The sequence below is a fragment of the Bacillus sp. EB600 genome, assembly GCF_024494385.1.
Classification (GTDB): Bacteria; Bacillota; Bacilli; order Bacillales; family Cytobacillaceae; genus JAEVLT01.
In genome coordinates this window covers 1-54,463 of sequence record NZ_JAEVLT010000030.1, presented here as the reverse complement: position 1 = coordinate 54,463, position 54,463 = coordinate 1, and the positions used below count along the sequence as shown (strand labels likewise).

Below are 54,463 nucleotides of genomic sequence, written 5' to 3'. Positions count from 1 at the left end.
GGGGGCTGGCTTTTTTAATTCTCGATAATCGGGATCGAGACAAAAGATTTGCTCAGGATGTTGATATGGTAGTAAAAGCGGTCGATAAACAAACAAGAGCGGTTGATAATTTTAGGAAAGAGGTTGATAAAATCAAAGAACAGGCGGATATCTCCGCTGGAGAGGATCTGGAAGAGGTAATTTTGTCTTTTATTGGGAGGTTCGGACTCAGAAGGTTGATATAGTAGTAAAAGCGGTCGATAAACAAACAAAAGCGGTTGATATTTTTAGGAACGCGGTCGATAAAATCAAAGAACAGACGGATAACTTAGCTGGCAACTCCCAAAAGAAGAAATCTAAGAACAAGAGATTCCCATTCTAAAATGATATAATAAAGGAAAAAATTTTTTAAGGAGCTGGGATCATGGGTTTGCTGCATCAACCAGAGTGGCGCGTAATGGACCAATCCGCAATTGGCATCCACTTTCAAGCAATGCAGTCATTTGGCACCGATGACACATTATGTAATTCAGTAGGCTCCGGTAAAGCGCCTGCAACGGCCCGCACATGGATTCATCACAACACCATAGTGCTCGGAATACAAGATACGAAACTTCCAAACTTACGAGCAGGCATCCAATTTTTAAACGAACAGGGCTATCAAGTAATTGTTCGAAATTCAGGTGGTTTAGCCGTCGTTTTAGATGAAGGAGTTTTAAATATATCGTTAATTTTACCGGAAACGGAAAAAGGGATCGATATTAACCGCGGCTACGACACAATGCTGCTATTGATTAAAAGCATGTTTGCTGAATACCATCAGCAAATCGAGGCCGGAGAAATCGTCGGCTCTTATTGCCCAGGCAGCTATGATTTAAGCATTGATAGAAAAAAGTTTGCCGGCATATCCCAGCGCCGCTTAAAAAAAGGTGTTGCTGTTCAAATCTATTTATGTGTAAATGGCAGCGGCAGGGAACGTGCAGCGCTTATTAAGGAATTTTACGAAATATCCAAAAAAGGCGAATCCACCAAGTTTACATATCCAGAGGTCGTTCCAGGAGTAATGGCTTCCCTAACGGAGCTGCTAGGTGAACAGTTCACCATGTCTGATATCATGCTTAGACTGTTAAATCAATTAAAAAGGTTCAGCGATCATTTATACGCCGGCCCGTTTAATGACTATGAGCTGGAAATTTTCCCTGGTTATTATCAACGAGTTGTCGAGCGTAACGAAAAAATTATCAGCAGTTAAAAAGCCGCAAATCGATTCCGATTTACGGCTTCTTTCATAAAGATGTGTGTTGCCATGTCTCTCCGCTTTTCATTGTCCAGCTCCAGCACCCAGCGGCTAGTGGACTTCGCGCTCCTCATTACGATAAGTCAACATCGAATCGACTTGAGCTCCGTGTTTCCTTTATCTCAATCGGAGCACTCCAGTCCATACGCCGCTAAACGGGTGCTTCCTCTTTTCTGTTTATTCCGCTACTTTTTCTAAATTACCATTCCGGTCCATTTTGAATTTAGTAGCTGGTCTTTCTTCTTCCTCAAATAAAACCAGTTTTCTAGCACGATTCATAATTTTCATTAATGTCTCGTAATCTTCCTGAATCGTAACGGAATTTTGCTCAAGATCATTGACCTTTGCTGCCAACTGTTCATTCTCTTTCCTTAGTTCGGCGATCTCCCGTTTTAATCTTTCATTCTCGCTTTTTAGAGCATTATTTTGCAGATTGGAATGATTAAAGTTTTCCAAGAAAGAAATCACCGAATCAAGAGTCAAATTCCCAGCTTGATTACTATAGGATTGAATAAACGATCCGGCATATGTTTCTGCCGCCATTTCCATTGTTAACTCAGGTGCTTCATTAACAATTACTTCTTCACTAGCCTGCTCTATAATTGCCGCAGGAGCAGTTTCTGCCACTTCCTCTGGCACAGGCACCGGCGGACTATAAAGTAATTTTTTCTTTCCGCCTTGATCTTTTCCTAGGATTCTTTGTCTTTGCTTCCTTTGTTTTTTTGCTAGCTGCAACGCTTTTTCATAGCGGTGACGCACAACGGCATTCCATCTGAATCCACAGGCTGCTGAAGTCCGGTTGAGCTTGTCCCCTACCTCTTCAAAGGCGTTTAGCTGTGTGCTGCCTTCCCTAACATGTCGCAGGACTGTTTCCGCTAAAAGTAAATCATTTTCATCTGTCCATGCATCTTGACGAACTTTCATTTTTTCAACTCCTTTTGACCAAATTACAAATGACACCATCGGTTTTGCCGATGAGTTTTTAAAAGTTCTAGTCTAAGGATTACCAATACTTTCAGTCTTTATACCAAAATGAATGAAAGGATAGTAGATTTTTTTTGGAAAAATAAGAGAATTAGATTAGCTTGCATTCACAAACGATAAAATGTAAAATACCAAAGGAGTTATAGTGGACCTATTTTTTACTTAAATGCTGGATAATATAGATATAGAATGAAGATTGTTGAAAGGGTTGTAAAAAAATGTCAAATGAATTTCGTGTGTGTGACGACTGCCAAGCCGTGAATTTAAAGACATTAATCCCTCACTTAAAAGAGCTTGATCCTGATGCGAAAATCGAGATTGGCTGCCAATCCTACTGCGGTCCCGGCCGAAAAAAGACGTTTGCCTTCGTCAATAACCGTCCGGTCGCTGCTTTAACAGAAGAGGAATTAATCGAAAAAGTGGCAAAAAAGGTAAAGTGAAACTTCGATCAGCGGGCACTTTTCCCCGCTGAACGTTCGAATTCACTTATGATAGGGTATTACTGCCCGTTACTGCGGGATTAAATGATCACCTGTTCCGGGTGATTTTTTTTTGAAAGACATGCAAAAAACATGTCGAAATTGCTGGAAGAATTTTGCTGAATTTTGGGTGAATCTCGTAGAAAAGAGGATATAATAGAAACAAGCATATGAGGGAGAAGGATTCCAATGGTATATTCAGCAGAAAAGCTTAGTGAGGAAAAAGTGTTTAAAGACCCGGTTCATCGCTATATCCATGTGCGCGATAGAGTAATCTGGGATTTAATTGGCACAAAGGAGTTTCAGCGCTTGCGGAGAATCAGGCAGCTTGGCACGACATTTCTGACCTTTCATGGTGCTGAACACAGCCGGTTCAACCATTCTCTAGGAGTATATGAAATTGTCCGCCGCATGATTGACGACGTTTTTGCCGGAAGACCGGAGTGGAATGATGACGATCGGCTGTTAACATTATGCGCGGCACTACTTCACGACCTAGGGCACGGCCCCTTTTCTCATTCCTTTGAAAAAGTCTTTGATCTGGACCATGAGGATTTTACCAGGAAGATAATTGTTGGAACTACCGAAGTTAATAGAATCCTGACAAGGGTTTCTCCGGACTTTCCCCAAAAGGTTGCTGATGTAATTGGCAAGACCTCGGAGAAAAAGCTTGTGATCAGTATGATCTCAAGCCAGATTGATGCTGATCGGATGGATTATTTGCAGCGTGATGCCTATTACACGGGTGTCTCCTATGGTCATTTTGATATGGAGAGAATCCTCCGTGTCATGCGTCCGCGTGAGGACCAAGTTGTTATTAAGCAGACAGGGATGCATGCGGTGGAAGACTACATTATGAGCCGCTACCAAATGTATTGGCAGGTCTACTTCCACCCCGTTTCACGCGGTGCAGAAGTGATTTTATCAAGAATTCTCCATCGTGCAAAGGATTTGTATGAGCAGGGCTATTCCTTCAAACTCGAGCCCCATCACTTTTATTCTTTTTTTAAGGAAAATGTATCATTAGCAGACTATTTAAAGCTGGATGAGTCTGTGATTTTATATTATTTTCAGATTTGGCAGGAAGAAGAGGATCCTATTTTAAAAGATCTTTGCAGCCGATTTGTGAATCGAAATTTATTTAAGTATGCTGAATTCGACCCGGCTAAAGAATACAAAAAGCTGGCCGAACTAAACACTCTTTTTAAAAAAGCAGGAATTGACCCGGAATACTATTTAGTCGTTGATTCATCCTCAGATCTGCCTTACGACTTTTATCGCCCTGGTGAGGAGGGCGAACGGCTCCCGATTCATTTGCTGATGAAAAATGGCGAGCTAAAGGAGCTGTCGCGCGGATCGGAGATTGTCGATGCGATTTCCGGAAAAAGAAGAACTGACCATAAACTCTACTATCCGGCTGATTTGGTTATGGATGAGTCGGCTAAAAAAAATCTAAAAAAACAAATACAATCCCTTTTAGACATATAGCGAAATTGGTTTATTGGAGTAGGAGATGACAAACCTTGTTAAAAGATCACGCGAAGGTGATGCAGGCCGTTTTGGCTGCGGGTGAAATTGTCGGACGGAAAAAACTGCAAAAAATGATTTATATCGCGAAGAAGATAGATTTTCCTTTTCAAGAAAGATTCCAATTTCACTTTTACGGCCCATACTCAGAGGAATTAACCTTACGAGTAGAAGAGCTATGCAATATGGGATTTTTAAATGAAGTGAAGGAAAAAAAGGGTGGGTATTACCAATACCGCTATACACCGACAGACTCAGGTAAAGAGTTTTTAAGTTTAAATGAAGTAGACATGCCGCTGCTCGAGGGTTGCCTTTTAGACATGAATGAGAAAAATGCTAGATTTCTCGAACTAGTCTCAACGGTTTTATATTTTGATAACCTATCAAAGGAAGAAGTCGCTAATAAGGTATTTACGTTAAAAAGCAGTCAGCGCTATACAGAGTCGGAAGTCGACGAAGCCTACCAATACATTGAATTATTAAAACAAAAAGCTAAGCTCCAATAAGGGCTTAGCTTTTTGTTTTAACGGTCACTGCTTCTTACACCACCAACGGCGTAATTTGTTTTTTGCATTTCCTCAATCACGATGGAAACAGCTTCGACATTTGCTCCTGTTGTTTCGACGACAGCAGATGTTACCTTTTCAACTAACGCCTTTTTCTGGTCATCACTGCGGCCTTCAAGCATTTTTATTGTAACGATTGGCACTTGTCTTTACCTCCTTTTAAACGGACTGATAGTAGTTTCCCATTAAAAGTAGAAAAGCGCAAGATCTGTCGAGAGGTGATTCGTTTTCATTTTAAACCTAGTTTCGTGTATACTTGAAAGAAAAGCGGAAGCGCACGTTTAGCACCGTATGGACTGGAGCCCTCCGACTGAGATAAAGGAAACACGAAGAGCGAAAGCGATTCGATGTTGACTTATCGTAGGGAAGAGGGAGAAGTCCACTAGGTGCTGGGCGCTGCAGCTAGACAGAGGAAAAGCGGAAGCGCACGTTTAGCGAACGAGCTAGACAAAAGAAAAGTGTCTGTATTGAGGAAGGAGAAACGATATGGATCAAGGATTGGGGCAGTTTCTTGCCTATCCACTAAAGGATATTCCCTTTGTTGCCATAACACTAATGATTGCTTTTACCTTTCATGAGTTTTCCCATGCTTATGTTGCCTATAAGTTTGGGGATATGACTGCCAAGAAACAGGGGCGGCTAACGTTGAATCCGATTCAGCATCTTGATCCAATTGGAACGTTGCTTATTTTTATCGCTGGATTCGGCTGGGCCCGGCCGGTACCAGTCAACCGCTATAATTTTAAAAAGCCGCGCCTTGCAGGGGTGCTTGTGTCGATTGCAGGACCGCTCAGCAACCTAATTTTAACTGCGCTTGGATTTCTAATCTGGTATGCCTTTATGAAGGCAGGGGCAACAGCCAATCTCTCAACCTCCATTGTGGATTTTTTGAATCTGTTTATTCAGCTCAATATCGTCTTGTTTATTTTTAACCTGCTGCCGTTTCCTCCTTTAGACGGATACCGGATTGTTGAAGATTTAGTGCCAAATGAGGCAAGAGCGAAAATGACCCAATATGAATCATATGGATCGTTACTCTTCCTAATTATTGTCATCACACCGCTTTCACGCTATACGATCCAGCCAATCTTTAATTATGTGGTTCCCTATCTGTTAAATGGTTTGAACAATTTCTTTTATCACTTATTTTAATAATGAAGGAGGATCCTGAGAATCTATGGAAGAAAAGAAAAAAATGCAGTTTAATATTATCAAAAGTGACCCAACCGATGGACACCGCGGCTTTGGAAAAGGCGCCTTAAGTCTGGATAACGTTTCACCCGTTATCATTGATGTTGATGCCGGTGAAGCTGTGATTGATGTGGGGGCCATGCATGCCCGCAGCGCGGTTGAAAAAGGAATTAAGTTCCTTCCTCAAAAAGATGAGGTCCCTAACGGAAAGCCATATTGGCTCGTTTGGGTAACAATTGACCGGAAGGAAGAAGGTCCATATTATGCAGGAGTGACAGCCTGTGAAATGACTGTTGACCGGGAAATCCGCCGCGGTTATAAATCATTACCGGAACATGTAAACCGCATGGACAAATCAATGAAAAGGCATATTATCGTTGACCATATGGATCAAAAATCAAAACAGATTTTGACAGACTTCCTCCGCAGTCATAATGAGGAATGTTGGAATAATTCCCCGGAAGAGCTTAAACAAGGGTTGTCAATTGGTTAAGTTGCTGTGGACTTTTGAAGTTGTGTCTTTTTTATGAAACTGTTGCAGGAATTACTTGTAGTTTTTCCCTAAAAAAAGTAAACTAGAAGCAATACGTAAACACACGTAGACTAGGACAGGAAAAGCTCCGAATTTTATATTCGGAGCTTTTCTATTTGGTGCTGGGAAAATAATGATTCCGTCAATTTTAGGGATAATTTCGCCGAAATTAAATTTATTTTCGCCAAACATACCATTAATTTCGCCAAAATTAAATTTACTTCGCCAAACTCACGATTAATTTCGCCAAACGTAAAAAAACCTCCAAAAACAAAAAGAACCAGACGCAACATCTGGTTCTTTTTCAATGCCCCCATGGAAAAATTCGTTTATACCAAGGTGTCTTTTGACTAGGCTTTGGCTCGAGTGGAAGGGATTGACCACGCTTCAAATGCTCGGTGCAGTACTCAGTCGGTTCCGTTCCCTTTACAAAGTAGGTCAACCGCTTGACAGGGCAATCAGATGTTGCCAGCTTGCCGTTCGCCGGGTTCAAATAGACGCCAACGACTCCATCCTTTGGTGGCTTGAAGTCCTTAATAGGCTTTCCTTTAAGAGCCTCCTCCATAAATTGGGCCCAAATATTTTTGGCGTAGGATTTTTCAGCGACCATATCTATCGGCTTGCCTTTATCGTAGCCGCTCCAGACCGCCGTGACGAGCTGGGGTGTGAACCCAATCATCCAGCTATCCGTTTCAGTTGAGCCTGATTTTCCAGCATATGGACGAGTCAATTTTTTAGCAATGCTATTTCCGGTAACGTTCGCGTACCCGTTTAGCTTTGAATCAAAAATGCCTGTAAGCATATCTGTCATGACAAATGCCTTGGCAGGGTCTAGTACTCTTTCATTTTCAGCTTGCTTTTGATAAATGATATTTCCGTTGTAATCCTCCACTTTGGTGATGAGTATAGGCTCGACCTTTTTTCCGCCATTTGCAAATAAGCTGTAGGCATTGGCCATTTCAATCACCCTAACTCCAGAAGTACCGAGCGCAAGCGAAGGAACCTTCGACAGTTCCGTTGAAATACCGAACTTCCGAGCCGTATCGATTAATGTTTCTTCGCCTAGAAATAAATGCGTTTTAACCGCAAATATATTATCAGATAAGGCCAAGGCCTGGGCCATTGTAATTTCCCCATTCGCATATTTGTTATTGAAGTTATGCGGGGTATAATCACTCGCACCATCATCAAAGTGAAAAGTTGTAAATTCACTTCTCATTGTTGTTGAAGGGGTAAAACCCTGACTGAGAGCCGCATAGTACAACATTGGTTTAAAGGTGGAGCCCGGCTGCCTGACTGCCTGGACGGCGCGGTTAAACGGACTTTTTTGATAATCTCTGCCGCCGACCATTGCTTTTACATTACCTGTTTTCGGATCCATGGCGACTAGGGCGGTCTGGATGTCGGAGTTGCTGGCAACAACCTTTTGGATTTGTTTCTCCGCTGCCTTTTGCTGCTTGATGTTAAGGGTTGTAAACACCTTCAAGCCGCCAAGGGCGATCGTTCGGTCATCTAAATGCAACTGGTATTTTAATGCATTTTTTACAGCATCCTGGAAATAGGGAGCTACCTTTACTTGCTGATTCGGATATTTCCCGGAAAACTTCAACGTTTTTTCAGCAGCGAGCGCGGCTTTTCTTTTTGAAATAAATCCATTATCAACCATTGTATTTAAAATGATCCTCTGGCGTAATTTGGCTCTTTTCTCTGAAACAAACGGGGAATAGAGCCCAGGTCCCTTTGGAATTCCCGCTAGCATTGCTGCTTCTGCCAGTGATAATTTGGAAGCGCTTTTTCCAAAATAATATTGACTGGCTGCTTCAACTCCATAAGCGCCATTTCCGTAATAAATGGTATTTAAATAGCCTTCGAGAATTTCTCTTTTTGGATAATTCATTTCAAGGCGAATCGTATAAAAGGCCTCAAAAAACTTCCGCTCCCAGGTTTTATCGTATTCAAGGAAAAGGTTGCGCGCATATTGCTGAGTGATGGTACTCGCGCCCTGAACCTTGCCGAAGGCGCGGATATCAGCAAGCGCGGCACCTGCGATCCGGCTGAAGTCGAAGCCATGGTGGTTGTAAAACTTTTTATCTTCGATCGAAACGGTCGCATTGACTAAGTCTGGAGAAATATCCTTTAACGGAACCCAATAGCGCTTTTGACCATTATTACTCTCACCGATTATTTTGCCGTTGTCGGCAATGTATAATGTTGATTGCGGAACGGCAAGTGGGGGTGCCCCTAGTATTTTGGCATAGCCAAGTACCCCGAAAAGGAGCAGCAGTACAAGAGTCATGCCTATCAAACTGATGAAAATGAAGGCTCGCAAATACTTAATTGTTTTTCGAAAACCGTGATTCGTCATGATCTCCATCACTATCACCACCCTGTTTTTCCCATTTTTAAAAAATTCAATAGTATTAGTATGAAAAAAAACAAGCCTTTTTAAACATTGTCAATGAAAAAGAAATTTTTTCTTGAAATTTTGCTAGATTCCTCTATACTTTTTCTCATGTTTGTTAAGTATAAAGGGGAGGGCTAATAAAAATAGATGAAGGATGTGCGAAATGGCGATTTGGTTTACGGAATATCAAACAAAAAACTTCGGTATCACAATGAAGGTGAATCAGACTTTACATACAGAACAAACAGAATTCCAAAAGCTTGATATGATCGAAACAGAAGAGTGGGGCAACATGCTCTTGCTAGATGATATGGTCATGACATCCGTAAAAGATGAGTTTGTTTACCATGAAATGGTGACGCACATTCCGTTGTTTACCCATCCAAACCCTGAAAATATTTTAGTCGTTGGCGGCGGCGATGGCGGCGTAATTCGTGAAGTACTAAAACACCCAAGCGTCAAAAAAGCAACACTTGTTGATATTGATGGCAAAGTGATTGAGTACTCGAAAAAGTTCCTTCCGGAAATTGCCGGTAAATTAGACGACCCGCGCGTTGAAGTGAAAGTGGATGATGGCTTCATGCACATTGCCCACAGTGAGAATGAATACGATGTCATTCTGGTTGATTCGACCGAACCAGTTGGCCCGGCTGTTAATCTTTTTACAAAGGGCTTTTACGCTGGAATTTCGAAGGCATTAAAGGAAGATGGTATTTTTGTTGCCCAGTCAGACAATCCATGGTTTAAAGGGGATCTAATCCGCAATGTTCAGCGTGATGTCCGCGAGATTTTCCCAATCACCCGCCTCTATGTGGCCAACATTCCAACATACCCTAGCGGACTTTGGGCATTTACACTAGGCGCAAAAAAATATGATCCATTAGAAGTAAGCGATAATCGCTTCCACGAAATTGAAACAAAATACTACACAAAAGAACTTCACAAGGCAGCTTTCGTTCTGCCGAAGTTTGTTGGCGATTTATTGAAGTAACTTAACGAACTTAACGGGGTCAGACCCCCGTTAAGGTAATGCGTTAAAGCACTGGGGGTCAGCCCCCCAAGAAGTTGAAGTTGGAGGTACAAATGTAATGCGTTTTGATGAATCTTACTCTGGCAACGTGTTTATTAAAAGTCACCCGAATTTTGAAGAAAGTCAGGCTGTTTTATATGGAATGCCGATGGATTGGACGGTCAGCTTCCGGCCTGGATCCCGGTTCGGTCCAACCCGAATTCGTGAGGTTTCTCCCGGCCTTGAAGAATACAGTCCATATTTAGATCGTGAACTAGATGATGTAAAGTATTTTGATGCCGGTGATATTCCGCTTCCGTTCGGAAATGCGCAGCGCAGCCTTGATATGATTGAAGAGTTTGTCGATCAAATTCTCGCTGCCGGAAAATTTCCGCTTGGCATGGGCGGGGAGCATTTAGTTTCCTGGCCGGTCATGAAGGCTGTTTATAAAAAGTATCCTGATTTAGCAATTATCCATTTTGATGCCCATACCGATTTACGCGAGGAATATGAAGGGGAACCGTTATCGCATTCAACTCCAATCCGCAAAATTGCCGAGCACATTGGCCCGAAAAATGTGTACTCATTTGGCATTCGTTCCGGAATGAAAGAGGAATTTGAATGGGCAAAGCAAAATGGCATGCACATCTCAAAATTTGATGTTCATCAGCCTTTAAAAGAAATTTTACCTACGCTTGCCGGCCGTCCTGTTTATGTGACGATCGATATCGATGTCCTTGATCCGGCTCATGCGCCAGGAACTGGTACCGTTGATGCCGGCGGGATTACATCAAAAGAGCTGCTCGCGTCAATCCATGAAATTGCCCGCTCTGAGGTCAAGGTAGTTGGCGCCGACCTTGTCGAAGTGGCACCTATTTACGACCCATCTGAGCAAACAGCCAATACAGCAAGCAAAATGATCCGCGAAATGATTCTTGGGTGGATTAAATAAATTATCCAGTGCCTGTCCCATTAACGGGGCGGGCATCTTTTTGAATTCTTGGCTTGATAATGTATAATAAAATAAATACACAGGGCGCCAGTTACCTAAGCAAAAGGAGTACGCCGTTCTATATGTCTGTAAAAATCAACGTAAAAACGACTATTACGCAGGAAGATAGCGAAGAAATTATTGAGGGTGCAGTTATTGGTGATTTTTTCCAAAAGAAAACAGCCTCCTACCTGCAGTATGAGGAAGTAAGTGAACAGGGGAGCACACGGACGATTGTAAAAATGGCGGGGAACGACGCCCTCATTTTACGAAACGGTGCGATAAAAATGAGGCTGCCATTTGTCCTTAATCAAAAGATGAGCGGCAGTTATGAACTGCCCTTCGGTAAATTTGAAACAGCCACTGTTGCAAAAAAAATCGCCCATGATTACGATGCCGAAAGCGGCAAAGGCAGGATTGACCTACTATACGATTTTTCGATGCAAGGGACTCCCAGCGTCGGTACATACCATTTAGAGATTACCTTTCAGGAGGAAGAAGAATGAACATAGTTGAACAGGTTAAAATCAAATTAAAGGAAGAAATAAAAGCGGCCGTCATCAAGGCAAATCTTGCTGCTGAAGAGCAAATACCAGACGTGGCTTTAGAAGTTCCAAAGGAAAAAGCACATGGTGACTATTCCACAAATATGGCGATGCAGCTTGCACGTGTAGCTAAACGGGCACCGCGGGCAATTGCTGAGGAGCTGATTGCTCAGTTTGACCGTTCCAAAGCGTCAATTGAAAAAATTGAGCTGGCAGGACCCGGATTTATCAATTTTTATATGAACAACAGTTATTTAACTGATCTAATTCCGACGATTTTACAAGCAGGCGAAAAGTATGGGGAAACAACGGTCGGCAACCATGAAAAGGTTCAAGTCGAGTTCGTGTCCGCCAATCCAACCGGAGACCTGCACCTTGGTCATGCCCGCGGCGCTGCGGTCGGCGACTCGCTTTGCAATATTTTAGCCAAAGCAGGCTACGATGTCTCCCGCGAATATTATATTAACGATGCCGGCAATCAAATTAATAACCTTGCTAAGTCGATTGAGGCCCGTTACTTCCAGGCACTTGGCCTTGAAACAGAAATGCCGGAGGACGGTTACCACGGTGTTGATATCATTGAAATTGGCAAAACGTTAGCGAAGGAATATGGCGATAAGTATGTGGATGTCGCTAAACAGGATCGGTTTGAATTTTTCCGTGAATACGGCCTAAAGGTTGAAATGGCCAAATTAAAAAGGGATCTTGACGATTTCCGTGTCGGCTTTGATGTCTGGTTCTCGGAAACCTCGCTTTATAAAAATGGGAAAATTGACGAGGCCTTGGACGCACTGCGCAAGGCTGGATATATTTATGAGCATGAGGGAGCAACATGGCTCCGCTCTACCGATTTCGGCGATGATAAAGACCGCGTGTTGATTAAACAGGACGGCTCTTATACCTATTTAACACCGGATATTGCTTACCATAAAGACAAACTGGACCGCGGCTTTGAAAAGCTGATCAATATTTGGGGGGCTGACCACCACGGCTATATTCCAAGGATGAGGGCAGCAATTCAAGCGCTTGGCTACGACCGCGATGCCCTTGAAGTCGAGATTATCCAACTTGTCCATTTATATAAAAACGGCGAGAAGATGAAGATGAGCAAGCGTACGGGAAAAGCAGTCACGATGCGTGATCTTGTTGATGAGGTCGGCCTCGATGCGACCCGTTACTTCTTTGCAATGAGAAGCTCAGACACTCATTTGGACTTTGACCTCGATTTAGCTGTTTCTGAATCGAACGAAAACCCAGTTTATTATGCCCAATATGCCCATGCACGGATTTCCAGTATCCTGCGTCAAGGCGAAGAGCAGGGCTTGACCGTGGATGCCGCTGCTGACCTTACTGCCATTGAATCGGAAAAGGAAATCGATTTATTGAAAAAGTTAGGTGAATTCCCGCAGGCTGTTTCGGAAGCAGCTTTAAAAAGAGTGCCACACCGGATCACCAACTATATTTTTGAATTGGCATCAGCCTTTCATAGCTTTTATAATGCGAATAAAGTTCTCGACAGTGAGAATCCAGAACGGACCAAGGCACGCCTTGCCTTGGTGAGGGCCGTACAAATCACCATGAAAAATGCGCTATCTTTAATTGGCGTTTCCGCTCCGGAAAAAATGTAATAAAAAATGCCCCTTTTCTCGAGAAAAGGGGTATTTTAATGAATATCTGAACCCTTAATTGGTAAAAATTAAAAAGGATATTTAGTTAGGAGTGGGTAGGATGAATATTGGAAGAGCAAAGGAAATTTTAGAATCTGCGGATGTGATCGCGGTGAGCTATGAAGGTGATTCGGTGATTATTCAAAACGTAGATGAGGCCACAAAAATCGCGAGAATCTACTACCGGAATAATCCCGAAACTGAAAAAGACGTTCCTGTCTTACATTTGATTGAAGAGTCTTGATCGTGAGGACTCTTTTTTTGTGGGTAAAGATTAGGAACGGCTTATGGGACGGTCTTTACAAATAAAGGTAATTATTCGCTTTGAAAGAGCATCATAGTAAGACCTGAATTTACAAATACTGTCTAAATGCTCATAACCTCTTGAAAATGGTTCATAACTTCCTCAAAATGGTTCAAACAAGCCTTGGAATCGTTCATAACAGCTCAGAAATGGTTCATAACAAAATCCACCAGCTTCTCAGTAAGTAAAAACTACCTTATTTCAACTCAATTGCACCACCGCTGATCCGCTTTATCCCTCGCTGCTTACTCAGGTCATCGACTAATTTTAACAGCGCCTGATCCTTTGCCTTGGCTTCAATCATAAAGTCAACATCCTGGCCATATTCCTGAACAAGCTTCAAAAAGGGCAGGATAAATTCTACACTGACGAAATCGGCGTGGGACCGAAATTGCTGCGCTGTTTTTGGCGAGGATATATGTATTTTTGGAGGCATACCACGATCAACCCATGTGGCAAACAGACGCGGCAGCAAAGCTTCCAGCACTGTTTCACCTTTGTTGGCCATGTGATGATGATAGTCGAACACAAAGGGAATGCCTTCTTTTTCGCAGGCAGCGAGGGTTTCTTCGGCAGTATAGGTTTTATCGTCGTTTTCTAAAGTCATCACTTTTTTTATCGGAAGAGGAAGCATTTTAAGATTCTCATAAAATCGTTTCATTGTTTTCTCCTTGTCTCCATAGGCACCGCCGATATGAATATTAATCAGACCAGAGGCTTCAATTCCCATTGCCTCAAGCATTCGATAGTGATACTCCATATCGATCACCGCATTCTTGGTAATCTTTTTCTGGGGTGATGTAAACAGGGTAAATTGGTTTGGATGAAAACTTACACGCAGCCTTTTCTTTTTGACCAAATCACCGAGTTCCTTCCACTCGCTCCGAAACGGTGTGAGAAAGTCCCAGCGTACGTCCGGGTGGGTGGCGAGGGGGACAATGGAGCTGGAAAACCGGTACAGTTCAATTTCGTGGCCAATATTGTAATAAAGCATTCGTAACGTATGATTTAGGTTTTGCTTGGTGGTCTCAAGCAGCTTTTCTGCACGCTCTTCTTTTCCAAGCTGCTGGTAACGGGTAAAGGTTACCGTTTTAGCTGGGGAAGCATCCCACAAACTAATCGCATGAGAAACATAGCCGAAACGGATTTTCATAGTGGCAGCCCCTTTTATAAAAAATATGATATTGCCCCGGCAATGCCTTCCTTAATGGAGCGGAACAGGTTTGGTTTGGTAAGATCGGCTAACAATAATGGCTTGGAATCGAGTAGATCCTTTTGGATAATGTCCTGAAATCTGGAAATAAACGGTGGGTCATAAATATAGCAGTTGATTTCTTTGTTTAAAAAAAAGCTTCTTTTATCAAAATTGGCTGTTCCAATATCGCAAATTTTTTCATCAACGATGCAGGTTTTTGCATGATAGAACCCATTTTTAAATTCAAAAACCTCAGCACCTTCCTTTAAAAGGCGGCGCAGATAGCGGTAGGATGCTTCACGGACAAGAATATGGTCGGTCTTAAAAGGGACAATGATCACAAGTCGAACCCCGCGCCGGACAGCTGCCAGTAATTCAGCAAAAATCCGATCACTTGGAATAAAATAGGGAGTACCAATGAGAATCGACGTTTCCGCCCCCCTAATCAGCTTTAGATACGTACCCTCAAGCTGACCAGCTTCTGTTGCACTTAGCTGGTGTTTAACGTCTCCAGGATTATTTTTCGGAAAGAGGGCATCAACCCCTAGCAAATTAACACCTGCATACTCCTGCCAATCCGTCAAAAACACCCGCTGGATGAACGGCACGGATTCCCCGGTTATTTTTAAATGATAGTCGCGCCATGGGCTTAGCTTAGGATCCTGATCAATGTATTCCTTGGAAATATTAAAGCCGCCCAGATAGGCGATCGTACCATCGATAATCGAGATTTTGCGGTGATTGCGCACCTGTGAGGAATAAAACAAATAGGGAAAACGGGTTCGATTACTGTAAGCAAATTCGACACCGGCGTCTTTGAGCGCTGCAGCCATCTTTTTTGATACCTTATGGCTGCCAAGCTGGTCAAGTAAAAGCCGAACTTTGACACCTTCCAGGGCTTTCTTTTTTAAAATCGAGAAAAATTCCTGGCTGATCTGGTCGTTTTTTAAAATGTAAAAGAGCACATGAATATGGGATTTTGCCTGCTGCAATTGCTGAAAATAATCGGCCATAAGCTCAGGGCCATGCGGGAAAATATCCAATTGTCCATAAAGAAAGGCGGATTCACTATTTCTGACCAGCTTAGTGTGCTTGTTTCTGCCGAGGTGAAAGTCAATAAAAAGCCAAATAACGATGATGAAAATGATCGTGATTAGAATAAGCGTGAACGTCATTTCAATAATCTCCTCCAAGCATTGATCCCGCATTAACGGGCGCCATTTCCTGAATGGGTTTGCCCAACCAATTGAAATATTCCTTACCAATATGATGACCTGAATGTGCTTTTCCTATTAATTTGCAAAAAATCAAGTTAAAACGGTTGACTGAAGGTTCACTCAATTTATAATAAAGAATAAGAAGACTATTCTGAAAATTTTGTAGTTTAAAAATATTTCAGGACATTTTTAAAAAATAGAGGAAAAGAGGCGAATCATTTGAATGGGTTATTGTGGATTAACTTCATTGCTTTCCTTGCTGTAACCGCTTACGGTATTAGCCTATTCGTTTACGTCGTAAAAACGCGAATCGAATACATTAAACTTGGCAAGAAGACAGAGTTTGACAATGATGTAAAACAGCGGCTCGGAAAAATCTGGGTCAATGTGTTTGGCCAGAAAAAATTATTAAAGGACAAAAAAAGCGGAGCTATACACGTTATGTTTTTTTACGGCTTCCTGCTTGTCCAATTTGGTGCGGTTGATTTCATTTGGAATGGGATAAAGCCCGGCTCACATCTCCCGCTGGGACCACTGTATCCGGCTTTTACTTTTTTTCAGGAAATCGTCACTTTGGTCATTTTAGTAGCAGTTGTGTGGGCCTTTTACCGCCGCTATATCGAAAAGCTTGTCCGTTTGAAACGGAATTTTAAGTCGGGGCTAGTGTTAATTTTTATCGGCGGCTTAATGGTTGCTGTTCTAGTTGGCAATGGGATGGGCATGATCTGGCACGGTGAAGAAGCAACGTGGGCGGAGCCTGTTGCGTCGCTCATTTCAATAACACTTGCAGCGATTGGTAAAACAGCAGCAATCACCATTTATTACATTGCCTGGTGGCTGCATTTAATCTTCTTGCTATCATTCTTAGTTTATGTACCGCAATCCAAGCATGCCCACTTACTTGCCGGGCCGGCTAACGTTTATTTAAACCGTTTGGAAAATCCGGGCAAGCTAAAGGCCATTAATTTTGAAGACGAATCACAGGAGTCCTTTGGTGTTGGGAAAATTGAGGACTTTACGCAGCTGCAGCTCGTTGATTTATATGCTTGTGTAGAATGCGGACGCTGTACCAATATGTGTCCGGCGACCGGGACAGGGAAAATGTTGTCTCCAATGGATCTCATGCTTAAGCTGCGCGACCATCTAACCAATTATGGTGCCGCCGTAACGTCCAAACAGCCATGGGTGCCAAAGTTTGCCTTTGCAAATACAAAAGGGAATCAGTTGGCACTTGCAGCAGCAGGCAGCGGGGCCCAAGAAGCCGCCGCAACGTCGGTTTACAATCCAAGCCTAATTGGCGATGTCATTACGGAAGAAGAAATCTGGGCGTGCACAACCTGCCGAAATTGTGAGGACCAGTGCCCAGTCATGAACGAGCATGTCGAAAAAATTATCGACCTGCGCCGCTTTCTTGTGCTAACAGAAGGAAAAATGAACCCGGATGCCCAGCGTGCGATCCAAAACATTGAGCGCCAAGGAAATCCATGGGGCTTAAACAGAAAAGAACGGGAAAGTTGGCGCGAGACGGCAGAGGGAGTCACGATTCCAACCGTCAAAGAAGTCAGCAAGGCCGGTGAAGAGTTTGAATACCTTTTCTGGGTCGGCTCGATGGGCTCCTACGATAACCGCAGTCAGAAAATTGCGATTGCTTTTGCCAAGCTTCTAAACGAAGCAGGTGTAAAGTTTGCAATCCTTGGCAACAAGGAGAAAAACTCTGGGGATACCGCAAGACGTCTTGGCAATGAGTTTCTATTCCAAGAGATGGCAACGAAAAATATTGAGGAAATGGAAAAGAGTGAGGTAAAGAAGATCGTCACGATTGACCCGCATGCTTATAACACATTCAAAAATGAATATCCTGATTTCGGCTTAACGGCAGAGGTGTACCATCATACTGAGCTGTTGGCAGAGCTTGTCAAGGAAGGCAGACTTATTCCAAAGTACGAGGTCAAGGAAACGATTACCTTCCACGATTCCTGCTACTTAGGCCGGTACAACGAAGTGTTTGATCCGCCGCGCGAAATTCTAAAAGCAATCCCTGGCGTTACGCTTGTGGAAATGGAAAGAAATCGTGAAACAGGCATGTGCTGTGGGGCAGGGGGCGGCTTAATGTGGATGGAGGAAGAAACAGGCCACCGCATCAATATAGCAAGAACTGAGCAAGCGCTTGCTGTCAAGCCTACTGTTATCAGTTCCGGGTGTCCATATTGCTTAACGATGCTGTCTGATGGAACGAAAGCAAAAGAAGTAGAAGATCAGGTGAAGACCTACGATGTTGCAGAGCTGCTTGAAAAAGCGGTATGCGGCAGTTAAATTTTCAGCGCAATTGTCAGTAATTGAGTCGGAATTTGTTGAATAGGTAAATTAAATATAGACAGAAGTCGGAATCTGTTGAATATTGTAAATAGTAAGATATCGACTTCTGTTTTCTTTTATGCAAAAATAGAGAATAAGTGAGGAAACGTTTCCAAATCGTTTGAGCGAGCGTTCGGTCATAAGGAAAACACAAGCACACGAAGTAAAATACGTCATGTCCTGTGGCGAACGTCTTCAATAGCACGTCCTGTGCGTCAGGTCTAGACATTATTATAAAGGGAAGAGGGATGGATATGAAAAGAACAGTCATCTTAAGCGGTGTCAGAACTCCGTTTGGAAAGCTTGGGGGAGCATTAAGCAGCTTCACTGCCGCAGAATTAGGCGGAATTGTTGTAAAAGAAGCGTTAGAACGCGCGGAGGTAGGCTCTGAAGATGTGCAAGAAGTCATTCTTGGAACGGTTCTACAGGGTGGACAAGGGCAGATTCCATCCCGGCAGGCAGCAAGACATGCGGGACTTGGGTGGGAAGTGAAAACAGAAACAATCAACAAGGTTTGTGCATCAGGAATGCGCAGTGTTACGCTGGCGGATCAAATCATCAGGGTTGGTGACGAAGACATAATCGTTGCAGGCGGAATGGAGTCAATGAGCAACGCTCCCTACATACTTCCAAAGGCAAGATGGGGCTTAAGAATGGGCGATTCGTCTGTACGTGATTTAATGATCTACGATGGGTTAACCTGCAGCTTTACTGGTGTTCATATGGGGACATATGGAAATCAGGTAGCGAAGGAACTGGAGATCAGCCGTGAAGAGCAGGATCAATGGGCATTAAGAAGCCACAAGCGCACAGTTGCCGCAATTGAAAGCGGAAGGCTAGCCGAGGAAATCATTCCTCTTACAGTGCCGCAGCGAAAAGGAGACCCGCTTGTTGTCGCCCATGACGAAGCACCGCGAGGCGACGCTTCAATTGAACGGCTTTCCAAGCTCGCACCTGTGTTTAACTTTGACGGGACGATTACTGCCGGCAATGCACCTGGAGTGAATGACGGCGCAGCCGCGCTCGTTCTAATGAGCGAAGAGCGCGCCCTACAAGAGGGAAGAAAGCCGGAAGCAATCATTCTCGGACATGCTGCAATTGCTGCTGAAGCGAAGGACTTTCCGAAAACACCGGGACTGGTCATTAATGAGCTTTTGAGTAAAACAGGAAAATCAGTGGCGGACATTGATCTGTTTGAAATCAATGAAGCCTTTGCATCCGTAGCGTTGGCAAGCATAAAGATTGCCGGCCTTGATCCGGAGAAGCTAAATGTCAATGGGGGCGCAATTGCCTTAGGTCACCCAATCGGTGCTAGCGGAGCGCGGATTATTATTACGTTAATGCACGAACTAAAACGCCGCGGCGGCGGCATCGGCATTGCAGCCATTTGCAGCGGCGGCGGCCAGGGTGATGCCGTCATGATAGAGGTGCCGAAGGCTTAATAATCAGCGAGGTAAAAATCAATTGGCGAAATAATGAGTTGGATTGGCGAAATTGTTCCTGCTTTTGGCGAAATAATCGTCCAGTTCGGCGAAATAATTTAAAAATCGGCGAAATAATGGTCCAAATTGGCGGAATCAGCCAACTTCTTGCTTTATATACAATACAAGAATCCCAGATTAGTAGATTTTTCAAAGAAGGAGGAGAAAAAATGAAGATTGAGAAGATGATGGTAATTGGAGCTGGCCAAATGGGCTCAGGGATTGCCCAGGTTTGTGCTGAAGCAGGCTATCAGGTTTATTTAAATGACCTGAAGCCGGAATTCGTCGAGCGCGGCTTCAATGTGATCAATAAAAATCTTGGCAGGCAGGTTGAAAAGGGGAGAATCTCAGCTGACCAAAAACAAGAAATTATCGGGCGAATTACGGCTTCTACAAACGTAACGGATGCTGCAAATGTTGACCTTGTCATCGAAGCAGCAGTTGAAAACATGGAAATTAAGTCAAAAATATTTGAACAGCTCGATCAAATTGCCCCAGCCCACGCGATTTTAGCGAGCAATACATCCTCTTTGCCAATTACTGAAATTGCTGCCGTCACAAAGCGTCCGGAAAAGGTCATTGGCATGCATTTTATGAATCCTGTCCCAGTGATGAAATTAGTTGAAATCATTCGCGGCTTGGCAACTGCAGATGAGGTGTACGAAACAATTGCAGCGATGACAAAAACGCTGAGCAAGGTCCCGGTTGAGGTCAATGATTTCCCAGGGTTTATCTCCAATCGGATCCTTTTGCCAATGATTAATGAAGCCATTTATACCTTGTATGAAGGCGTAGCAACAAAGGAAGCCATTGACGATGTGATGAAGCTGGGGATGAATCACCCGATGGGACCAATTACTTTAGCTGATTTTATTGGGCTCGATACCTGCTTGTCTATTATGGAAATCCTTCACGAAGGCCTCGGCGATTCAAAATATCGCCCTTGTCCGTTGCTGCGTAAGTATGTCAAAGCCGGCTGGCTTGGCCGCAAAACTGGCCGGGGTTTTTACAGCTACGAATAAGAATATAAGAATAAACGATGGGGACAGAAATGCACTGTTCCCACTGTTACATAATAGCACACGGATCAATTTGACATACCAGGGAATCAGTACAGTTCAAATTGTGATCTTTACAAAATAGAATTCAATATTTTTAACCCGCAGGAAGACATATAGTGAGGGGGCGTCAGGGGTGAAGCTAACATTTACTGAAGAACAAGAAATGTTGAGAAAGATGGTTCGTGATTTTGCCCAAAGTGAAATTGTCCCATTTATTGAAAAAATGGAACAGGGACAGTTTCCAACCGAGATCCTTCGCAGAATGGGTGAACTGGGTCTAATGGGCATTCCAGTGCCGGAAAAATATGGTGGAGCGGGGATGGATTTTATCTCTTATATCATGGCAATTCACGAACTTTCCCGGGTTAGTGCAACTGTTGGAGTGATCCTCTCCGTCCATACCTCTGTATGTACAAACCCAATCCTCTCCTTTGGAACTGAATCGCAAAAGCAAAAATATGTGCCAAAGCTTGCGGCAGGTGAATATTTAGGGGCCTTTTGCTTGACCGAGTCCAGCTCAGGATCGGACGCTTCTGGCTTGAAGACCAGGGCAGTGAAAGACGGAAATGATTACATTATGAATGGGTCGAAAATGTTTATTACCAATGGCGGTGAAGCCGATGTTTATATCGTGTTTGCCTCGACCAATCCGGACTTGAGAAGCAAAGGCATCACCGCATTTATTGTGGAAAAAAATACACCTGGCTTTGTGGTCGGTAAAGATGAACGGAAAATGGGTCTGCATGGATCAAGAACCGTCCAGCTGTCTTTTGAAAATATGAGGGTTCCTGCGGAAAATATGCTTGGTACAGAAGGAGAAGGCTTTAAAATCGCGATGGCCAACCTTGATATCGGACGGATCGGCATTGCTGCCCAGGCTGTAGGAATTGCTGAAGCGGCTCTAGATGCCGCAGTTGACTATGCAAAAGGCCGCCAGCAGTTTGGCAAACCAATTGCTGCCCAGCAGGGAGTAGCCTTTAAGCTGGCAGATATGGCGACAAGCGTTGAAGCAGCCAAACTATTACTCTACCGTGCTGCATCATTAAAGGAACAAGGCCAAAAATGCAGTTTTGAGGCGTCGACTGCGAAGCTATTTGCTTCAAGGACAGCGGTTGAAGCCGCAACGGAAGCCATCCAAGTTTATGGCGGTTATGGTTATACCGAGGATTATCCGGTCGAACGCTATTTCCGCGATGCCAAAATAACCGAAATTTATGAAGGAACAAGTGAAATCCAACGAATTGTCATCAGCAAACAACTGCTCTCTAATTGAGCAAATTTTTGATAAAGAGCCTCACTTTGTAGTTTTCATCTAAGCCAGAAGCAGCTCCAAAAAAGCAAACAAAATGTGGTGTTAATGGAAAAAATTATGAACCGCGCGGAATAAATCACAAATTACGCGGAATCGTAACCAAAAAAAACGAAAAACCAGCGGAATAGCTGAACGAAAACCGTAAAATATCGAATTCCTAGGAGGATTCTTACTATGAACTTTCAATTATCGGAAGAGCATGAGATGATTCGCAAAATGGTACGTGATTTTGCCCGTAATGAAGTGGCACCAACTGCTGGCGAACGGGATGAAAACGAGCGCTTTGAACGGGGGATTTTTGAGCAAATGGCGGAGCTTGGCTTAACCGGAATTCCGTGGCCGGAGGAGTACGGTGGAATTGGCAGTGATTATCTAGCCTATTGCATCGCGGTCGAAGAGCTGTCAAGGGTCTGCGCCTCAACGGGTGTGACACTTTCAGCGCATACATCACTGGCCGGCTGGCCAATCTATAAATTTGGTTCCGAGGACCAAAAGCAAACATACCTGCGGCCTATGGCGGAGGGTAAGAAAATCGGCGGCTATGGCTTAACCGAGCCTGGCAGCGGTTCAGATTCGGGCGCAATGAGAACAACAGCCCGCTTGGAGGGTGACCATTATATCCTGAATGGGTCAAAAATCTTCATTACCAACGGCGGGGTTGCCGATATCTACGTCGTGTTTGCCTTAATCGCCCCAAATCAAAAACAAAAGGGCATTAGCGCCTTTATCATTGAATCAGACTTCCCGGGCTTTTCCGTTGGAAAAAAAGAAAAGAAGCTGGGGATACGCTCGTCACCGACGACGGAAATTATTTTTCAAGAATGCAGGGTTCCTGTTGCAAATCGGCTTGGTGCAGAAGGTGATGGTTTTAAAATTGCAATGATGACGCTTGATGGCGGACGAAACGGTATCGCGGCCCAGGCTGTAGGGATTGCCCAGGGTGCATTAGATGCAGCGGTTGATTATGCCCGCGAGCGCGAGCAATTTGGCAAGCCGATTGCAGCAAATCAAGGAATAAGCTTTAAGCTGGCTGATATGGCAACGAGTATTGAAGCGGCGAGACTCTTAACCTACCAAGCTGCATGGCTGGAGTCGAATGGGCTGCCTTATGGCAAGGAATCAGCGATGTCGAAGCTGTTTGCCGGTGATGCAGCAATGAGGGTGACCACGGAAGCGGTGCAAATTTTTGGCGGATACGGATATACGAAAGACTACCCTGTTGAGCGATTCATGCGCGATGCCAAAATTACCCAAATATATGAGGGAACCCAGGAAATTCAGCGTCTTGTTATCTCGAGAATGCTGACAAAGTAAATACAAAGGCGAAAACTATTTTATAATTTCCTAGACGATAAGAAATTCAGCGCTTCATGTCGCGATGCAGCTGAAAATGAAACATGATATACGGTAACAAAGGGGGATTGGCCGTTGGAAAAAACGGTTATCAAAAAGCGGGAGGTAAAAACCTCTGTTAAAGATGAACGCCTTATTCAAAAAAGGCGTGATCAAATGATTAAAGGGGCAGTTGCTCTGTTTAAAACAAAAGGCTTTCATGGAACAACAACAAGAGAAATTGCCCGGGCTGCGGGATTCAGTATCGGAACGTTATACGAGTATATTCGCACAAAGGATGATATTCTGTTCCTTGTTTGTGATAGTATATATGAAAATGTGAGCAGCCGCCTTGGGAAGGATCTTGGCCAGCAAAAGGGAACATTACTAAGCCTTAAGCTTGGGATTGCATATTATTTTACGATTGTTAATGAGATGCAAACCGAGTTTCTGGTGCTCTATCAGGAGACGAAATCACTGTCAAGGGATGCTCAGCATTATATTTTTGAAAAAGAAACAGAAATGGTCGGCATGTTTGAAAGCGTACTCAGAAAATGTGTTGACAATGGGGAACTGCACTTATCAGAGCGTGAAGTGGAATTAATGGCCCACAATATCTTCGTATTAGGGCAAATGTGGGGCTTCCGCCGCTGGGCAATGCAAAAGCAATATACATTAGAAGAATATATTGAACTGCAAACCAAACTGCTGTTTTCTGGAATAAAATAAAATTTTAATCCGGCCTTTATTAACGGATAAACAATGTGGAACTTGACGGGCGCTTACACTTTTGTTCATGATCGGGGGAGAAGGATGAGTACACCGGAAATTTATAAGCCACAGAATCATATTCGCTTTGTAACAGCCTCAAGTTTGTTTGATGGACATGACGCCTCAATTAATATTATGAGAAGAATTTTGCAGGCAAGCGGAGCAGAGGTCATACATCTTGGTCATAACCGCTCAGCTAAAGAAGTGGTCAATGCTGCTATTCAGGAAGATGTTCAGGGAATTGCCATTTCATCTTATCAAGGTGGACATGTTGAATATTTTAAATACATGGTTGATTTATTGAAGGAAAAAGGAGCTTCGCATATTCGCATCTACGGCGGCGGCGGCGGTGTGATCCTGCCGCGGGAAATTGATGAACTCCATGACTATGGAATTGCGTGGATTTTTTCGCCGGAGGACGGACGTGTCATGGGTTTGCAGGGCATGATTAACCGGATGCTGGCCGAATGTGATTTTTCCGAGAATGCACCCGGGCAGTTGGAAAATCTGCAAGCAGGAGATGTGAACGCGGTTGCCAAGCTGATCACCCTTGCGGAGTTGAACGTAAATCCAAATAAAGAAACGTCTGCTGTGATTGAAAAGGTTAGGTCACTGGTGAAGCCGGCACCTGTTATTGGCATTACCGGAACAGGCGGAGCCGGAAAAAGCTCGCTGACTGATGAATTGATCCGCCGCTTTATCAATGAAATACCTGAGAAAAAAGTAGCAATTTTATCGGTCGACCCGACAAAGCAAAAAACCGGTGGTGCGCTGTTAGGCGACCGGATTCGTATGAATGCCATTTTTAATGAGCGTGTTTATATGCGCAGCCTTGCGACAAGGTTGTCGAAAAGTGAATTGTCGCTGGCAATAAAGGATGCGGTTGCAGTTGTGAAGGCAGCCGGCTTTGACCTCGTTATCGTCGAGACGAGCGGGATTGGTCAGGGTGATGCAGAAATCATCGAGATTGGCGATGTGGCCCTGTACGTGATGACAAGTGAATTTGGTGCCCCTACCCAGTTAGAAAAAATTGATATGATCGATTTTGCTGATTTAATCGTTATCAATAAATTCGAGCACAAAGGGTCAGAGGATGCATTAAGGCAGGTTCAAAAGCAATACCAGCGCAGCCATCTCCTCTTTGAAAAGGATCTTGAACAAATGCCGGTATATGGGACGATCGCCAGTCAGTTTAATGATCAGGGAACAAATGCCCTTTTTGCCGCCCTAATTGAAAAAGTCAATGAAAAAGCCGGTACAAGTTGGTGTACTTCTTTTAGCAAAGAAGCAAAAGTTGAAAAGCAAAATGTGATTATTCCGAATGACCGCCGCTATTATTTGCGGGAAATCTCCGATACGGTCCGGCGTTATCACAAAAAAGCTGAGGAGCAGGCAAACCTTGCACGCAAGCTGTTTCAGCTCGAAGGAGCAATCACCGCTGTGAGTGAGAAGGAAGTTAACACTGAAGTGCTTGCTTCCTTGGAAGTAATTAGGAAAGAAACAGAAGCAAAGTTAACTGCTGAATCGAAAAAAATCCTTGCTTGCTGGGAACAATTGAAAGCCGACTATAAGCGGGACCGGCTTATCACACGCGGTCGAGATAAAGAAATTATTACGGTTTTAAAAACAAAAACACTGTCAGGGCTCGATATTCCTAAGGTTCTGCTGCCACGGTATAAGGATTACGGCGAAATCATCCGTTGGGTGTATCGCGAAAATGTTCCCGGATCTTTTCCATTTACAGCTGGAGTGTTTCCGTTTAAGCGGGAAGGAGAAGATCCCAAACGGCAATTTGCTGGTGAAGGTACACCGGAGCGAACCAACCACCGCTTTCATTATTTGTCAAAGGATGATTCGGCAAAGCGCCTAAGCACAGCGTTTGACTCAGTCACACTTTACGGGGAAGATCCGGATTATCGTCCCGATATTTATGGAAAGGTGGGCGAAAGCGGGGTAAATGTCTGTACGCTTGCTGATATGAAAAAGCTATATGCCGGCTTTAATTTGTGCCACCCGTCCACCTCTGTGTCGATGACCATCAATGGTCCGGCACCGATTATTTTAGCAATGTTCATGAATACCGCAATCGATCAGCAGATTGACAAAAAGCAGGCTGAACTTGGCCGCACATTAACCGAAGCGGAATTAGATCAGGTAAAGGCCTACACTTTAAAGACAGTGAGGGGTACTGTCCAGGCTGATATTTTAAAAGAGGACCAAGGGCAAAACACCTGTATTTTCTCAACGGAATTTGCCTTGAGGATGATGGGAGATATCCAGCAATACTTTATCGACCACCAGGTCCGCAATTATTATTCCGTTTCGATCTCCGGCTATCATATTGCTGAGGCTGGTGCGAATCCAATTTCACAGCTGGCATTCACCCTGTCAAATGGCTTTACGTATGTAGAATATTATCTAAGCCGCGGCATGCATATTGATGACTTTGCACCGAATTTATCGTTCTTTTTCTCAAATGGGCTGGATCCGGAGTATACGGTGATCGGCCGCGTTGCCCGCCGCATTTGGGCTGCCGTTATGCGTGACAAATACGGTGCAAATGAACGCAGTCAAAAGCTAAAGTATCATGTTCAAACATCAGGACGCTCGCTCCATGCTCAGGAAATTGATTTTAATGACATTCGCACAACCTTACAGGCGTTGATGGCTTTGCAGGATAATTGTAATTCACTTCATACAAACGCTTATGATGAAGCGATTACAACACCAACGGAGGAATCGGTGCGCCGGGCGATGGCGATTCAAATGATTATTACCAAGGAACATGGTTTAACGAAAAATGAGAATCCGCTCCAGGGCTCGTTTATCATTGAAGAGCTTACAGACCTTGTCGAAGAAGCGGTTCTCCAGGAATTTGAACGGATCAATGATCGAGGCGGCGTGCTGGGTGCAATGGAGACGCAATACCAACGCGGCAAAATTCAGGATGAGTCGATGTACTATGAGATGAAAAAGCATTCGGGAGAATTGCCGATTATTGGTGTGAATACGTATGTAAATCCAAAACCACCTTCTACAGAAGCAATCAACAATATGGAGGTTGCCAGAGCGTCGCAGGAGGAAAAGGAATTGCAGATTCACAATTTACGTGAATTCCAAACACAGCATAAAGATAGCACAGAAAAGGTGCTCCAGAAACTGAAGGAAACAGCAGTGAAGAACGGCAATATTTTTGCTGCCTTAATGGAGGCAGTAAAGGTGGCAAGCCTTGGCCAAATTACCCATGCACTCTACGAGGTAGGCGGACAATACCGCAGAAATATGTAGACAATGGCAGGTTGCCATTGTTTTTTTCTCGTCTAGCTGCAGCCCCCAGCGACTGTGTACTTCGCCCGCCTCCCTACGATAAGTCAAGCACGAATGCGCTTACGCCCTTCGTGTTTCCTTTATCTCAGTCGGTGTACTCCAGTCCTGTCGGACTTGCACAGGATGTGCTGACGTCGACGTTCGCCACAGGACGTGGCGGGTTTTAGTCGACGTTCCTTAATTCGGGTGCTTCCGCTTTTGTTGTATGCTATAATTTGTTTTTCCTATATAATCTTACTAGATAAAGTGAAACTTCCAACAGTGGGGTTTTTTCATCCCCACTGTTGGTTAGATGAACCAATCGGACTTTTACGGGCAGTTGACCACCACTTATCCTTGTTTTTCTGCATAAGTCTATGGGGGTCTTACTGCCCGTTAAAGCGGGATAAATTTATGTGTGAACCAGGCAGGTGGGAAACGTGAAGAAAACGTATGTTATTTTTGTCGGAGTGTTAATAATTTTTGCCTGGCCGTTTTATGATCTGTATCAACGACAATTAGGTGCGATTCCTTTTTTATTGTTGGCAGTTTTCTTTCTTGTTGTAACCATTAAGGAAGTAAAAAGGTTTAAACAGAATAATCAACCAAAATCGAAACATGAAAAGAAAGAAAAAATCAAGCGAAACAGCAGATAGAACTAGCATAAACAGTAAAAATTTGTTTATAATGAAGAATATGCATTCTGGGATAATATTCCCTGAACGGCCCGTTATGCACTCAAGTCATGAGTGCGAATAGAGAAAGGAAGTGCCGGAATTGAGTATAAAGCAGCATTATTCCAAAGAGCAGTTACATGAGATGTCCTTAATTGAAATTGCCTATGATTATTTAAAAAGCACAAAACAACCGATGTCCTTCAACGACTTAATGAGTCAAATGACAACGGCTCTTAGTCTTTCAGATGAAGAGGTAAGAAGAAGAATTGCCCAATTTTATACTGATTTGAATATAGATGGCCGGTTCCTTGCTCTTGGTGAGAACCGTTGGGGTCTCCGTGTCTGGTACCCTGTTGATACAACTGAAGAAGATGTGGTCACACACGCTAAACCGAAAAAGAAAAAGGCGAAGAAAGTCGTTGATGAGGAAATCGAAGACTTCGATGCAGTTGACGAAGATTTCGATTATGATGATGTCGATGATTTTGCAGAGGAAGAAGACGAAGTTGATCTTCTTGATGATGATCTTGATGACGTTGACGATGTTGACGATGAATTTGATGACGATGATGATGTTATTGACGACGAAGAAGATTTCGATCTTGACGAAGATGAATTAGATGAAGACATTGATGAAGAGTTGGATGAGGAGGATCTAGAAGCAGACGATGATGAGGAAGGTCACAAATAGGTCTGTCCTTTTAAATCATCTTGACTTTTTTAATTTGCACTTGTAGAATACTTTTTGGGCTCCTTATAAAGGAACGAACGATTCACAATTGTTAATAAGCGCTCCCTTTACTTAGTGTAAGCGGGGTGCTTTTTTATTTTGTGTGGAAAAGGAGCGGAGCTTCGAAAAAACAGATCATAATATCCCGTTTGAGAGATATTTATAGGTGTATATCCTCAATCTTGGTATTGAATAGCTTCGCTCACACCACTTTTATTATTTTTCGTTTCATGTCCATTGCGAAAGCTGTCGAACGGACAGAGAAAATAAATTTTTTAAAAAGTGCCTTAAACAAATTAGATAATGTACAAACTGTAATTGAGGGGGAATCATTTATGTCAAAGTATATATTTGTAACAGGCGGTGTCGTTTCATCTCTTGGGAAAGGGATTACGGCTGCATCATTAGGCCGGCTCTTAAAAAATAGAGGCCTGAGCGTCACCATTCAAAAATTTGATCCGTATATTAACCTTGACCCGGGAACAATGAGCCCGTACCAGCATGGTGAAGTGTTTGTCACAGATGACGGTGCGGAAACAGACTTGGATCTAGGCCATTATGAACGTTTTATTGATACAAATTTAACGAAGTACAATAACGTAACAACAGGAAAAATTTACTCAAGCGTGCTTAAAAAAGAGCGCCGTGGTGATTATTTAGGCGGGACAGTTCAAGTAATTCCACATATCACCAATGAAATCAAGGAACGTGTCTTCCTGTCTAGCAAAGAAACAAATGCAGATGTTGTGATCACTGAGATTGGCGGAACAGTAGGAGATATTGAATCCTTGCCATTCCTTGAAGCGATTCGCCAAATCAAAAGTGATATCGGCAGCGAAAACGTGTTGTACATCCACTGTACTCTGATTCCATATATTAAAGCAGCAGGGGAAATGAAAACAAAGCCGACCCAGCACAGTGTAAAAGAACTGCGCAGTCTAGGAATTCAGCCGAACATTATCGTCGCACGGACTGAAATGCCGATTTCCCAAGATATGAAGGATAAAATTGCTTTATTCTGTGATATTGATAAAAATGCTGTGATTGAGTGTTTGGATGCAGATACCCTTTATGCCGTTCCATTAGCACTTCAAGCACAAAATATGGATCAGATTGTTTGTGATCATTTAAAATTGATTACCCAAGAAGCAGATATGACAGAATGGACGCAATTAGTTAATAAAGTCCGCAATCTTTCCAAGTTGACGAAAATTGCATTAGTCGGAAAATACGTTTCCCTCCAGGATGCCTATATTTCAGTGGTTGAAGCACTTCGTCATGCAGGCTATGCGTTTGATACGGATATTGAAATTAATTGGATAAATTCTGAAGATGTAACGGCTGAAAATGTTGGTGAACTTCTTGAGGATGCAGATGGAATTCTAGTTCCAGGCGGTTTTGGTGATCGCGGGATTGATGGAAAAATTCATGCAATCCATTATGCACGAGTAAACAAAAAGCCATTCCTTGGTATTTGCCTTGGCATGCAGCTTGCTACGATTGAATATGCCCGCAATGTGCTTGGTCTGCAAGGGGCTCATACTGCTGAAATTGATCCAGAAACAAAATATCCAATTATTGACCTGCTTCCTGAGCAAAAGGATATTGAAAACTTAGGCGGTACTTTAAGACTTGGTTTGTACCCATGCCGACTAGCAGAAGATTCTAAGGCTTATGCAGCTTATGGCGAAGCAGTTGTTTACGAACGCCATCGCCACCGTTATGAGTTTAATAATCAATTCCGTCAACAAATGGAACAATCGGGATTAGTCTTCTCTGGGACAAGCCCGGACGGCCGTTTAGTGGAAATTATCGAGCTCAAAGACCACCCATGGTTCGTTGCATGCCAATTCCATCCAGAGCTTAGGTCAAGACCAACTCGGCCTCAAGCCTTGTTCCGTGAATTTATCAACGCATCTTTAAACTTAAATAAATAATAAAGCAATGGTAAAGCTCATTGTTGATTTTGCCATTATGTTGATTGGAGCGGAAGACGCGAAGACTCCTCGAAAATGCTATCGCATTTTCTTCGTGCGTGGGCTATTTCAAGGATGCCAATTCAATGTCCTGCGGGAGTACGGGGCCCAGGAGGCTCCCCGGCACGCCCGCGAACCGCTCGCGCCTGGAGCGGAAATCAACATACAAGTTTAACACAGGGAAAAATTTAGAAATGAGTGGCCAGTTCCATCAATTTGGGACTGGCACTTTTTATATACAAAATAAACGTTTTCGGGGGACTTTAATTAACAGATAGTGGCAAAATGCTCATAACTATGGGAAAATGGTTCATAACTGTGGCGAAATGGTTCATAACAGAACCAAAATAGTTCATAACCTCCTGAAAATGGTTCATAACAGAAGATTAGGTGCTAGAAAGGAAGGAACATGTCCAAAAAAGAAGGAACTATCAATTAAAAAATAGTGCCTTCCGAAATTTTATAGGTATTCAGATAGTATTTCGTCGATCGTGAATTTTAGGGAGTGATAAACGTACAGGGCAGCAATTGCAGCTGGAAAGCCAAAGCGGTTTCCTTCTTCATCTGGCAGCAGAGGTTTTGTAAGGTGAAGATCAATGTGAACATCGGCCAATGTGATGAGTGGGCCCGCTTCATCTTTGTCCAAAACCGAACACACTGACACAAACGGGATTCCTTTTTCAGCTAACAGGAATGCAACCCGGACAGCTTCTTCATCGGTTGAAAAGCGTGAAAGGAGCAGAACACGGTCTGAGCTCGTAAGCTCGGTCAAACGACGATCTGAGATTATTTTACTATAACGAAGTGGCTCAGCTCCGTCGATTGCCTCGAAGGCAACGGCCTTCATTTCAGCTGTACCCAAAATGTAAATAAAACCATCTCCAGCGGGGGCTTGAGCAAGCAGTCGAGCGCCATCCTCGAGAGTGAATTCTTCATTTTCTACGATTTTTTTGAATAAACCTGTTAATTGGGTTGTAAACATTTTTAACATAATAACCTCCTGCAACATACATTTTACCTGTTTATTATACACAAGCAGCAGAAAAATGCTTAAATAGAAATAGCCTAAGGAAGGAAATCGCAAAATAAAATAGAAATATAACATAGAGAATAGAAAAGTGGATAATAGTTTAAAAATATAGAGAAAGAGGTGGCAGCAAGATGAAAGCGAAAATTTTAATCGTTGATGATCAATAGGGTATTCGAATTTTATTAAATGAAGTATTTCAAAAAGAGGGGTATGAAACGTTTCAGGCGGCCAATGGACTTCAAGCTCTTGAAATTGTGAAAAACAATGACCCGGATCTCGTTTTGTTGGACATGAAAATTCCTGGCATGGATGGCATTGAAATTTTAAAAAGAATGAAAGTGATCGAGCCGGATATTCGCGTCATCATTATGACGGCCTATGGGGAATTAGACATGATTCAGGAAGCAAAGGATCTGGGAGCCATTACTCATTTTGCCAAACCATTTGATATCGATGACATTCGGACAGCAGTAAAAAATAACCTTGCGAAAAAAACAAACTAATTTTCCAAGCACTTTCATTCGTGAGCTTTAAAAAGTAAGTGGGATTTATGGTATTTCTACTTCTGTTTTGATATGATTACAGATGGACTTTTAGTGGTTGTCAGACTTTTCTACTAGGTAAAGAGGAATACATAATTTACAAGTATGAGGGAAATCCTTTATATGGAAAACCTCTGTTTCCGAAAGGATGTCAGCCGATATTAAGGAGGAGAAGGAATGCCATTAGTTTCAATGACTGAGATGTTGAAAAAGGCAAAAGCAGAGCACTACGCTGTCGGGCAATTTAACCTGAATAACCTGGAGTTTACCCAAGCTATTTTATTAGCGGCTGAAGAGGAAAAATCACCGGTTATCCTTGGTGTTTCTGAAGGCGCAGGTCGCTATATGGGCGGCTTTAAAACAGTGGTAAAAATGGTAGAAGGTTTAATGGAAGATTATAAAATTACTGTTCCAGTGGCCATTCATCTTGACCATGGTTCAAGTTTTGATAAATGTAAAGAAGCGGTAGATGCCGGATTCACATCTGTCATGATTGATGCATCTCATCATCCATTTGAAGAAAATATTGAAGTTACTGCAAAAGTGGTTGATTATGCACACGCTAAAGGAGTTTCTGTTGAAGCAGAGCTTGGCACAGTCGGCGGCCAGGAAGACGATGTAATTGGTGAAGGTGTTATTTATGCTGATCCAAAGGAATGTGAAGAGCTAGTTAAACGTACAGGTATTGACTGTCTTGCACCAGCACTAGGTTCCGTTCATGGTCCATATAAAGGTGAACCGAAGCTTGGTTTCAAAGAAATGGAAGAAATAGGGGAAATAATTGGGCTACCACTTGTTCTTCATGGTGGAACAGGGATTCCAACAAAGGATATACAAAAATCAGTTTCACTTGGAACGGCAAAAATCAACGTAAATACGGAGAACCAAATTGCTTCTGCGAAACGTGTTCGTGAAGTTTTAGCTGCCAATCCGGATATGTATGATCCACGGAAATATTTAGGACCTTTACGCGATGCTGTTAAAGAAACAGTTGTTGGTAAAATCCGCGAATTCGGTTCAGCCAACAAAGCATAATTTTCGGAAAAATGACATTCGGAACCGTCCTTAAAAAGAGGGCGGTTTCAGCGTGTTTTAAGCAAATTGATAAAATTGTTAAAATAGACTGAATAATGGAGGAAATTGGCGTGAAATTTTTTATTGATACAGCAAACATCGAAGAAATTCGTGAAGCACATGCACTTGGACTATTAGCTGGAGTAACGACGAATCCGTCACTTGTAGCAAAAGAAGGAAATGTCTCTTTCCATGACCGTTTAAAGGAAATTACCGATCTCGTTTCTGGGTCTGTTAGTGCTGAAGTAATTGCCCTTGATGCAGCAGGAATGATTAAAGAAGGGAAAGAACTTGCTGCGATTGCACCAAACATTACCGTTAAGGTTCCAATGACTCCAGATGGCTTAAAGGCTGTTCATGCTTTAGCACAGGAAGGCATTAAAACCAATGTAACACTTATTTTTAATGCGAATCAGGCATTGCTTGCAGCCCGGGCTGGAGCTTCTTATGTTTCACCATTCCTTGGCCGCTTGGATGATATCGGTCAAAACGGCTTGGATCTGATTTCGACAATTGCCGAAATTTTTGTAGTCCATGGGATTGAAACAGAGATCATTGCAGCATCGATTCGCCATCCAATGCATGTAACAGAAGCTGCGCTAAGGGGTGCGCATATTGCAACCATTCCATTTAAAGTCTTAATGTCCTTATTCAAACACCCATTAACGGACAAAGGAATTGATCAATTCCTCAAGGATTGGGAAAGCCGCAACAACGCGTAAGCATGATTTTTCGTTCCATATGTGGTCTTTACTGGGAAAATCGTTTTGCATTTGACGAGCTTTAATGACGGCAAAAAGGCCAGCATTCCCTAAACGTGAGTGCTAAAAATTTTTTATAGAAATGCAATACCGGCAACCAGAAAAGGTTTTTTCATTTTCTGTTAACTTTTTTGAATTACCATACATGAAATTTGGTTTATCGTGTAAACTATAAATTAGACAAACTGTCGGAATATGTCTGGGTTTTATGGAAAAAATATCTAAAAACAACAAACTAATTGCCCGTATATAAACCGTTCATGGTAATGTTTAAGGCGAGAAGGGAGTAGGAAATGGAAAAACTTATGATTGCTGGCGGTTATCCATTAAAAGGAACCGTAAGGATTAGCGGCGCCAAAAATAGTGCAGTGGCCTTGATCCCGGCGACAATTTTAGCAGATTCTCCTGTAACAATTGAGGGTTTACCAGATATATCAGATGTTGAGATTCTAAAAGACCTGCTTGAGGAAATAGGCGGAAAGGTCCAGTTTTCCGATGAGGAAATGACAGTCGATCCATCTGTGATGATCTCAATGCCTTTGCCAAATGGAAAGGTAAAAATGCTGCGTGCTTCCTATTATTTAATGGGGGCCATGCTTGGCCGCTTTAAAAAAGCAGTCATCGGTTTACCGGGTGGCTGCCATCTTGGACCGCGTCCAATTGATCAGCATATTAAAGGCTTTGAAGCGCTTGGTGCTAGTGTAACTAATGAGCAGGGTGCCATTTATTTGCGGGCGGACGAGCTCCGTGGTGCCCGTATCTATCTTGATGTTGTCAGTGTGGGGGCAACGATAAATATCATGCTTGCGGCAGTAAGAGCAAAAGGCCGGACAGTCATTGAAAATGCAGCGAAAGAACCAGAAATTATCGATGTCGCCACATTGTTAACGAATATGGGGGCGAAAATTAAAGGTGCCGGAACAGATGTGATTCGGATCGATGGAGTTGACAGCCTGCATGGCTGCCGCCACACGATTATACCCGACCGGATTGAAGCGGGAACCTATATAATTATTGGCGCCGCAGCTGGAGAGGGTATCCTCATTGATAACGTCATTCCCCAGCATTTAGAATCACTAACAGCAAAACTAAGGGAAATGGGCATCACTGTGGAATCTGGGAATGACCAGATTTACGTTGATCCCGGAACAAAGCCGCTTAAAGCAGTTGACATTAAAACGCTTGTGTACCCTGGGTTTCCAACTGATCTGCAGCAGCCGTTTACAACACTTTTAACAAAAGCAACCGGTTCAAGTATGGTTACCGATACAATCTATGGTGCCCGTTTTAAGCATATTGATGAGTTGCGAAGAATGAATGCCAATATAAAAGTGGAAGGCCGCACTGCGATTATCAATGGGCCAATCCAGCTTCAAGGCGCTAAGGTAAAAGCGAGCGACCTGAGGGCGGGGGCTGCGCTCGTGATTGCCGGACTTATGGCCGAAGGAATTACCGAGGTCACAGGACTCGAACATATAGACAGAGGCTACAGCAATCTTGTTGAAAAATTAACTGGTCTCGGGGCAACAGCATGGCGTGAGGTTTTAACAAAAGAAGAAGCTGAGCATATAAAAAACATTTAGTACGATCGAGAACGGAAGTAAAGAGAGAGAACATATTGCAACGATTAATCACATCTCTTCAAACTGAGGTTGAGGAGAAATGAGGGGAATGGAACAAACAAAATGGAAAGAAGTTTAACAATGGAATTAGTTCGCGTTACCGAGGCAGCAGCACTTGCCTCTGCAAGGTGGATGGGCTTAGGGAAAAAAATGGAGGCTGACGATGCGGCAACGACTGCTATGCGCCGGGTATTTGATACAATTCCAATGCAGGGAACGGTCGTTATTGGCGAGGGCGAAATGGATGAAGCACCAATGCTTTATATTGGCGAAAAGCTTGGGACAGGCCTTGGACCGCATGTTGACGTGGCTGTTGATCCACTTGAGGGAACAAATATTGTCGCAGCTGGCGGCTGGAATGCATTAGCTGTTATTGCGATTGCAGATGAAGGCAATCTTCTTCATGCACCGGATATGTATATGGACAAAATTGCAGTTGGTCCTGAAGCAGTTGGACTTGTCGATCTTAATGCACCGGTTATTGATAATTTACGAGCTGTTGCGAAAGCAAAAAACAAGGACATTCAAGATGTCGTCGCAACAATCTTAGACCGCCCGCGTCATGCCGAAATAATTCGCCAAATTCGTGAGGCTGGTGCCAGAATCAAACTGATTAATGATGGCGATGTTGCTGGTGCGATCAACACAGCATTTGATTTTACAGGGGTCGATATTTTATTTGGATCAGGCGGTGCACCAGAAGGCGTTATTTCAGCAGCGGCCTTAAAATGTCTTGGGGGCGAATTGATTGGTAAATTGCTGCCGCAAAGTGAAGAAGAGCTAGAACGCTGCAAGGGTATGGGTCTTGATGTCAACCAGATTTTACGGATGGAAGATCTTGTTAAGGGCGATGACGCTATCTTTGCTGCCACAGGTGTTACCGATGGCGAGCTTTTAAAAGGCGTCCAATATAAAGGCTCACGCGGGAAAACTCATTCTGTTGTTATGCGTGCCAAATCAGGCACAGTCCGTTTCATTGACGGAACACACAGCTTTAATAAGAAACCAAATTATGTAATGAAGTAAAAGCGGAAGCGCCCGTTTAGCGTTCGTACACTAGCCGCTAAATGGGCCGACTAAAAGCGGCGCCGTCCTGTGCGTCGAAGCTAGGCAGTTATCTAAGTTCAAAACTTTATACTTTTTAGATAAATCAGAGTTATGAGGATGTGTACACAAAGGGTCCGGCTCCTGGACTCTTCTCCTCCTAATGAAGTTCCCTTCCTTAATTTTTTTCCAAATTTAAAAATTTGTTGATTATTGATCATAATTAAGGGTAAAATAGAAATTATGAATTTTCTACATTTTTTTCCTTTTCCTTTATACTTCAGGTTATCTTCTGTAAAAATAAACAAATCTATTCCTCCAAAACTTTTTTTACTGTCCTGATTAGCTAATAACTTAAAGAATAGTAAAGGCAGATTTTCCGTATCGGAATAGTATTAAAATTTCAAAGAGTGGTGTACAAATGGAAGTATCAATATCAGGTTTAGAAAATATGAAACTGAAGGAACTTTATGAGCTGGCGCGCGAATATAAAGTTTCCTACTACAGTAAGCTGACGAAGAAAGAATTAATTTTTGCAATCCTAAAGGCACGCGCCGAGCTTCAGGGTTACTTTTTTATGGAAGGTGTACTCGAGATTATTCAATCGGAGGGCTTTGGCTTCTTACGGCCAATTAACTATTCCCCAAGCTCAGAGGACATTTATATTTCAGCATCACAAATTCGCCGTTTCGACCTGCGCAATGGTGACAAGGTTTCCGGGAAAGTTCGGCCTCCAAAGGAAAATGAGCGCTACTACGGACTATTACATGTCGAGGCAGTCAACGGTGAAGATCCGGATTCTGCAAAAGAACGCGTTCACTTCCCAGCCCTAACGCCACTATATCCTGACAGGCAAATAAAGCTTGAAACGACCCCAAAAGCATTATCAACACGAATTATGGATTTACTTGCACCAGTCGGCTTTGGCCAACGTGGACTTATTGTGGCACCGCCAAAGGCAGGGAAAACAATGCTGTTAAAAGAAATTGCCAACAGCATCACAACCAATCATCCTGAAGCCGAATTAATCATGTTATTAATTGATGAGCGACCGGAAGAAGTGACCGACATTGAACGTTCCGTTGCTGGTGATGTTGTCAGTTCAACGTTTGACGAGGTTCCGGAAAACCATATTAAAGTGGCCGAGCTTGTTCTTGACCGGGCGATGCGCCTTGTTGAACACAAACGCGATGTTATTATTTTGATGGATAGCATTACCCGTTTGGCCCGTGCCTACAACTTGGTCATTCCACCAAGCGGGCGGACGTTATCAGGGGGGATTGACCCAGCTGCCTTCCATCGGCCAAAACGTTTCTTCGGGGCAGCCCGGAACATTGAAGAAGGCGGCAGCTTAACGATTCTCGCAACAGCCCTTGTCGAGACTGGGTCGCGAATGGATGACGTTATTTATGAGGAATTTAAAGGGACAGGCAACATGGAGCTTCATCTTGATCGTTCCCTGGCCGAGCGCCGTGTCTTCCCAGCGATCGATATCCGCCGCTCCGGGACACGAAAAGAAGAGCTGCTGCTACCAAAAGATCAGCTTGATAAATTATGGGCAATCCGCAAATCGATGACAGATCATCCTGATTTTGCTGAGCGCTTCCTGAAAAAATTGCGACAAACCAAGTCAAATGAAGAATTTTTTGCCCAATTAGGGGAAGAACTGAAGGGGCGCCGCTCCTAAGGTGGACAACGTGTCTGGACAGCCAAGCCGATATCTGTGTTCATTTTTGTAAAAAAAAGGATTGAAACATCGCTTGCCAAAGTAGGGTAGGCTTGTTATAATATTGACAGTGTGTTTTTGGTAAATCAATGCTTGCATTTAGCGGGCATTTTAGATAACTCTGTTTCGAAAGATTCAGGGCGGAAGGAGCTGAAAAGAATGAAAGCAGGTATTCATCCAAATTATAAAAAAATAACGATAACATGTGCATGTGGTAATACGTTTGAAGGCGGATCTGTTAAAGATGCAATTCGCGTTGAAACTTGTTCTGAGTGCCATCCATTTTATACTGGTCGTCAAAAATTTGCTGAAGCTGGTGGACGTGTTGACCGCTTCAATAAAAAATACGGCATTAAGCAACAACAACAGTAATTGCTTAGGAACAGGCAAGAGTGTAAGTGACTTGCCTGTTTTTTATTTTTCGGAAATTATTAAATATTAACCTGTTGATAACTTTTGAACTTGTTATACTACGTAAGAAGAGTTTTCGAAAAGGGAAGGGAGACCCCGTTTTATGTATGTAATGAAGCAAAGCGGATGGGTAGAGGTTATCTGCGGCAGTATGTTTTCCGGAAAGTCGGAGGAGTTAATTCGCCGGGTGAAGCGGGCACAATTTGCTAAACAGAAAATCGCTGTGTTTAAGCCTAAAATCGATAATCGTTACAGCGATAAAGCTGTCGTATCCCATAATGGAGCTTCGTTAATGGCGAAGCCAATATCCCATTCCATTGAAATTCTGCATCATGTTGAAGCAGAAATCGACGTTGTTGCCATCGATGAAGTGCAATTTTTTGATGAAGGTATTGTTCGCGTCGTTCAGCAGCTTGCTGACAGCGGCTACCGCGTGATTGCAGCGGGTCTTGATCAGGACTTCCGCGGTGAGCCGTTTGGACCAATGCCGGCTTTGTTGTCCATTGCTGAGCAGATCACCAAGCTGCAGGCCGTCTGCACGATTTGCGGATCACCGGCGAGCCGGACTCAACGCCTGATTGACGGCAAGCCAGCATCCTACTTCGATCCAGTCATTTTAGTCGGCGCCTCTGAAGCGTACGAGCCCCGCTGCCGTCATCACCACGAAGTTCCCCAAACAGCACAAGCACAACGTTTCGCAGAACAAACAGGTAAATAAGTATCGTATGGTCGTCTGAGAGAATGATCTCAGGCGTTTTTTTTTATGCTGTTAAAATTAGAAACGAGCTTGATGCTGCTGTTTTACAGAAAATGGCAAATTGCTCATAACTATGGGAGAATGGTTCATAACAGGCTTAGATGGGTCATAACTTTTTTTAAATGGTTCATAAATATGCAAAATGGCTCATAATCCAATTTTGTGTTTTGAGTATGGGAAAAATTTACTTGTAAAGAGCTGTTCGGGCGAGGGCACGATAGAAATGGGAGGTGTAAGCTTTGAAGAAGTGGTTACTTTTTTCATTTTTAACGCTGCTGTTCGTGAGCGGCTGCGAGGGAACCAATGATACGAATAATACAGCAACCTATGATTTGCGCAAAGACAAGAGCGCCCCGCAATATATGTCAAATCGTTCAGTGGGACGCGATCAAAATCATTTAGTTGAGCAGGACATTACCAATCAAAATCCTAATTTCCTTGATTTAAACCGGACAGGTAATGGAACTGAGCAAGGTGGTAACAATACAGGAATAGATGTTGATAAAGCACGTCAGGTTGTAGCACTGACAAAAGAATTTAGACCAGGCTCCGTCTGGATTAACGGCGACCGGATGTGGGTGACGGTTTATAAAAAGGGAATGTTGACGAATAAAGAAAGGGTGGATGCTCAAGCACGCATCCACAAAAAATTAATTACCGCACTCCCGCGCTACGAAATTGAAGTAAAAGTTCGCGAAGATAGAAGATAAAGGAATAGCGCGAAATACGAAATACGGATAGGTAGTCAAAAGAGCCGGATAAAAAGTGCAAACACACAGATAAAACGTAAAATGAGCCGGATAAATGGTATCCGGCTTGTATTTTATTTTGGAATAGCGCGAAATGTGAACAAGATACGGATAAATGAAAGGAAGAGACAGATATATAGCCGAAAGTGCGGATAAATCAAAATCAAGGATTCAACTCCGAATCAACCAATAAACGCCACCTTTATAATATGGAAGAAACTTGAAAAATTATTTTTTTACAGAGAAGGTTGGTTTTGACGGTACTTTTCACCTATACTATAATAGAATGGTATGGACTAAATTTGAGGTGAATAACTGTGTTTGATCGTCTTCAATCTGTAGAGGATCGTTATGAGAGGCTAAATGAGCTTTTGAGCGATCCAGAGATTATTAATGATTCAAAAAAACTGCGTGAATATTCAAAGGAACAATCAGATATACAAGCTACTGTTATGACATATCGCCAATATAAAGAGGTGCGCGAGCAGCTTCAGGATGCAAAGGCAATGCTTGATGAAAAGCTCGATGCCGAAATGCGTGAAATGGTGAAAGAAGAAGTTAATGACCTTGAAGCACAAATAGAAGAATTAGAAGAACGGATGCGGATCCTGCTGGTTCCGAAGGATCCGAATGATGACAAAAACGTTATCTTCGAAATTCGCGGTGCAGCCGGCGGGGACGAAGCGGCCTTGTTTGCTGGCGACCTCTATCGCATGTACACTCGCTATGCGGAAGCACAGGGCTGGAAAATGGAACTCATTGATGCCAGTCCAACCGGTCTTGGCGGCTTCAAAGAAATTATTTTTATGATCAACGGTACTGGAGCCTATTCAAAATTAAAATATGAAAATGGCGCGCACCGTGTTCAGCGTGTTCCGGAAACAGAATCAGGCGGACGGATTCATACATCGACCGCAACCGTTGCCTGCTTACCGGAAGCGGAAGAAGTGGAAGTGGAGATCCATGATAAAGATATTCGCTTCGATGCGTATGCTTCAACCGGTGCCGGTGGACAAAGTGTTAACACGACGATGTCAGCCGTTCGGTTAACGCATATTCCGACCGGAATCGTTGTTACCTGCCAGGATGAAAAATCCCAGCATAAGAACAAGGACAAAGCGATGAAGGTTCTGCGTGCGCGTGTATATGATAAGTTTCAGCAGGAAGCCCAGGCTGAATATGATCAACAGCGAAAATCTGCTGTTGGAACCGGCGATCGTTCGGAACGGATTCGTACGTACAACTTCCCGCAAAACCGCGTGACCGACCACCGGATCGGCTTAACGCTGCAAAAGCTTGATATTATTTTAGGAGGCAAGCTTGACGAGATCATCGATGCGCTAATCCTCGAGGATCAATCACGCAAGCTTGAAAATGCATCTAATGAGTAAAAAAATCTTCGAAGCTCTGCAATGGGCTTCTTCTTTTTTAGAAAAAGCAAATCGCGATCAAAACGCGGGTGAACTCCTGCTCCGCCATTTTACCGGAATGTCGCGAACCCATCTCTACGCCAACGTTCGTGAAACATTAGAACCGTCCCTGTGTCATCGTTTTGAAAAAGCAATTCATGAACACGTTCGGGGAGTGCCGATTCAATATATCATCGGCTCGGAGGAATTTTACGGGCGCACTTTTATTGTTAATGAGTCTGTACTCATCCCCCGGCCGGAAACGGAGGAACTGGTGCTTGGAATACTAAAGAGAATCAACAAGAAGTTCGGCGCCGGACAAACGCTTGATGTTATTGATGTGGGGACTGGAAGCGGAGCGATTGCGACTAGCTTGAAGCTTGAGAATCCATCTTTACAGCTGACGGCAACTGATATTGCGGAAGATTCGCTTCTTGTGGCAAAAGCAAATGCGGATCGACTGGGGGCGTTAATCGACTTTTTCCAAGGGGATCTTTTAAAACCGATGATTGCCCAGCAGCGCAAGTTTGATGTGGTAGTCTCAAATCCGCCGTACATTCCACTTGGAGATCAGGCGTGGATGTCGGAGGTTGTGACGGAGCATGAGCCGCACCGAGCGTTATTTGCAGGCGAGGATGGGCTTGATTTTTACAGGAGATTTATGGAGGAGCTGCCGCTTGTATTGAAGCCTCGAGCATTGGTTGGCTTTGAAATTGGGGCTGGTCAGGGCGAAGCAGTGGCGGAGCTTTTGCAAAAAACATTCCCGAGCGCGTTGGTTGAGATCGTCAATGATATAAATGGGAAGGACCGGATGGTGTTTGCGGAGCTTTAACAGGAGTCGTGTACTGAAAAAATATTCGCAGTTCACGACTCTTAATGTTTCTAGTTTTTTTTCATTTTAGTAGTTTAAGATACTGGCATCTTGTCCACAATGAGGATATCGAAGGGACGGTGCCAGGAATGAGAAAAAAAACAATCGTTTGGGCTTATTTACTCATATTATCATTAGGAACAATCCTAAGTTTATATATACCAAAAAATGAGGTTGCCGCAAAGGATGCGATTGTCATTCCGGGCCAGGCGATCCGGCTGCGGATTCTTGCCAACAGTGATCTAGATGCAGACCAGGCTTTAAAAAGAAAGGTCCGCGACGCGGTTAACGAAAAGATAGCAGTTTGGGTCCAGGATTTAACGTCGATTACGGAAGCACGCAAAGTAATCAAATCGAAGCTCCCCGAGATTCAAGCTACGGCAGAGGCAGTCGTGAAACAAGAGGGATCGAAGCAAGCGGTCAATGTGAAGTTCGGCAAGGTTCAGTTTCCGACCAAATTATATGGACAATTCTTATATCCAGCAGGGTACTATGAAGCGATTTTGATTACATTGGGCGAGGGTAAAGGGGCCAATTGGTGGTGTGTGCTCTTTCCACCGTTATGCTTTCTTGATTTTTCAAATGGGATTGCAGTAAGCAAAGGCTTTGAGGATAAAAAGGCTCAAGCGGCTACAAAGGTCGAGCCTGTGGAAAAAGTAAAAAGTGATTCGGATACGGAGGATTTGGCTGGGCCGAAGGTAAAGACAAATGCTGAAACGAGCACAGATCCTGGGAAAAAGGTTAAGGATGAAACGAGCACAGATCCTGAGAAACAGGCTAAGGATGTAGTCGAGTCAGCACCAAATTCCAATGATGAGGAATCTGAAATAGCAAGTTCGGAGGAAACAGTAAAGTCTGATTCAAAGCAGGTAGTAGCTAAAGGAGTTCAGAAACAGGTGCAATCAGTAGAAGTAGCAGCGCTTGACACGACGGAGAAGGAGTCCAATTCAAAACACGAAGGGACAAAATCGCAAACAAAGCAGGCACCTGTGTATACCACCGATGACGAAGAACCGGTGAAAGTGAAATTTTTCGTGGTAGAATTATGGAATAAGATTTTTTAACGAGGACCCTTTCAAACAAAGGGTTCTTTTTTTATCGTCTAGCTTCGACGCACAGGAAGTGCTAGTGCCGCAGGACAGTCGGCAAGCGCCCTTTTAGCGACTAATGTACGTCGCTAAAAGGGCGCTTGCGTTTATGTTATTCTAGTAAAAAATAAGTGCGGGTCCTCTAAGTTTATCCGCCAAGTTCACATTTGCCGGTCTATTTTCTCTATCAGCTCATAGGAATAGAAATAGAATCAATTATAACGAAATGAGGTGCAGGCAATGATACGCCGGGCAAATGGTGACGATTTAGTGAGTTTAAAGGCATTTCTAGCGAAGGCGGGACTAGGAACGCAAGGGCTGACAGAGGAAACGGCCGGGTATTTTTTAGTGATTGAAAATGAGGACCGAACATTGAGAGGGACATTAGGAATTGAGCCGTTTAAGGAGAACGGGCTGCTGCGCTCGTTGGTTGTCACATCGGGGCAGGCAGAAAGTGATATTTACCTGCTTTTTCAGCATGCGTTTCTGCTCGCAAAGGAGCTAGGGATTGTTACTTTATTTTTAGCAACAAATAAGAATGGTACAGTGCAGTTTTTGCAAATACTAGGGTTTCAAGTTGTGGATAAGACCGAGCTCCCACAGGAGTTATCCCAATCCGCACACATTAATCACATTATGAGTGTGGATAACTCAATATTTTTTAAATTTTCATTATAATTGTGGATATATCCACAAAGTTATCCACTGTTTTAATAATGTTATGCACAATTTGTGGATAACACTTGTTTTTTAAGCTGGGTTCTTTTATACTTTCAAACGTAATGAAGTAAAAAACTAAGCAAAACTGCCTAGTTTCGGCAAATTTCGCTAAATAGTTTTTTATTGGGGATAAAGGTGAAAAAATGATTACAAATGTCTGGAAAGTGGATAAGTATGTGGATAACCTAGGAAATAATCCACAGATTGTGGATGCAGCAGATCTTTTAAGGCAAAATGAAGTGGTTGCACTGCCAACAGAGACCGTGTATGGCCTAGGGGGAAACGCGAAAAATGACGAGGCTGTGTCGAAAATATTTGCAGCAAAGGGAAGACCTGTGGATAATCCGTTGATTATTCACATTGCGGACCAAAATCAGCTATGTGAGTTTGTTGACGAGGTTCCGGAGAAGGCGTCTTTGTTGATGGAAAGATTTTGGCCGGGACCATTAACGATTATTTTTAAAATAAAAAGCGGCGTTCTTTCGGAGAAAGCAACGGCTGGTCTGGGAACGGTCGGTGTCCGGATGCCCGATCACCCGGTTGCGCTTGCGCTGTTAAAAGCATCAGGCTTACCGATTGCGGCTCCTAGTGCGAACAGTTCGGGTAAGCCAAGCCCGACAACAGCCGAGCATGTAATCGAAGACCTCGAGGGGAAAATCGCCGGAATCGTTGACGGTGGGCCAACAGGGGTTGGCGTCGAATCAACGGTGCTTGATTGTACCGAAGCAATCCCGGTTATTTTAAGGCCGGGAGCGGTTACTAAGGAGCAGCTTGAAAAAGTAGTCGGTGAGGTAAGGGAGGACCGGGCCTTAACGGAAACGGATGTTAAGCCGAAGGCACCGGGGATGAAATACACCCATTACGCCCCGAATGCTCCTCTCTATATGGTATCTGGAAGCCACTCCTTCCTGCAAAAACTAGTCAGTGAAAAACAGCGTGAGGGCTTACGTGTCGGCGTACTGGCCACCGAGGAAAGTGCCAGTGACTATCAGGCGGATATCGTGCTTGCCTGCGGAAAAAGAGGCGATCTGGAGACAGTCGCCGCCGCATTGTTCGGCGTACTGCGTGATTTTAACCATGAACGTGTTGACATTATTTTTAGTGAAATGTTTCCCAATACCGGCGTCGGACATGCAATCATGAACCGCCTCCAGAAGTCGGCCGGGAATAAACTGATCACGGAGTAGGTCAAGCTATACGCTTTTTTGGAAAAATAAACAGTCTGCTTCTAAACCCGCTTGGACGCGCATAAGTTGAAGTAGCAAGTCCAAGGGGGAGAACGGCCGAATGTCAGCATTAATGGGAGAATTTATTACGCTATTGATTATGGCGTTTGCACTTGGAATGGATGCATTTTCAGTAGGACTTGGCATGGGAATGTACAAGTTACGACTAAGGCAGATTTTTAAAATTGGCATTACGATCGGTTTATTCCATGTGTGGATGCCGCTTGTCGGAATGGCGGCCGGCAAGCTTTTGTCTGAAAAATTTGGAACCATTGCCAGCTTTTTAGGCGGCCTCTTGCTTATCCTTTTAGGTTTGCAAATGGTCTGGTCCAGCTTGAAAAAGAACGATGAAAAGGTCATAACCCCTGTGGGCTTTGGTTTGTTTTTGTTTGCCTTTAGCGTCAGTGTTGACAGTCTTTCAGTCGGGCTCACATTGGGGATTTACCGAGCGAAGGTGATTATGGCGGTTTTGTGCTTTGGCGTTGTGGCAATGGTGATGACCTGGAGCGGCCTGCTGGTCGGCAGGAAGGTCCAAAGCTGGATGGGTGCTTATAGCGAAGCGCTGGGGGGCAGCATTCTGCTCGCATTTGGCCTCAAATTGCTGCTGCCTTTTTGATTTACTTAGACTGGCGGAAAAAAGGTAAGTTTGATGAATACATCTAGATTAGCGGAAAAAATGCTGGCAGAATTCATTAATTTTTGCTGGAATTAAGATGAAAACTGGCGGAATTCCGAATCCAGAAGAAGGGCCATCCTATTATCAGGATGCCTTTTTTAGTCTACTTTGAACGTTCTTTTTCAAAAACATTAAAAAAATATTCGAACATTTCCAGGCGGCTATTGGATTCGGAAAAATATAATTTATAATGAAGAAAAGGGGGGTAAACTTCAATGCAGCGCATATTGTTTGTTTGTACGGGAAATACATGCAGAAGCCCAATGGCCGAAGCGATTTTGAAAAACAAAAACATTGACGGGGTCGAGGCTAAGTCCTCCGGTATTTTTGCAATAAACGGCGGCGATGCTTCAACAAATGCAAAGCAGGTTCTAGTCGAAAATAAGATCGAGCACCAGCACCAATCCAATTCATTAACCCATAAAGAGGTGGAATGGGCGACATTGATTTTAACAATGACATCCTCCCATAAAGCAGCAATTGCTGCAAATTTTCCAGCAGCAGCTCAAAAAACCTTTACACTTAAGGAATTTATTGGGGAAGATGTGGATGGGGATGTGAGTGATCCGTTTGGCGGCGACATCAATAGCTATCGAGATACGTTTAATGAGTTAGAAAAATTAATTGATGCAGCTATTATACGTTTGAAGGAAAAACCATCCACTTAAGCGTGGGTGGCAGCATTATAAAGAGGTGTAAGTAAGTGGAAAGAAAGCAAAGGTATAAATTTAGCTTAAAAAGGAAGCTCGTCCTGTTTACGGTCATCTTAGCGGCAATTACATACACGGCAAGTGCAATCTTTATTTATGTTGTTTATCCATTTGTAAAAAACTATATTGATCAAATGACATACATGACTGTGGTCTTACTGCTTGGCGTCATTTGGTCGGGAATTTTGGCTTTCGTTGCGGCAGGATTCATCGTTAAACCACTGAAAATAATCGAAGCTGGCGCCTTGAAAGCAGCAGACGGGCAAATTTGTGAGGATGTGATCACACCAGAATCTGATGATGAAATACGTTCGCTTGGTGTGGCCTTTAACCATATGCTGTCAGGGATGCGAGCAATGGTTTCACAAATCCAGGAGAATTTCCAAGAAACCGATGAAAAGGTTGTATCGATAACGGAAATGTCCGAGCAGGCTGCCCGCCAGGCAGAAATAGTCTCGAGAACCATTAGCGAAATTGCGATGGGTGCTGATAGTTCGGCATCCTCTGTCCTAACCATGGTGGAATCAATTGAAGAAGTAACACAAATCGCCAAGGAGGTTCAAGCAAAAGCGCAAGCCTCAGAAAGCGTTTCATCCAATATGGTTCAAGAACTGAAGCTTTCAAAGGATGCGATTCAATCGTTAGTTTCCGGGATGGAGCGGACAGTAACCGATAATCGCGAGTCAATGGATACGGTTAAGCGGTTAGAAACGAACGCTGCCAAGGTTGAACAAATTATCCAGCTTGTTGGCGACATTGCCAGCCAAACGAATTTGCTGGCACTGAATGCTTCAATTGAAGCAGCCCGGGCCGGTGAGCATGGCAAAGGCTTTGCTGTGGTTGCGAAGGAAGTCCGCAAGCTCGCAGATGAAAGCTCGAAGGCAGTACAAGGAATTTCTGAGTTAATCAAAAATATTCAAATGGAAGTCCATAATGTTGTCCAGCAAATGGAAGCTCAGGTGGAGCGAGCCAATAATGAGGCCGAAAAAGGCAATAAAACGAACGATGTAATTGAAGGAATGACAGCAGCAATTCACAACATGGAAGAAATGGTCAAATCGATCACCGAGCTTGTTAATCGGCAAATGGACAGTATCGAACATGCTTCCACCCAATCCCAAGAAGTGGCGGCCATTGCTGAACAAACCTCTGCCGGGGCCCAAGAAGTGGCGGCCTCAACGACAGACCAGGTACGGGTAATCGACGGAGTAGAGAACTTAGCATTAGAGTTGAAGGATCAAGCTGAGAAGTTGAAAGAAACGATTAAGCGGTTTTCAATTTGAAAAGAAAAAAAGGTATAATTCCCTCAATAATAGGGTATTATACCTTTCTTTTCATGAACTATGTTAAAGCTCCAATTAATGATTTTACCACCCTGTTGATTGGAGCGGAAAGGCGCGAAGACTCCTCGAAAATGCTAACGCATTTTCTTCGTGCGTGGGCGATTTCAAGGATGCCAATTCAATGTCCTGCGGGAGACCCCATAGGCGCGATAGCGCCGAGGAGGCTCCCGGACCGCCCGCGAACCGCTCGCGCCTGGAGCGTAAATCGACAGGCAAGTTTCAAAGAACCCATACATTTAAGGGGACTTTTTCAGAGTTTCCAAGTTCTTTTTTAATGGCAGATTTAATAATTCCCGTCATAAGGGGCTAATGGAATATAGTTTCTATTTTCCAATCTTTGAAGCCGCTCATCTAATCTTTGAACTCTGTGTTGAAGTTGATCAATCTCCTTTTCCTGTCGTTCATTTTGCCTTTCAAGCAGATTCACTCTGCGTTCAAGCTGCCGCCATTGTGGTAATTTTAGTAGTTGCGTTAGTTGTTGTCTGTTGGGATCATATTGCTCTTGTTGTACAAATGGAGTGTAGTGCTCCTGTTGTACATATGGATAGTGTTGTTCCTGTTGTACATACGGAGTGAACTGTTCATGTTGAACAAATGGAGTGCTTTCATACATAATTTGTGGATTTTGATAATTTCCATATGGATACATTGGGCATTTCTCCTTTTGGGTAATTTCCCTATAGAGTATGTAGGCATATTCGGTGTGAAACGGCGAATGCCCAAAGAATACCTTTTAAAGCTCAATTCGTAACAATCACAAAATTGAAAAGGCCTTCATTAATTAGAATTTAGAACCAAAAATTCTGAAAGCCTCATTTACTGCCGACTTATCAGTAAGTTAAGTTTTCTTTATAATTTTTTCAGAGTGTGTCAAAATAAACATAGGATACATATGAGGAGGAAATAGTATGAAAGTAGCGTTGGCTTCAGACCATGGTGGAGTAAATATTCGAAAAGAAATTGCTGGTTTGCTTGAGGAGCTTGGGATTGAGTATGTTGATTTTGGCTGCGATTGCAGCACATCTGTTGACTATCCGGATTATGCCCTTCCTGCCGCGGAAAAGGTCGCAAACGGCGAATTTGACCGTGCAATTTTAATTTGCGGAACAGGAATTGGAATGTGCATAGCCGCTAATAAAGTAAAAGGGATCCGCGCTGCCCTTGTCCATGATACATTTAGTGCCAAGGCGACACGCGAGCACAATGACAGCAATGTTTTAACGATGGGTGAGCGTGTCATTGGTCCAGGCTTGGCAAGGGATATTGCAGCGGTTTGGCTGACAGGGGAATTTCAAGGCGGACGCCACGCCAATCGAATTGGAAAAATCACTGATTATGAAAATAAGCATCTTTAAGAGGTGCCTGGCACGGCCCGAATTTTGTCGAAGTTTGGTAGGATGAATATAAGCATCTTTGAAAGGAAGCCTTAATCATGATTGAGGAATGGGAAACACAGCTAGCATCAATCCTGACAGAATTTCAGGAACAAGTATCCTTAAAAAAAGGGCAGCTGCTTGTTGTCGGCTGCAGCACTAGTGAAGTGATTGGTAAAAAAATCGGCACAGCCGGAACAATGGACGTCGCTGAAATGATTTTTCGGCAATGTAAAAAATTTCAGGAAGCAACAGGTGTAGAGCTTGCTTTTCAATGCTGTGAGCACCTTAACAGAGCTCTTGTTGTTGAACGGCGTGTGGCCTCACTTCTCCACTTTGATGAAGTAACGGTTGTTCCGGTACGCAAGGCCGGCGGAGCAATGGCAACATATGCATACCGGCACATGGACGATCCGGCAATGGTCGAATTCATCAAAGCAGATGCCGGTATCGACATCGGTAGTACGTTGATTGGCATGCATCTAAAGCATGTCGCCGTCCCGGTCCGGGTCACACAAAAACAAGTTGGACATGCCTTCGTGACAATGGCAAAAACGCGTCCGAAATTAATCGGCGGGGCCAGAGCTGCTTACGAACTGACCGATGAAAACATGAGCTGCTCCTGATGGTGTGCAAACATGGGCTGTTCGTGATCACGTATAAATAACAGTTGCAAGTTGTTTGGACGGAATGAAATTTTTTCTAATAAAACACGAATGGGACTTAGAAAACTTTAAGAATCATTCGGGGTTAAGGAATAAAATCGGATATATTACCTAAAATAAGCAAGCCGCTATGAAACTGAAAATGGTGCCGCTTACATGTAACAAGTAGTGCTAGCAACAGACTAGTGCTGCTTTTTACTTTCTTTTTAAACAAAGAACATGCTAAAATTAAAAAGAATTTTCAAACAATATGTCGTTTTTTTAGAAATCAAAGGGGGATAATGATGAAGAATTTGGCGAATCAAGACGCGCAGGTTTATCAAGCAATCCAACAAGAATTAGGCCGCCAGCGCGCGAAAATCGAGTTGATTGCATCGGAAAACTTTGTTAGTGAAGCAGTGATGGAAGCACAAGGCTCCGTTTTAACAAATAAATATGCAGAAGGTTATCCAGGGAAACGATACTATGGTGGTTGTGAATACGTCGACATTGTCGAAGATCTAGCTCGCGACCGTGCGAAGCAAATCTTCGGTGCCGAGCATGTTAATGTTCAGCCGCACTCAGGTGCCCAAGCGAACATGGCTGTTTATTTTACAGTCCTCAAACCAGGTGATACGGTTCTCGGCATGAACCTTTCACACGGCGGTCACTTAACACACGGAAGTCCCGTTAACTTTAGCGGTGTGCAATACAACTTTGTTGAGTACGGTGTTGATAAAGAAACACAATACATTGACTATGAAGATGTTTTGGCAAAAGCACGCGAACACAAACCAAAGCTGATCGTGGCCGGTGCCAGCGCTTATCCGCGTGTGATTGACTTTAAACGGTTCCGTGAAATTGCTGACGAGGTAGGAGCACTATTTATGGTTGATATGGCTCATATCGCAGGATTAGTTGCTGCAGGCTTACATCCAAGCCCAGTTCCATACGCCGATTTTGTAACAACAACTACCCACAAAACATTACGCGGTCCTCGCGGCGGAATGATTCTTTGCAAAGAGGAATATGCTAAAGCTATTGATAAATCAATCTTCCCTGGCATCCAAGGCGGGCCGCTTATGCACGTCATTGCCGCCAAAGCCGTTGCTCTTGGCGAAGTACTGCAGGACAGCTTTAAAGCATATGCGCAAAATATTATCAACAACGCAAAACGCTTGGCTGAAGGATTGCAAAAAGAAGGATTAAACCTTGTTTCCGGCGGTACGGATAATCACTTGCTTTTGGTTGACCTGCAATCAATTGGTTTAACCGGTAAGGTTGCTGAACACGTTCTTGATGAAATCGGCATTACTGTTAACAAAAATACGATTCCGTATGATCCACAAAAACCTTTTGTAACAAGCGGAATCCGGATCGGAACAGCTGCAGTTACAAGCCGCGGTTTTGGTTTAGCAGAAATGGATGAAATTGCTTCAATCATTGGGTTTACATTGAAAAATCACGAAGACGAAGCGAAGCTTGCAGAAGCCCGCAGCCGCGTCGAAGCCTTAACAAGCAAATTCACATTATACCCTGAGTATTAAAAGAAAGTGGAAGCGTCTGTTAAGCGACGTAAACTAGCCGCTGGGCGTCGAAGCTGGACAATAATTAAAGTTAACGAATGAATGCCCTTTTTTGAACCGGCCCTTGGAAATGAGGGCCGCTTTCTTTTTTCAGGTTGCTCTTAGCGGTTTTTTTCTGTAAAATTAAGCGCAGTGAGATTTTACGACAAATTTTTTAAAAAACCCATTAAAGGAGAGCGATTCTAGTGGCAAAGGTTTACGTTTTCGATCATCCACTTATTCAGCATAAACTAACATACATACGTGATAAAAATACAGGGACAAAGGATTTCCGCGAGCTTGTTGACGAAGTCGCCACATTGATGGCCTTTGAAATCACCCGCGACATGCAGCTTGAGGACTTTGAAATTGAAACGCCAATCACTACGACTAAAGCAAAGGTACTATCAGGTAAGAAGATCGGCCTTGTTCCGATCCTTCGTGCCGGCATTGGCATGGTCGATGGCATATTAAAGCTGATCCCAGCTGCCAAGGTAGGCCATATCGGCTTATATCGTGACCCGGAAACGTTAAAACCAATAGAATATTACGTGAAGCTCCCAAGCGATGTAGAGGAGAGAGACTTCATCGTCGTTGACCCAATGCTCGCAACCGGCGGATCCGCCATTGCAGCCATTGAATCTTTGAAAAAACGCGGCGCCAAAAATATCAAATTCATGTGCTTAATTGCCGCTCCAGAAGGAGTTAAGGCCCTTGAAACCGCCCATCCAGACGTTGATATCTACATCGCGGCCCTTGATGAAAAATTGAACGACCACGGCTACATCGTTCCTGGTCTTGGCGACGCAGGCGACCGTCTATTCGGAACAAAATAAAAGAAGGTGTAAATGTTGATAAAGGTAATGACCATCTTCGGAACGCGACCGGAAGCCATCAAAATGGCCCCGCTCGTTCTCGAATTACAAAAACAGCCCGAGCATTTTGAATCAATCGTCACCGTCACTGCCCAACATCGTCAAATGCTCGATCAAGTTTTAGCTATTTTTAAAATAAACCCTGACTTCGACCTGAACATTATGAAAGACCGGCAAACACTGATTGACGTCACCACACGCGGTCTTGAGGGACTCGATAAAGTCATGAAAGAGGTCAAACCTGACATCGTTCTCGTTCATGGTGATACGACAACTACGTTTGTCGCCAGTTTAGCGGCATACTATAATCAAATCACTGTCGGGCATGTCGAAGCAGGCTTACGTACCTGGAACAAATACTCGCCGTTCCCAGAAGAAATGAACCGGCAGTTAACAGGTGTCATCGCCGACCTGCACTTTGCGCCGACAGCCGTGTCAGCTGAAAACCTAATGAGAGAAAATAAGCAGAAAGAAGCAATTTTTATCACTGGGAATACAGCGATTGATGCTTTAAAAACAACGGTTAAAGATGAATACCATCACGAAGTTCTTGATAAACTTGGCAATAATCGTTTAATTTTGTTGACTGCGCACCGCCGTGAAAACCTTGGTGAACCAATGCGCCACATGTTCAAGGCGATCAAACGGATTGTAACCGAGCAAAAGGATGTCCAAGTCGTCTATCCAGTTCACTTAAATCCGGTTGTCCGCGAGCTTGCAGCCGAGGTTCTCGGCAACGATCCGCGCATTCATTTAATTGAGCCGCTGGATGTCATCGACTTCCATAATTTTGCTGCCCGTGCCTATTTGATCTTGACTGATTCCGGCGGCGTCCAGGAAGAAGCTCCATCACTAGGCGTTCCGGTGCTCGTACTGCGCGATACCACTGAGCGCCCGGAAGGCATCTCTGCCGGTACGTTAAAGCTGGCCGGTGTCGAAGAGGAGCAGATATACAAACTTGCTACTGAGCTGTTAACGAATCCCGCCGAACACGATAGAATGGCAAAAGCAACCAACCCATACGGGGACGGAAACGCCTCCCATCGCATTACTGAAGCAATTCGCTATTACTTCAAACAGAGTGAAGTAAGGCCGGAGGATTATATACTAGACTGAACCTTTTGGTTCGGTCTATTTTTTTAGCAAAACTGGAGTATGGATTTTACAGAAAAAGGGAAAATGCTCATAACTCCGGGAAAATGGTTCAAACCAGCGGCAAAATGGTTCATAACACCATTGGAATCGTTCATAACGAGAAATCATAGAGCAGCCCTCAGCTAGAAACAGGTAATTCTCTTCTCTGAAAAAGCATCGGAGGAAGGTTTGAAATTTACAGAAAAAGGGAAAATGGTTCACAAC

51 protein-coding genes and 1 pseudogene are annotated in these 54,463 nt (G+C 43.5%); 45 read left to right on the top strand and 7 right to left on the bottom strand.

Annotated features, from left to right (window positions below):
• The coding region (locus JN080_RS21910; protein ID WP_256238100.1) for a hypothetical protein at positions 1-224 on the top strand (224 nt) is incomplete at its 5' end.
• Between the two features lie 179 nt (positions 225-403).
• A complete protein-coding gene (gene lipL / locus JN080_RS21905; protein WP_256238099.1) occupies positions 404-1,231 on the top strand; it encodes an octanoyl-[GcvH]:protein N-octanoyltransferase in 828 nt (275 codons plus the stop codon).
• A 222-nt stretch (positions 1,232-1,453) separates the two neighbouring features.
• Here lipL and JN080_RS21900 read toward each other — a convergent pair whose 3' ends face one another.
• Complete coding sequence (locus JN080_RS21900; protein ID WP_256238098.1) at positions 1,454-2,200, bottom strand: RsfA family transcriptional regulator; 747 nt, start codon at positions 2,198-2,200, stop codon at positions 1,454-1,456.
• Between the two features lie 278 nt (positions 2,201-2,478).
• Between JN080_RS21900 and JN080_RS21895 the strand changes: the two genes are divergently transcribed.
• The 3 genes from JN080_RS21895 (at position 2,479) to JN080_RS21885 (ending at position 4,772) form a co-directional block, all read left to right on the top strand.
• Positions 2,479-2,700: a YuzB family protein gene (locus JN080_RS21895; RefSeq protein ID WP_256238097.1), complete on the top strand. Its 222-nt coding sequence runs from the start codon at positions 2,479-2,481 to the stop codon at positions 2,698-2,700.
• A 228-nt stretch (positions 2,701-2,928) separates the two neighbouring features.
• The gene (locus tag JN080_RS21890; RefSeq protein ID WP_256238096.1) at positions 2,929-4,227 is read left to right on the top strand and encodes an HD domain-containing protein; all 1,299 of its coding nucleotides are present in this window, start codon (positions 2,929-2,931) and stop codon (positions 4,225-4,227) included.
• A 35-nt stretch (positions 4,228-4,262) separates the two neighbouring features.
• Complete coding sequence (locus JN080_RS21885) at positions 4,263-4,772, top strand: YwgA family protein (RefSeq protein WP_256238095.1); 510 nt, start codon at positions 4,263-4,265, stop codon at positions 4,770-4,772.
• Positions 4,773-4,789: 17 nt separating this feature from the next.
• On the opposite strand, the gene JN080_RS21880 is transcribed toward JN080_RS21885, so the two are convergent.
• Positions 4,790-4,975 carry a 2-hydroxymuconate tautomerase gene (locus tag JN080_RS21880; RefSeq protein WP_256238094.1) on the bottom strand — a complete coding sequence of 62 codons (186 nt, stop codon included), beginning with the start codon at positions 4,973-4,975 and terminating at the stop codon, positions 4,790-4,792.
• 355 nt (positions 4,976-5,330) lie between these two features.
• On the opposite strand from JN080_RS21880, the gene JN080_RS21875 reads away from it, so the two are divergent.
• Both JN080_RS21875 and JN080_RS21870 read left to right on the top strand, forming a co-directional pair.
• Positions 5,331-5,984: a site-2 protease family protein gene (locus tag JN080_RS21875; RefSeq protein ID WP_256238104.1), complete on the top strand. Its 654-nt coding sequence runs from the start codon at positions 5,331-5,333 to the stop codon at positions 5,982-5,984.
• A 25-nt stretch (positions 5,985-6,009) separates the two neighbouring features.
• A complete protein-coding gene (locus JN080_RS21870; protein WP_256238093.1) occupies positions 6,010-6,516 on the top strand; it encodes a YwhD family protein in 507 nt (168 codons plus the stop codon).
• A 343-nt stretch (positions 6,517-6,859) separates the two neighbouring features.
• Here JN080_RS21870 and JN080_RS21865 read toward each other — a convergent pair whose 3' ends face one another.
• Complete coding sequence (locus tag JN080_RS21865) at positions 6,860-8,929, bottom strand: transglycosylase domain-containing protein (protein WP_256238092.1); 2,070 nt, start codon at positions 8,927-8,929, stop codon at positions 6,860-6,862.
• Positions 8,930-9,122: 193 nt separating this feature from the next.
• Here JN080_RS21865 and speE point away from each other — a divergent pair, with 193 nt between their 5' ends.
• From speE to JN080_RS21840, 5 genes are all read left to right on the top strand, one after another.
• Complete coding sequence (gene speE, locus JN080_RS21860; protein ID WP_256238091.1) at positions 9,123-9,950, top strand: spermidine synthase; 828 nt, start codon at positions 9,123-9,125, stop codon at positions 9,948-9,950.
• A gap of 97 nt (positions 9,951-10,047) precedes the next feature.
• Positions 10,048-10,920: an agmatinase gene (gene speB / locus JN080_RS21855; RefSeq protein ID WP_256238090.1), complete on the top strand. Its 873-nt coding sequence runs from the start codon at positions 10,048-10,050 to the stop codon at positions 10,918-10,920.
• A 122-nt stretch (positions 10,921-11,042) separates the two neighbouring features.
• A complete protein-coding gene (locus tag JN080_RS21850) occupies positions 11,043-11,465 on the top strand; it encodes a YwiB family protein (protein WP_256238089.1) in 423 nt (140 codons plus the stop codon).
• A complete protein-coding gene (gene argS / locus JN080_RS21845; protein ID WP_256238088.1) occupies positions 11,462-13,132 on the top strand; it encodes an arginine--tRNA ligase in 1,671 nt (556 codons plus the stop codon). Before JN080_RS21850 ends, argS begins: the two co-directional genes overlap by 4 nt.
• Before the next feature lie 100 nt (positions 13,133-13,232).
• Positions 13,233-13,415: an H-type small acid-soluble spore protein gene (locus JN080_RS21840; protein ID WP_256238087.1), complete on the top strand. Its 183-nt coding sequence runs from the start codon at positions 13,233-13,235 to the stop codon at positions 13,413-13,415.
• 256 nt (positions 13,416-13,671) lie between these two features.
• On the opposite strand, the gene uvsE is transcribed toward JN080_RS21840, so the two are convergent.
• Positions 13,672-14,628, bottom strand: a complete 957-nt coding sequence (uvsE, locus tag JN080_RS21835; RefSeq protein ID WP_256238086.1) for a UV DNA damage repair endonuclease UvsE — start codon at positions 14,626-14,628, stop codon at positions 13,672-13,674.
• A gap of 14 nt (positions 14,629-14,642) precedes the next feature.
• Positions 14,643-15,845, bottom strand: coding sequence for a cardiolipin synthase (gene cls, locus JN080_RS21830; RefSeq protein WP_256238085.1), 1,203 nt, complete (start codon positions 15,843-15,845; stop codon positions 14,643-14,645).
• A gap of 261 nt (positions 15,846-16,106) precedes the next feature.
• Between cls and JN080_RS21825 the strand changes: the two genes are divergently transcribed.
• From JN080_RS21825 to JN080_RS21780, 10 genes are all read left to right on the top strand, one after another.
• Positions 16,107-18,200 carry a (Fe-S)-binding protein gene (locus tag JN080_RS21825; RefSeq protein WP_256238084.1) on the top strand — a complete coding sequence of 698 codons (2,094 nt, stop codon included), beginning with the start codon at positions 16,107-16,109 and terminating at the stop codon, positions 18,198-18,200.
• 296 nt (positions 18,201-18,496) lie between these two features.
• Entirely contained in the window at positions 18,497-19,684 is a 1,188-nt protein-coding gene (locus JN080_RS21820) for an acetyl-CoA C-acetyltransferase (RefSeq protein WP_256238083.1), read from the top strand.
• Between the two features lie 209 nt (positions 19,685-19,893).
• Complete coding sequence (locus JN080_RS21815; protein WP_256238082.1) at positions 19,894-20,745, top strand: 3-hydroxybutyryl-CoA dehydrogenase; 852 nt, start codon at positions 19,894-19,896, stop codon at positions 20,743-20,745.
• Between the two features lie 172 nt (positions 20,746-20,917).
• Positions 20,918-22,057 carry an acyl-CoA dehydrogenase gene (locus JN080_RS21810; protein ID WP_256238081.1) on the top strand — a complete coding sequence of 380 codons (1,140 nt, stop codon included), beginning with the start codon at positions 20,918-20,920 and terminating at the stop codon, positions 22,055-22,057.
• A 213-nt stretch (positions 22,058-22,270) separates the two neighbouring features.
• Positions 22,271-23,410 carry an acyl-CoA dehydrogenase gene (locus JN080_RS21805; protein WP_256238080.1) on the top strand — a complete coding sequence of 380 codons (1,140 nt, stop codon included), beginning with the start codon at positions 22,271-22,273 and terminating at the stop codon, positions 23,408-23,410.
• A 129-nt stretch (positions 23,411-23,539) separates the two neighbouring features.
• Complete coding sequence (locus JN080_RS21800; RefSeq protein ID WP_256238103.1) at positions 23,540-24,157, top strand: TetR/AcrR family transcriptional regulator; 618 nt, start codon at positions 23,540-23,542, stop codon at positions 24,155-24,157.
• An 84-nt stretch (positions 24,158-24,241) separates the two neighbouring features.
• Positions 24,242-27,487 (top strand): fused isobutyryl-CoA mutase/GTPase IcmF, encoded by a 3,246-nt coding sequence (icmF, locus tag JN080_RS21795; protein ID WP_256238079.1) that lies wholly within the window; start codon positions 24,242-24,244, stop codon positions 27,485-27,487.
• Positions 27,488-27,945: 458 nt separating this feature from the next.
• Complete coding sequence (locus JN080_RS21790; protein ID WP_256238078.1) at positions 27,946-28,161, top strand: hypothetical protein; 216 nt, start codon at positions 27,946-27,948, stop codon at positions 28,159-28,161.
• 121 nt (positions 28,162-28,282) lie between these two features.
• The gene (rpoE, locus tag JN080_RS21785; RefSeq protein WP_256238077.1) at positions 28,283-28,873 is read left to right on the top strand and encodes a DNA-directed RNA polymerase subunit delta; all 591 of its coding nucleotides are present in this window, start codon (positions 28,283-28,285) and stop codon (positions 28,871-28,873) included.
• A gap of 374 nt (positions 28,874-29,247) precedes the next feature.
• Positions 29,248-30,849 carry a CTP synthase gene (locus JN080_RS21780; protein WP_256238076.1) on the top strand — a complete coding sequence of 534 codons (1,602 nt, stop codon included), beginning with the start codon at positions 29,248-29,250 and terminating at the stop codon, positions 30,847-30,849.
• A gap of 499 nt (positions 30,850-31,348) precedes the next feature.
• Here JN080_RS21780 and JN080_RS21775 read toward each other — a convergent pair whose 3' ends face one another.
• Complete coding sequence (locus JN080_RS21775; RefSeq protein ID WP_256238075.1) at positions 31,349-31,879, bottom strand: DUF2529 domain-containing protein; 531 nt, start codon at positions 31,877-31,879, stop codon at positions 31,349-31,351.
• Positions 31,880-32,088: 209 nt separating this feature from the next.
• Here JN080_RS21775 and JN080_RS21770 point away from each other — a divergent pair, with 209 nt between their 5' ends.
• From JN080_RS21770 to JN080_RS21690, 18 genes and pseudogenes are all read left to right on the top strand, one after another.
• Positions 32,089-32,421 carry a response regulator gene (locus JN080_RS21770; protein WP_256238102.1) on the top strand — a complete coding sequence of 111 codons (333 nt, stop codon included), beginning with the start codon at positions 32,089-32,091 and terminating at the stop codon, positions 32,419-32,421.
• Positions 32,422-32,637: 216 nt separating this feature from the next.
• On the top strand, positions 32,638-33,495 hold the full coding sequence (locus JN080_RS21765; RefSeq protein WP_256238074.1) for a class II fructose-bisphosphate aldolase: 858 nt from the start codon (positions 32,638-32,640) through the stop codon (positions 33,493-33,495).
• Between the two features lie 110 nt (positions 33,496-33,605).
• Positions 33,606-34,256: a fructose-6-phosphate aldolase gene (gene fsa, locus JN080_RS21760; protein WP_256238073.1), complete on the top strand. Its 651-nt coding sequence runs from the start codon at positions 33,606-33,608 to the stop codon at positions 34,254-34,256.
• A gap of 332 nt (positions 34,257-34,588) precedes the next feature.
• Positions 34,589-35,878 (top strand): UDP-N-acetylglucosamine 1-carboxyvinyltransferase, encoded by a 1,290-nt coding sequence (locus JN080_RS21755; protein WP_256238072.1) that lies wholly within the window; start codon positions 34,589-34,591, stop codon positions 35,876-35,878.
• Between the two features lie 102 nt (positions 35,879-35,980).
• Positions 35,981-36,943 (top strand): class II fructose-bisphosphatase, encoded by a 963-nt coding sequence (gene glpX, locus JN080_RS21750; RefSeq protein WP_256238071.1) that lies wholly within the window; start codon positions 35,981-35,983, stop codon positions 36,941-36,943.
• 439 nt (positions 36,944-37,382) lie between these two features.
• Positions 37,383-38,648 (top strand): transcription termination factor Rho, encoded by a 1,266-nt coding sequence (gene rho / locus JN080_RS21745; protein WP_256238070.1) that lies wholly within the window; start codon positions 37,383-37,385, stop codon positions 38,646-38,648.
• A 198-nt stretch (positions 38,649-38,846) separates the two neighbouring features.
• Positions 38,847-39,059 carry a 50S ribosomal protein L31 gene (gene rpmE / locus JN080_RS21740; protein ID WP_256238069.1) on the top strand — a complete coding sequence of 71 codons (213 nt, stop codon included), beginning with the start codon at positions 38,847-38,849 and terminating at the stop codon, positions 39,057-39,059.
• A 142-nt stretch (positions 39,060-39,201) separates the two neighbouring features.
• Positions 39,202-39,816, top strand: coding sequence for a thymidine kinase (locus JN080_RS21735; protein ID WP_256238068.1), 615 nt, complete (start codon positions 39,202-39,204; stop codon positions 39,814-39,816).
• Positions 39,817-40,094: 278 nt separating this feature from the next.
• On the top strand, positions 40,095-40,565 hold the full coding sequence (locus tag JN080_RS21730) for a hypothetical protein (RefSeq protein ID WP_256238067.1): 471 nt from the start codon (positions 40,095-40,097) through the stop codon (positions 40,563-40,565).
• A gap of 356 nt (positions 40,566-40,921) precedes the next feature.
• Complete coding sequence (gene prfA / locus JN080_RS21725; protein WP_256238066.1) at positions 40,922-41,995, top strand: peptide chain release factor 1; 1,074 nt, start codon at positions 40,922-40,924, stop codon at positions 41,993-41,995.
• A complete protein-coding gene (prmC, locus tag JN080_RS21720) occupies positions 41,988-42,845 on the top strand; it encodes a peptide chain release factor N(5)-glutamine methyltransferase (protein ID WP_256238065.1) in 858 nt (285 codons plus the stop codon). The genes prfA and prmC overlap by 8 nt, the downstream gene beginning before the upstream one ends.
• A gap of 128 nt (positions 42,846-42,973) precedes the next feature.
• Positions 42,974-43,948 carry a stage II sporulation protein R gene (spoIIR, locus tag JN080_RS29700; protein ID WP_309144709.1) on the top strand — a complete coding sequence of 325 codons (975 nt, stop codon included), beginning with the start codon at positions 42,974-42,976 and terminating at the stop codon, positions 43,946-43,948.
• Between the two features lie 264 nt (positions 43,949-44,212).
• Complete coding sequence (locus JN080_RS21710; RefSeq protein WP_256238064.1) at positions 44,213-44,650, top strand: GNAT family N-acetyltransferase; 438 nt, start codon at positions 44,213-44,215, stop codon at positions 44,648-44,650.
• Positions 44,651-44,835: 185 nt separating this feature from the next.
• Positions 44,836-45,879, top strand: coding sequence for an L-threonylcarbamoyladenylate synthase (locus JN080_RS21705; RefSeq protein WP_256238063.1), 1,044 nt, complete (start codon positions 44,836-44,838; stop codon positions 45,877-45,879).
• 100 nt (positions 45,880-45,979) lie between these two features.
• Positions 45,980-46,534, top strand: coding sequence for a manganese efflux pump MntP (locus JN080_RS21700; protein ID WP_256238062.1), 555 nt, complete (start codon positions 45,980-45,982; stop codon positions 46,532-46,534).
• A gap of 275 nt (positions 46,535-46,809) precedes the next feature.
• Positions 46,810-47,262, top strand: a complete 453-nt coding sequence (locus JN080_RS21695; protein WP_256238061.1) for a low molecular weight protein arginine phosphatase — start codon at positions 46,810-46,812, stop codon at positions 47,260-47,262.
• A 176-nt stretch (positions 47,263-47,438) separates the two neighbouring features.
• A pseudogene (locus tag JN080_RS30170) lies at positions 47,439-47,639 on the top strand (HAMP domain-containing protein); the annotation flags it as partial.
• On the top strand, positions 47,640-48,587 hold the full coding sequence (locus tag JN080_RS21690; RefSeq protein ID WP_483861549.1) for a methyl-accepting chemotaxis protein: 948 nt from the start codon (positions 47,640-47,642) through the stop codon (positions 48,585-48,587).
• Between the two features lie 343 nt (positions 48,588-48,930).
• Here JN080_RS21690 and JN080_RS21685 read toward each other — a convergent pair whose 3' ends face one another.
• On the bottom strand, positions 48,931-49,296 hold the full coding sequence (locus tag JN080_RS21685; RefSeq protein ID WP_256238059.1) for a hypothetical protein: 366 nt from the start codon (positions 49,294-49,296) through the stop codon (positions 48,931-48,933).
• Positions 49,297-49,555: 259 nt separating this feature from the next.
• Here JN080_RS21685 and rpiB point away from each other — a divergent pair, with 259 nt between their 5' ends.
• From rpiB to wecB, 5 genes are all read left to right on the top strand, one after another.
• The gene (gene rpiB / locus JN080_RS21680; RefSeq protein ID WP_256238058.1) at positions 49,556-50,002 is read left to right on the top strand and encodes a ribose 5-phosphate isomerase B; all 447 of its coding nucleotides are present in this window, start codon (positions 49,556-49,558) and stop codon (positions 50,000-50,002) included.
• Between the two features lie 77 nt (positions 50,003-50,079).
• Positions 50,080-50,646, top strand: a complete 567-nt coding sequence (locus JN080_RS21675; RefSeq protein WP_256238057.1) for a TIGR01440 family protein — start codon at positions 50,080-50,082, stop codon at positions 50,644-50,646.
• Between the two features lie 323 nt (positions 50,647-50,969).
• Positions 50,970-52,211 carry a serine hydroxymethyltransferase gene (locus tag JN080_RS21670; protein ID WP_256238056.1) on the top strand — a complete coding sequence of 414 codons (1,242 nt, stop codon included), beginning with the start codon at positions 50,970-50,972 and terminating at the stop codon, positions 52,209-52,211.
• A 224-nt stretch (positions 52,212-52,435) separates the two neighbouring features.
• The gene (upp, locus tag JN080_RS21665) at positions 52,436-53,065 is read left to right on the top strand and encodes a uracil phosphoribosyltransferase (protein WP_256238055.1); all 630 of its coding nucleotides are present in this window, start codon (positions 52,436-52,438) and stop codon (positions 53,063-53,065) included.
• 12 nt (positions 53,066-53,077) lie between these two features.
• Positions 53,078-54,220: a non-hydrolyzing UDP-N-acetylglucosamine 2-epimerase gene (wecB, locus tag JN080_RS21660; RefSeq protein ID WP_305474665.1), complete on the top strand. Its 1,143-nt coding sequence runs from the start codon at positions 53,078-53,080 to the stop codon at positions 54,218-54,220.
• Positions 54,221-54,463 lie beyond the last annotated feature (243 nt).

Excerpts from the sequence above, each read along its gene's own strand:
- lipL (WP_256238099.1), top strand. The coding sequence starts at position 404 with ATGGGTTTGCTGCATCAACCAGAGTGGCGCGTAATGGACCAATCCGCA.
- JN080_RS21900 (WP_256238098.1), bottom strand. The coding sequence starts at position 2,200 with ATGAAAGTTCGTCAAGATGCATGGACAGATGAAAATGATTTACTTTTA.
- JN080_RS21895 (WP_256238097.1), top strand. The coding sequence starts at position 2,479 with ATGTCAAATGAATTTCGTGTGTGTGACGACTGCCAAGCCGTGAATTTA.
- JN080_RS21890 (WP_256238096.1), top strand. The coding sequence starts at position 2,929 with ATGGTATATTCAGCAGAAAAGCTTAGTGAGGAAAAAGTGTTTAAAGAC.
- JN080_RS21870 (WP_256238093.1), top strand. The coding sequence starts at position 6,010 with ATGGAAGAAAAGAAAAAAATGCAGTTTAATATTATCAAAAGTGACCCA.
- JN080_RS21865 (WP_256238092.1), bottom strand. The coding sequence starts at position 8,929 with ATGGAGATCATGACGAATCACGGTTTTCGAAAAACAATTAAGTATTTG.
- speE (WP_256238091.1), top strand. The coding sequence starts at position 9,123 with ATGGCGATTTGGTTTACGGAATATCAAACAAAAAACTTCGGTATCACA.
- speB (WP_256238090.1), top strand. The coding sequence starts at position 10,048 with ATGCGTTTTGATGAATCTTACTCTGGCAACGTGTTTATTAAAAGTCAC.
- JN080_RS21850 (WP_256238089.1), top strand. The coding sequence starts at position 11,043 with ATGTCTGTAAAAATCAACGTAAAAACGACTATTACGCAGGAAGATAGC.
- argS (WP_256238088.1), top strand. The coding sequence starts at position 11,462 with ATGAACATAGTTGAACAGGTTAAAATCAAATTAAAGGAAGAAATAAAA.
- JN080_RS21840 (WP_256238087.1), top strand. The coding sequence starts at position 13,233 with ATGAATATTGGAAGAGCAAAGGAAATTTTAGAATCTGCGGATGTGATC.
- uvsE (WP_256238086.1), bottom strand. The coding sequence starts at position 14,628 with ATGAAAATCCGTTTCGGCTATGTTTCTCATGCGATTAGTTTGTGGGAT.
- cls (WP_256238085.1), bottom strand. The coding sequence starts at position 15,845 with ATGACGTTCACGCTTATTCTAATCACGATCATTTTCATCATCGTTATT.
- JN080_RS21820 (WP_256238083.1), top strand. The coding sequence starts at position 18,497 with ATGAAAAGAACAGTCATCTTAAGCGGTGTCAGAACTCCGTTTGGAAAG.
- JN080_RS21815 (WP_256238082.1), top strand. The coding sequence starts at position 19,894 with ATGAAGATTGAGAAGATGATGGTAATTGGAGCTGGCCAAATGGGCTCA.
- JN080_RS21805 (WP_256238080.1), top strand. The coding sequence starts at position 22,271 with ATGAACTTTCAATTATCGGAAGAGCATGAGATGATTCGCAAAATGGTA.
- icmF (WP_256238079.1), top strand. The coding sequence starts at position 24,242 with ATGAGTACACCGGAAATTTATAAGCCACAGAATCATATTCGCTTTGTA.
- JN080_RS21780 (WP_256238076.1), top strand. The coding sequence starts at position 29,248 with ATGTCAAAGTATATATTTGTAACAGGCGGTGTCGTTTCATCTCTTGGG.
- JN080_RS21775 (WP_256238075.1), bottom strand. The coding sequence starts at position 31,879 with ATGTTAAAAATGTTTACAACCCAATTAACAGGTTTATTCAAAAAAATC.
- JN080_RS21765 (WP_256238074.1), top strand. The coding sequence starts at position 32,638 with ATGCCATTAGTTTCAATGACTGAGATGTTGAAAAAGGCAAAAGCAGAG.
- JN080_RS21755 (WP_256238072.1), top strand. The coding sequence starts at position 34,589 with ATGGAAAAACTTATGATTGCTGGCGGTTATCCATTAAAAGGAACCGTA.
- glpX (WP_256238071.1), top strand. The coding sequence starts at position 35,981 with ATGGAAAGAAGTTTAACAATGGAATTAGTTCGCGTTACCGAGGCAGCA.
- rho (WP_256238070.1), top strand. The coding sequence starts at position 37,383 with ATGGAAGTATCAATATCAGGTTTAGAAAATATGAAACTGAAGGAACTT.
- rpmE (WP_256238069.1), top strand. The coding sequence starts at position 38,847 with ATGAAAGCAGGTATTCATCCAAATTATAAAAAAATAACGATAACATGT.
- JN080_RS21735 (WP_256238068.1), top strand. The coding sequence starts at position 39,202 with ATGTATGTAATGAAGCAAAGCGGATGGGTAGAGGTTATCTGCGGCAGT.
- prmC (WP_256238065.1), top strand. The coding sequence starts at position 41,988 with ATGAGTAAAAAAATCTTCGAAGCTCTGCAATGGGCTTCTTCTTTTTTA.
- spoIIR (WP_309144709.1), top strand. The coding sequence starts at position 42,974 with ATGAGAAAAAAAACAATCGTTTGGGCTTATTTACTCATATTATCATTA.
- JN080_RS21710 (WP_256238064.1), top strand. The coding sequence starts at position 44,213 with ATGATACGCCGGGCAAATGGTGACGATTTAGTGAGTTTAAAGGCATTT.
- JN080_RS21705 (WP_256238063.1), top strand. The coding sequence starts at position 44,836 with ATGATTACAAATGTCTGGAAAGTGGATAAGTATGTGGATAACCTAGGA.
- JN080_RS21700 (WP_256238062.1), top strand. The coding sequence starts at position 45,980 with ATGTCAGCATTAATGGGAGAATTTATTACGCTATTGATTATGGCGTTT.
- JN080_RS21695 (WP_256238061.1), top strand. The coding sequence starts at position 46,810 with ATGCAGCGCATATTGTTTGTTTGTACGGGAAATACATGCAGAAGCCCA.
- JN080_RS21690 (WP_483861549.1), top strand. The coding sequence starts at position 47,640 with ATGCTGTCAGGGATGCGAGCAATGGTTTCACAAATCCAGGAGAATTTC.
- JN080_RS21685 (WP_256238059.1), bottom strand. The coding sequence starts at position 49,296 with ATGTATCCATATGGAAATTATCAAAATCCACAAATTATGTATGAAAGC.
- rpiB (WP_256238058.1), top strand. The coding sequence starts at position 49,556 with ATGAAAGTAGCGTTGGCTTCAGACCATGGTGGAGTAAATATTCGAAAA.
- JN080_RS21675 (WP_256238057.1), top strand. The coding sequence starts at position 50,080 with ATGATTGAGGAATGGGAAACACAGCTAGCATCAATCCTGACAGAATTT.
- JN080_RS21670 (WP_256238056.1), top strand. The coding sequence starts at position 50,970 with ATGAAGAATTTGGCGAATCAAGACGCGCAGGTTTATCAAGCAATCCAA.
- wecB (WP_305474665.1), top strand. The coding sequence starts at position 53,078 with ATGTTGATAAAGGTAATGACCATCTTCGGAACGCGACCGGAAGCCATC.